Raw genomic sequence first — 57671 nt, 5'->3', positions numbered from 1 at the left:
CGCGATCAGGGCCCCGACCTGGGGCGCCTCCGACCGCAGGCGGTTGAACCCGCGGATGGAGATGCCGACGAGGCTCGCCGCGGCGGGCCAGGCCGCGCCCTTGCGTATGGCGTCGAGGAGGAGGTGCAGCGCGGCGGGCGTCGGCTCCGCGCCCGGCCGCAGCCCGTGGGCCTCCGCCAGGGCGTGGGCGGCGCGCAGCGCCCCGGCGAAGTCGGCGTCGATCCTCAACCACTCGCGCAGGATGCGTTCGGGAACTCCGGCGGCGGCGGCGCAGCCCGGGACGGACAGCCCCTGGGCGGCGCCGCGCAGGGCGTCCGCCATCCGAGCAATCGTTTCTTCACGCTGGCTGGGCGTGCGACTCAGCGCCTCGCGCAGTGCGCGTTCCATCTCCTCGCGGGAGGCCATGCGGGCCACGACCTCGTCGGCCCACGCGTCCCGCTCGCCCGGCTCGTCCCGCTGCGCTCGGCGTCGCACCTGCTCCTGCATCCCGGCCCCCCCATGTTTAGGTAAGCCTAACCTAGGTGGAGTGCGTGCGGGTGGGTGGATCCGCCCGCCGGGCGCGGCCGAACTGCCCTACGGCGCCTTCGACTCGGGTGTCCGGACACCGTCCACGAACGTGGCCACCACCTGGATGTCCCCGATGGCCGAGGTGGCGACGCGCCGCGGATCGTCGCCCAGCACCACCAGGTCGGCGCGCTTGCCGGTGGCGAGGGTGCCCGCCCTGTCGTCCCAGTGGCAGGCGTACGCACCGGCGACGGTGTACGCGTGCAGCGCCTGGTCGACGGTGATGCCCTCGTCCGGGCCGACGGGCAGGCCCGTCGAGGAGGTCCGTTCGACCATGAACTGGACGGCCCGCAAGGGGGATCCGTCCGTGACGGGACGGTCGGAGCTGCCGACGAGGGTGACGCCGTGGTCCAGGAAGCCCTTGCCGCGGTACATCCAGGGGGCGCGCTCCTCGCCCATGATGGCGGAGTAGTCGTCCCCGAAGGAGTACAGGAAGTTCGGCTGGACGACGGCGGCCACCCCGAGCCGGGCGAAGCGCGGCAGTTGGTCGGGCCTGATCAGGCCCGCGTGTTCGACGCGGTGCCGGGCACCGGGCCGGGGCCGCAGGCGCTGCGCGCGCTCGATGCCCTCCAGGGCCAGGTCGGCGGCGCGGTCACCGATGGCGTGGACGGCGAGCTGCCAGCCGGCGAGGTGGCCGTCCACGATGGTGTCCAACAGGCGTTGCGGGTCGTCCTGGAGCTGTCCCAGGTGTTCCGTTCCCTCGTACGGCCCGGTGAGGGCCGCGGTACGGGCCATCATGCCGCCGTCGGTGTACACCTTGAGCGCGCCCAGGGAGAGCCAGTCGTCGCCGAAGCCGGTGCGCATGCCGAGGCCGAGGGCGCGCGGGATGCCGTCGGCGGCCGGTGTGGTGACGGGGCGCAGGGTGTCGGCCGCCGCCATGAGCTGGACGCGCAGGGGCAGCCGGCCCTCGTCCCGCAGGAGCTGGTAGGCGCCGAGTTCGACGGGGCTGTGGCCGAGGAGGCCGCCGCCGATGCCCGCCTCGGCGCAGGCGGTGACGCCCTCGGCGAGGCAGGTCCGGCCGGCGCGCTCGATGGCGTCGGCGAGTTCCCGCTGGGAGTACGGGGGCCGCAGGGCGCGGGCCGCGCTCATGGCGCCTTCGGCGAGGAAGCCGTTCTCGTGGGGGACGTCCGCCGGCAGCCGGTCGAGCACCGCGGTGTTGACCACGCAGGCGTGCCCGGACTCGTGCATCAGGAACACCTGGCGCCCGGCGCCGACCCGGTCGAGTTCGGTCGCCGTCAGGTGCCGCCCGAGCGCCCGCTGGTCGTATCCGGCGATGTCGACCCAGGTGCCGGGACCGCCCTGCCCGGAGACGGCTTCCGCGACGACCGCGAGGACGTCGTCGATGCGGGTGAGGCCCGCGACGCTCGGTGTGGCGGCCTTCAGTCCGGTCCAGGCCAGGTGCACGTGGCTGTCGATGAACCCCGGCAGGACGGTGGCGCCCTGGAGGTCGATGACCTCGCGGGCGGGGAGCGCGGTCACCGCGTCGTCCAGGCCGACGATCCGGCCGTGCCAGATCCCCAGGTCGTGGGCCACGGGGTGGTCCGGGTCCATCGTGAGGATGTTGGCGTTCGTCAGCCTCGTGCAGAGCATGGTGGTCCGTCCGTCACTGGAGGAGTTCGGCCACCGGGGATCCGGCGGCCGTGCCGGCTCGCTTGCGGGCCGCCGGCACCATCAGGGGCGTCCCGGTCTCCGGGTCGTCGATGATCCGGCAGGAGAGGCCGAACACGTCCTGGATGAGCTCGGCGGTCATGATCGTCGCCGGGTCGCCCTCGGCGGCGATGACGCCTCCCGGCTTCATCACGATGAGGTGCGTGGCGTAGCGGCAGGCCTGGTTGAGGTCGTGGAGGACCGCGACGATGGTCTGGCCCCTGTTCTCGTGCAGTTCGGCGCACAGGTCGAGCACCTCGACCTGGTGGGCGATGTCGAGGAAGGTGGTCGGCTCGTCGAGCAGCAGGATCGAGGTCTGCTGGGCCAGCACCATGGACAGCCAGACCCGCTGGCGCTGGCCGCCGGAGAGGTCGTCGACGGGGCGTTCGGCGAGTTCGAGGACTCCGGTGCGGCGCATGGCCTCGGCGACGGCGGCCTCGTCCTCGGCCGACCACTGCTTCAGCAGCTTCTGGTGCGGGTAGCGGCCACGGGCGACGAGGTCGCCGACGGTGATGCCGCCGGGCGCGGTGGAGGTCTGCGGGAGCAGGCCGAGCCGGCGCGCGACCTCGCGGGAGCGGTAGGAGGAGATCGGGGCGCCGTCGAGGTGGACCTCGCCCGCCTTCGGTTTGATCATCCGCGCGAGCGCCTTGAGCAGGGTGGACTTGCCGCAGGCGTTCGGGCCGATGATCACCGTGAAGGAGTTGTCGGGTATGACCACGTCCAGCGAGGTGGCCACCGTCCGCTGGTCGTAGGTCAGCGTCAGGTCCTCGGCCCTCAGGCGGGCGGTGGGGACGTTCTCTGCACTCATGCGCGGCTCTTTCGTGACTCCGTGACCAGCAGCCAGATCAGGTACAACCCGCCGACGGTGCCGGTCGCCGTGCCCACCGGCAGGAGGGCGGGGGAAAAGATGCGTTGGACGGCGAGGTCGCTGCCGGCCAGCAGGACGGCGCCCATGGCGGCGGACGGCATGAGGGCCGGGCCGGACGAGCGGGACAGCTTGCGGGCCAGTTGGGGCGCCGCGAGCGCGACGAACCAGATGGGTCCGGTGACCGCGGTGGCGAAGGCCGCCAGGGCGACGCTGATGACGAGGAGCGCGGTCCGGGTCGCGCCGACGTTGACGCCCAGGGCCGTGGCCGTGGTGTCGCCCATCTCGACCATGGAGAGCCGGCGGGCGAACAGCATGGCGAGCGGAAGGAGGACGGCGACGGCGATGACGATGGTGTTGGCGTGTTCCCAACCGCGGTTGCCGAGGCTGCCGATGAGCCAGGCCTGGGCCTCCAGGGCCTCCTGCCAGGTCGCCCGGGTGAGCAGGTACGAGTTGAAGGCCAGGAGCAGGGCGCTCACGCCGATGCCGATGACGATCAGCCGGAAGCCCTGCATGCCGCTGCCGAGGAGCAGCAGGTACATGACGGCGGCGGTCGCGAGTCCGCCGACCAGGGCCCCGAGGGCGATCTGGGTCATGCTGCCGTGCGTCACGACGATGACGACGAGGGCGCCGGTCGCCGATCCGTTGGTGAATCCGATGATGTCGGGGCTGCCCAACGGGTTGTTGGTCAGGCTCTGCAGGATGGCCCCGCTGACGGCCAGGGCCGCGCCGACGCACAGGGCGGTCAGCAGTCGGGGCATGCGGAGGGTGTTGACGACGAAGTCCGCGGCGCCGCCGCCGTCGCCGAAGAGGGCGCCGAGCACCTCGCCGATGGACAGGCTGAAGTCACCGGTCGTCAGGCTGATCGTCATGACCGTCAGGAGGAGGGCCAGCAGGATCACGGTGACGGCCACGGTGCGGCCCTGGACCCGTAGGGAGATGCCTCCGCGCCGGGTGCGCAGGACGCTGCCGGTGACGATGCGGGGCGTGCGGGTGGTGGGGGCGGCGGGGGTCTCGGCCCCGGGTGCGGCGCTCACAGCATGACCAACTTTCGGCGGCGGCACAGCGCGATGAACAGCGGTGCGCCGAGGAACGCGGTGACGATGCCGACCTGGATCTCGCCGGGCGCCCCGAGCACCCGGCCCAGCACGTCCGCCCCGACCAGCAGGACGGGCGCGATCAGCATGGAGTAGGCGAGCACCCAGCGCTGGTCGGGGCCGACCACGAACCGGGCCACGTGCGGGACGGCGAGGCCCACGAAGCCGATCGGCCCGGCGGCGGCGGTCGCGGCGCCGCAGAGCAGCATCACGGCGACGGCGCCCAGGGCGCGGGTGCGGGTGACGTTCACGCCGAGGGCGCGGCCCACGTCCTCGCCCATGCCGAGGGCGTTGAGGGCCGGGGCGATCCCGAGGGCGATGAACAGTCCCACGACGACGAAGGGCAGGATCAGGTACACGAAGTCGAGGTTGCGGCCCGCGAGGGCGCCCACGGTCCAGAACCTGAACTGGTTGAAGGCCTGCGGATCAAGGAGCAGGACGGCCGTGTTGAAGGCGGTGAGCACCGCCGTGACGGCGGCTCCCGCGACGACCAGTCGGTCCGGGGTGGCGAGGCTCCGCCCGGAGGAACCGAGCAGGTAGACCACCACGGAGGCGATGGCGGCCCCGGCGAACGCGAACCAGACGTAGCCCAGCGCCGTGCCGATGCCGAGGAACGAGATCGCGACGACGACGCCGGTGGAGGCGCCGAGGCTGACGCCGAGCAGGCCGGGGTCCGCGAGCGGGTTGCGGGTGAGCGCCTGCATGAGCGCGCCGGACAGGCCGAGGGCCAGGCCGACGACGAGGCCGAGGAGGGTGCGCGGGATCCGGTACTCGTGGATGATGACCGAGGCCTGCGACCCGTCGGGGTTCCAGAGCACGTTCCACGTGGCGGAGAACGGTATGCCCTTGGTGCCGACCCACACGCTGAGCAGTGAGACCAGGAGGAGCGCGGCGAGCCCGACGACGAGGCCGGCGCCCCGTGCCGCCGTCACGGACCGGGACTTGGGTGGTACGACCTGGCCCTTGGCCCCGGTGTCCGGTGCCTCCCGGGCTTCGACGGACAACAACTACTACTCCCCCTGGCGGCGGTCGGCCGGTGGCGAACGAAAACTGACGCATCGACGACACGTCAGTACTTAGGTGAGCCTAAGCGAATGCTCCGGACCAGGTCAACGCAGGGACGGATGACGCAAGCGGGACATAGGGGACGGGAGCCGGACGGCACCCCGCCGCGCGGCGCATTTAAGGTAGCCTTACCTAACTATTTGATCATTCTCATATTTGGCGGAGGAACGCATGCTCGACGGAGGACCTACGGGGAGCCAAGTCCTCCGGAAAGCGATCGGCGGCCAACGCCGCCGCATCGCAACGGCGTCCGTCCTCGGCATGGCCCACCAGGGCTGCGAGGCGCTGGTCCCCGTCGTCATCGGGATCATCATCGACCAGGCCGTGTCCACGGGATCCTCCGGGGCCCTGCTGCGCTGGCTGATCGTCCTCGCCGGCCTCTTCTTCGTCCTGTCGACCTGCTACCGGATCGCGGCACGCATCACCGACGGCTCGGCGGAACACGCCGGCCACGGCCTGCGCCTCGCCCTCGGCCGCAAGGTGCTCGATCCGCGCGGCGGCGCCGACAAGGGCCGACTGCCCGGCGCGCTCACCGCCATCGCCACCGGTGACGCCACCCGCGTCGGAGCGACCGCCGCCGCGGTGATGTACGGGGTGTCGGCGCTCGCCGGCCTCGCCATCAGCGCGGTGGCACTGCTGCGCATCTCGGTGCCGTTGGGACTGCTCATCCTGCTGGGCGTACCGCCGCTGCTGTGGCTGGGCCACCTCATCAGCCGTCCCCTGGAACAGCGCAGCGAGGTCGAACAGGACCGCGCCGCGCACGCCTCGGGCGTGGCCGCCGACCTCGTCGCGGGCCTGCGCGTCCTCAAGGGCATGGGCGCCGAGGCCGCCGCCGTCTCCCGCTACCGCAGCACCAGTCGGGACTCGCTCACCGCGGCCCTGCGCGCCGCCGGCAGCCGGGCCTGGCACGACGGCGCGATCCTCGCCCTGACCGGCATCTTCATCGCGATCATCGGACTCGTCGGCGCCCACCTCGCGATGAGCGGCTCGATCAGCGTCGGTGAACTCGTGGCGGCCGTCGGGCTCGCCCAGTACCTGCTGGGTCCCTTCCAACTCCTCACCTACGTCAACGGCGAGTTCGCCCAGGGGCGGGCCTCCGCCGAGCGCATCGCCGAGGTCCTCGCCGCACCGCCCGCCGTCACCGCCGGAACGACCGCGCTCCCCCACCCCGTCGAGGGACGCGTCCGACTCAGCGGCGTCACGCACGGAGCGCTGCGCGGCCTCGACCTCGACGTCGCCCCCGGCACCCTGATCGGCGTCGTCACCGGCAACCCGGCCGCCGCCGAGGACCTGCTGCTGTGCCTGGGCCGTGAAACGGACCCCGACGAAGGCGTGATCGAACTCGACGGGATACCGCTCACCGACCTGGACCCGGACGACACCCGCCGGGCGATCCTCGTGGCCCACCACGACGCCGACCTGTTCGAGGGCAGCCTCCTCGACAACGTACGGGCGGCCCTGCCCGACGCCGGCGACGACCCCGCTCCGGCCCTCGCCGCCGCCACCGCCGACGACGTCGCCCGGGCCCTGCCCCAGGGCGTGGACACCGCCCTCAGCGAGCGCGGCCGGTCCCTGTCCGGCGGGCAGCGCCAGCGCGTCGCACTCGCACGGGCACTGGCCGCCGACCCGCCCGTGCTGGTCGTCCACGACCCGACGACGGCGGTCGACACGGTCACCGAGTCCCGCATCGCGGCCCGCCTGAGGCTGCTGAGGCCCGGCCGCACCACCTTCCTGGTGACCACGAGCCCCGCCCTGCTCGCCGAAACCGACCGGGTGGTGGTGCTCGACGAGGGCGCCGTCACCGCGCAAGGCAGCCACCAGGACCTGGTCTCCACCGACACGGCCTACCGCGCGACGGTGTTGGCATGACGGACACGAACGCAAGGACCGCAGCCGAGGCGCGCGCGGACCACGAGGACGCGCAGGACGAAGGACGGACGATGACCGGATCCCGCACCGGCGAACGCGAGCTGCTGCCCACGGCCACCGGCGCCCAGACCTTCGCCGTCCTGCGCACGCTGCTGCGCGGGCACCGGCTGCTGGCCGTCTCCGCGTTGGCCGTCCTGGTCCTCGGAACGGGCATCGGACTGCTCACCGCCCCCCTGCTCGGGCGCATCGTCGACCTCGTCGTCGAGCGGCGCGGAGCGGGCTCCCTCACCGTGCCGATGATCCTCCTGCTGGTCGTGGCGGTCGCCCGCGGCGTCGCCGGCGCGATCGGCAGCTCGCTGGTCGCCCGGCTCGGCGAGACGATCCTGGCGAACCTGCGGGAACGATTCATCGCCCGGGCCCTGCGACTTCCCCTCGAACGCGTCGAGCGGGCCGGGTCCGGCGACCTGACCTCCCGGGTCACCGGGGACGTGACCGTGATAGCCCGGGCGGTGCGCCAGGCGCTCCCCGAGTTCGCGGTCGCCCTGCTCACCATCGCGCTGACCCTGGCCGGACTGGCCGTCCTGGACTGGCGCTTCCTCGCCGCGGTCCTGCTCGCCGTACCGGTCCACATCCTGTCCGTGCGCTGGTACGTCCCCCGGGCCTCCTCCGTCTACGCCGAACACCGCGTGGCGACGGGCGCTCTCCAGCACCAGCTCCTCGACAGCATCGGCGGCGTCCGCACCGTCCGCGCCTTCCGGCTCGGCGGCACGCACGCCCAGCTGCTGGAGCAGCGGTCCCGGGAAGCCGTCGACCTCGCGCTGCGCGGCATCAGGCTCGTGTCCGGCTTCTTCTCGCGGTTGAACCTCGCCGAGTTCATCGGTCTGGCCGCCGTCCTCGTCACCGGGTTCGTCCTCGTCGACAACGGGTCCGTCAGCATCGGTACGGCGACCGCGGCCGCCCTGTACTTCCACAGCCTTTTCAACCCGGTCAACGCGGCGCTGTTCCTCATCGACGAGGCGCAGTCCGCCGGGGCGAGCCTGGCACGCCTGGTCGGCGTGTCCGAGCTGCCGGCCGAACGCGAGTCCGAGAGCCGGGCGGTACCGGCCGACGGTTCCGTCACGGTCCGCGCGCTGAGCCACGCCTACGTGTCGGGGCACCCGGTCCTGCGCGAGGTCGACCTGGAGGTCCGCAGCGGCGAGCGGGTCGCGCTCGTCGGCGCGAGCGGCGCCGGGAAGACCACCCTCGCGAAGCTGATCGCGGGCGTCCACGAGCCCTCCGGCGGCTCGATCCTCCTCGGTGGCGTCGACGCCACCGAGCTGGGGCCCGACGGGATCCGCCGGGCGGTGACCCTGATCAGCCAGGAGGTCCACGTGTTCGCCGGGCCGCTGGCCGATGACATGCGGCTGGCCGGGCCGGAGGCCACCGACGAGGAACTGCGGGCGGCCCTCGACCGGGTGGGCGCGCTGGACTGGGCGCTCGCGCTGCCCGAGGGCCTCGCCACCGTGGTCGGCGAGGGCGGGCACCGGCTCACCGTCACGCAGGCCCAGCACCTGGCCCTGGCCCGGCTGGTCCTCGCCGACCCGCCGGTGGCGATCCTGGACGAGGCCACCGCCGACGCGGGCAGCGCCGGCGCCCGCGTCCTGGAGACGGCGGCCCTGCGGGCCCTGGAGGGGCGGACCGGCCTGATGGTCGCCCACCGGCTCCCCCAGGCCGCGACCGCCGACCGGATCGTGGTCCTCGACCAGGGCCGGGTCGTCGAGACCGGGACGCACGACGAACTCGTCGCCGCGGGCGGGCGCTACGCCGACCTCTGGGACGCCTGGTCCGCCAGCCGCCGGGACCCGGAGTCCGACGCGCTGCCCGCGCCGAGGAAGCCCGTCGCCCCGTCGGTGCCGCCCGCACCGACACCCTGACCCTCCGGGGGGCCGACGCCCCCGGACCGGACCCCCGAACGCCGCGCGTCCTTCCCCGGGAAGGACGCGCGGCGTTTTCCGTACTCGCACCGGGTACCGTGCCGGTGCCGATCATCCGGGCCCGAGCCCCGACCCACCACCGGAACCCGGGGTGCCGGCAACCCGGCACCCCGACGCCCGACGCCCGGGGCGCGGGCCCGAGTGGGCGCGCCCGGACAGGTGTCCCGGGTGGATCCCGGAGCACGCCCCCGGCGGGCCGGGGCGGGAGCGCCCGCGGAACCGGGCGGACGGATGCTGCGGCAGCCGCTCCCCCGCCGCAGGCCGGGACGCACGGACGCCGCCCGTGGCGAGGAGGGTTCCTCGCCGCGGGCGGCGTCGTGGCGCGTGCGGGATCAGGCCTGCTGGGCGGCCAGGCTCGCGGGGCGCAGGTCCGTCCAGTTGGTCTCGACGTAGGTCAGGCAGGCGTCCCGGGTGTCCTCACCGAAGACGGTCCGCCAGCCCGCCGGCACCTGGGCGAAGGCCGGCCAGACCGAGTGCTGGTTCTCGTCGTTGACGAGGACCAGGAAGCGGCCCTGCGGGTCCTCGAACGGGTTGGTGGTCATGCGTTCTCACTCCTCATGGACATAACGGTGAACAGCTCCGAGAGCGGCTGTCCGGGCTCGGCCACCACATGGCGCAGCAACCGGTGAAGTTCTTCGGCCAGCCGGCGGGCCTTGGCCCGGCCGAGCAGGTCGGTGGCGTGGATCAGCTCGCAGTGGACCGGACCGTCGCCGCGCGGCTCGTAGAAGCTGAGCGTCAGCTCGGCCTTCGCCGAGCCGGTCGGCACCGCGTGGAAGGAGCCCACGCCGCCCTCCAACTGTCCGAGGTCCGCCTGTTCGTGGTGGATGACCATGACCTGCGGTCCCCCGTCGGGCAGCGCGGTGGCACGGACGACCGCGTCGAACGGGACGTCCTGCCGGTCCAGGGCGCTGAGCGTGATCTCCCGCACCCGGCCGAGCAGTTCGGCGAAGGTGGGGTCCCCCGCCGTGTCGGTGCGCAGCACGACGGTGTTGAAGAAGCAGCCGACGAGGTCGGCGAGCTGCTCTTCGCCACGGCCGGCGACCATCGTACCGATCGGGAGGTCGGTGCCCGCACCATGGGCGGTGAGCAGGGCCGACAGGGCCGAGTGCAGCACCATGAACATGCTGGTGCCGGTGGACCGGGCGAGGGCGTCGACGTCGGCGTGCAACTGCTCGTCCAGGACGAAGGAGACGTAGTCGCCGCCCGGTCCGCGCACGTCCGGGGCCTGCGGGCGCGGCCGGTCCACGGGCAGCGCGAGCTGTTCCGGGACGCCGTCCAGGTTCTCCTGCCACCAGGCGAGCTGGCGGGCACCGAGTCCGGCGGGGTCGGCGGGGTCGCCGATGACCCGCTCGGCCCAGGCCGCGTAGTCGGAGTAGCTGACGGGCAGCGGCTCCCAGCCGGGGGCCCGGTCCTGCTCACGGGCCTCGTAGGCCTCGGTGAGGTCGCGGAACAGCGGGACCACGGACCATTCGTCGACGGCGAGGTAGTGCGCGGTGATCAGCAGGGCCTGTTCACCGGAGGCTGCGGTGAGCAGCCGGGCCCGCAGCGGTGCCTCGTGCGTCAGGTCGGGGTGCAGCGCGGCGAGTTCCCCGAGCCGGGTGTCGAGGTCGGCGCAGGATTCCGTCTCCAGCGTCGGGTGGGCCGCGGGTTCGCGGAGTACGGCGCCGTCCCGCTCGGTGAAGCGGGTGCGCAGCGGCTCGTGCCGGGTGACGACGTCGTCGAGGGCGGCGGCCAGGGCCGCCGGGTCCAGGGCGCCGGGCGAGCGGAGCACCAGACCGTGGTCGAAGCCCTCCCACCGCCGGTGCGCCTCCCACTGCCAACGCTGCGCGGGGGCCGGTCCGGCGGTGCCGGTGCCGGTGGCCGCGGGGCGCAGGGCCGGGCGGGCGGCGGCCGCGCCGTCGAGCTTGGCGGCGAGGCCGGCGACGGTCAGGGCGTCGAAGACGTCGCGGATGCTCAGTTCGACGCCGAACTCGGCGCGGATGCGGCCGAGGAGGCGCATGGAGGCCATGGAGTGGCCGCCGAGGGCGAAGAAGTTGTCGTGGACGCCGACTTCGTCGAGCTGGAGGATCTCGCCGAACAGGCCGGCGAGCTTCGCCTGGGTGGCGCCGACCGGGCGGGCCCCGCCGGTCATGCCGGTCCAGTCGGGCGCGGGCAGCGCCTTGTGGTCCAGCTTGCCGTTGGGGGTCAGCGGCAGCGGGCCGTCCAGGGTGACGACGAGGGCGGGCACCATGTATTCGGGCAGCTGCGCGGCGACGTGTGCCCGGACGTCCTGCGGGTCGAGCGGGCCGCTCTCCGGTACGACGTATCCGACGAGGCGGACGATGTCGCCGACCCGGTCGGGGACGATCGTGGCCTGGCCGACGGCCGGGTGTCCGACGAGCGCGGCCTCGATCTCGCCGAGTTCGATGCGGAAGCCGCGGATCTTGACCTGGGTGTCGACGCGGCCCAGGAAGTCGAGGTTCCCGTCGCGGCGCCAGCGGGCCCGGTCACCGGTGCGGTACATGCGGCTGCCGGGGGCGCCGAACGGGTCGGCGACGAACCGTTCGGCGGTCAGGCCGAACCGGCCGAGGTAGCCGCGGGCCAACCCGCGTCCGGACACGTACAGTTCGCCGACCACGCCGGGCGGGACGGGCTGGAGCCGGTCGTCGAGGACGTAGGCGAGGGTGTTGGGGTCGGGGGCGCCGATCGGGACGCGGGCGCCGGGCCGCAGTTCCGCGCCGCGCGAGGGCCACAGGGTGGAGTTGACCGTGGCCTCGGTGAGGCCGTAGGCGCAGATCAGGTTCGCGGTGGCGCCGAACCGCTCGAAGAGGTCCGGCGGCACCGTCTCGGTGCCGACCAGGACGGTGGAGCCCTCGGGCAGTTCGCATCCGGCGGGCAGCGCGGACACCAGGGACGGCGGCAGGATCATGTGGCTGATCGCGTGGTCGGCCAGGAAGTCCGTGAGGGCCGGGCCGGCGACGCGTGCCTCGTCGGTGATGAGGACGAGGCGACCGCCGTGGCAGAGCGCCATCGCGAGTTCGAAGACGAACACGTCGAAGCCGATGGAGGCGAACTGTAGGACGTGGCTGTCGGCTTCGAGGCCCATCCGGTCGACGGCCGTGGCGACGAGGCTGGAGATGCCCTCGTGGGGTACGACGACGCCCTTGGGCCGGCCGGTGGAGCCGGAGGTGTAGATGACGTACGCGGCCTGGTCCAGGGCGACCTGCGGGGTGGGTACCGCGGTGGTCGGACGGAGGGCCAGGTCGGCGGCGGTGCCCGGCTCGTCGAGCAGCAGGACGGGGACGTCCGTGGCGGGAATCTTCCCGGCCACCGGCTCGGTGCCGACGACCAGGGTCGTCCGGGAGTCCTCGATCATGTAGGCGAGCCGGTCCTGGGGGTGGACCAGGTCGAGCGGCAGGAAGGCGGCGCCGAGCTTCAGCGCGGCCAGCACGGTGGCGATCATGTCCGCGGAGCGGGGCACGGCCACGCCGACGACGCTCTCGACGCCGACGCCCCGGGCGGCCAGCAGGTGGGCGATCCGGTTGGACCGGGCGTCCAGCGCGGCGTAGTCGAGGTGGGTGTCGCGGTCGACGACGGCGACCGCGTCGGGCCGCTCGGCGACGTGCCGGGCGAACAGGGCGGGCAGCGACAGCTCGTCGACCTCGCGGGGGCCGCCGTTGAAGGCGTCCAGGACGAGGGCGCGTTCGTCGCCCACCAGGAGCGGGGCGGCGGACACGGGCCGGTCGGGGGCGGCGGCGAGGGCGCCGGTGAGGACCGCGAGGCGTTCGCCGATCCGCTCGGCGGTGTCCTGGTCGAAGAGCTCGGTGGCGAACTCCAGACGGCACACCAGGGAGCCCGCCCCGCCGTCGGCGGAGGTCTGCTCGGTGAAGCTGAACACGAGGTCGAACTTGGCGGAACGGATCCGGAAGGGCACGTACTCCACGCCCAGGCCGGCCAGGTCCAGTTCGCCCTCGGTGCGGGCGTGGTAGCCGACCATCACCTGGAACAGCGGGTTGCGGGCCAGCGAGCGGGTCGGGTTGAGCTTCTCCACGACCGCCTCGAAGGGCACGTCGGCGTGCGAGAAAGCGGCCAGGTCGGTGTCGCGGACCCGGGCGAGCAGCTCGGTGAACGTGGGGTCGCCGGCGAGGTCGGTGCGCAGGACCAGGGTGTTGACGAAGAAGCCGACGAGGTCGTCGAGGGCTTCGTCGCCGCGTCCGGCGATCGGCGAGCCGAGCGGGATGTCGGTGCCGGCCCCGAGGCGGTGCAGCAGGGTCGCGACGGCCGCGTGGACCACCATGAACATGCTGACGCCGTTGTCCTTGGCCAGCTGCTTCAGGTCCTGGTAGGCGCGGCCGTCGAACGCGATGTCGAGTTCGGCGCCGGTGAAGGCGGGGCGCGCCGGGCGGGGCCGGTCGGTGGGCAGGTCGAGTTCCTCGGGGGCGCCGTCGAGGGTGCGGTGCCAGTGGTCGAGCTGGCGGGCGGCCAGGCTCTGCGCGTCGGCCGGGTCGCCGAGCAGCTTCTGCTGCCAGAGCGCGTAGTCGGCGTACTGGACGGGCAGCGGCTCCCAGTGCGGGGCGCGGCCGGTCCGGCGGGCGGCGTAGGCGGCGGCCAGGTCGCCGAGGAAGGGGCGGTCCGACCACTCGTCGGTGGTGATGTGGTGCAGCAGGATCACGACGACGTGTTCCTGCGGCGCCACCTCGATGACGGTGACGCGCAGCGGCAGTTCGCGGGCGAGGTCGAAGGGCCGGTTGATCGCCGCGTCGACCAGGGCTGCCGTCTCCTCCTCGGTGGCGCGCAGGTGCTCGACCGGCGGCTGGGACCGGCCGGCGGGCAGGACCCGCTGGTGGGCCCGGCCGTCCCGCTCGACGAACAGGGTGCGCAGGGCCTCGTGGCGGTCGGTGACGTCGGCCAGCGCGGCCCGCCAGGCGGTGACGTCGAGGTCTCCGCGCAGCCGCATGACGAGCGGGAAGTTGTACGCGGCGGAGGTGTCCTCCAGCTGCTGGATGACCCACAGGCGCTGCTGGGCGTGGGAGAGGGGCAGTTCCTCGGGGCGCTCGCCGGCCACCAGGGCGGGGCGGGCGTCGGCCTGCGAGCCGGCGGCGCGCTCGACGAGTTCGGCGACGGTCGGGGCCTCGAAGAGGTCCCGGATGGCCAGTTCCGCGGAGAGCGCGGTGCGGGCCCGGGCGATCAGTCGGGTCGCGAGGAGCGAGTGCCCGCCGAGCTCGAAGAAGTTCGCGTCGATGCCGACGCCGCCCTCGGTGAGGCCGAGCACCTCCGCGAACAGGGCGCAGAGGGTCTCCTCCTGCGGGGTGCGCGGGGACCGGCCGGCGCCGGCGCCCGCGAACTCGGGGGCGGGCAGGGCCTTGGTGTCGAGCTTGCCGTTGACGGTCAGCGGCAAGGTGTCGACGGCGACCAGGGCGGCCGGGACCATGTAGTCGGGCAGCGAGGCCTTGAGGTGCTCGCGCAGGCTCTGCGTGAGGGCCTCGCCGCGCTCGGCGCCGGCCTCGGGTACCACGTAGCCGACCAGGCGCTTGCCCGCCGCCCGCTCGTTGACGACGACGGCGGCGTGGGCCACGTCGGGGTGCGCGGACAGGGCGGTGGCGATCTCGCCGAGCTCGATGCGGTAGCCGCGGATCTTGACCTGGTCGTCGGTGCGGCCCAGGAAGTCGATCAGGCCGTCGGGGCGTTGCCGTACGAGGTCACCGGTGCGGTACATGCGCGCGCCGGGGGCGCCGAACGGGTCGGCGACGAACCGCTCGGCGGTCAGGCCGGGCCGGTCGTGGTAGCCGCGGGCCAGGCCGGTGCCGGCGATGTACAGCTCGCCGGGGCTGCCGGGCGGGACGGGGCGCAGCATGGCGTCCAGGACGTAGCCGCGGGTGTTGCGGATGGGACGGCCGACGGTGGGGGTGGTGCTGTCGGTGGTGGATCCGCCGAGGGTGTTGATCGTGTATTCGGTGGGGCCGTACAGGTTGTAGCCGTAGGTGCCGTCGGTCTCGGCGAGGCGGGTCCAGACGGTGTCGGAGACGGCCTCGCCGCCGAGCAGGACGAGGGCGGGGCGGTGCTTGCCCGCGGCCTCGTCGTGGGTGAGGAGGCCTTCCTCGATGAGCAGTTGGGCGTAGGTCGGGGTGACGTTGACGACGTCGATGCGGTGGTCGTCGCAGTAGGCGACCAGGGCCTCGGCGTCGCGGCGCAGCTCCTCGTCGCAGACGTGGACCTCGTGGCCCTCGACGAGCCAGAGCAGCTCCTCCCACGACATGTCGAAGGCGAAGGAGACGGTGTGCGCGATGCGCAGGCGGCGGCCGCCGGTGGCGGCGATCGCCGGGTCGAACACCTCGACCTGGTGGTTGAGCTGCATGTTCGTCAGGCCGCGGTACGGGGTGACGACGCCCTTGGGCTTGCCGGTGGACCCGGAGGTGTAGATGACGTACGCCGGGTGCTCCAGCCGGCCGGGGACGCCGTGCGCGAACGCGGGGCGTTCGGCGTCGGTGACCTCGGTGTCGGGCAGGGCGGCCAGCTCGGCGACGACGGCCGGGTCGTCCAGGGCGACCTCGGGGGCGAGCGGTCCGGATGCGGCGCGCAGTGTCGGGGCGACGGCGAGGGTGGTCAGCAGGCACAGCGGCCCGGTGTCCTCGACCATCAGGCGGAGCCGGTCGGCCGGGTGGTCCAGGTCGAGCGGCAGGTAGGCGGCGCCGGTGCGCAGGACCGCGAACAGGGCGACGACCATCTCGATGGAGCGGGGCAGCGCGAGGGCGACCGTCCGCTCGGGGCCGGCGCCGCGGGCCAGCAGCAGGCGGGCCGTGCGGTTGATCCGGGCGTCGAGTTCGGCGTAGGTGAGGGCGGTGTCGCCGAAGACGAGGGCGACGGCGTCCGGGGTGCGGGCCACCTGGCCGGCGAGGAGGTCGGCGACGGTCTCGTCCGGTACGGGCTCGTTGGCGGCGGCCCAGGCGGCGGTCAGGTCGGCGTGCTCGTCGGGGAGCAGCAGGTCCAGGGTGCCGACGGGGGCGGTGAGGTCGCCGAGGAGGCGCTCGACCAGGGTCCGGTAGCGGCTCAGGGTGGCAACGGCCCGGTCGTCGTCGATGAGGTCGGGGCGGTACTCCAGCTTGACCTGGACGCGCTCGGCCGGGTTGACGATGAGGGTCATCGGGTAGTGGGTGGCGTCGACGCTGCCGACTCCGGTGATGCCGTGCCGGTCGGTGAGCTCGCGGAACGCGCCCTCGTCGGCGAAGTTCTGCAGCACGTACAGGGTGTCGAACAGCACGGGGTGGCCGCCGGCCCGCTGGAGTTCGGCCAGGCCCAGGTACTCGTGGTCCATGAGCGCCATGCGCTCGGTCTGGACCCGGCGCAGCAGCTGGGCGACGGTCTCCTCGGGGCGCAGGGAGATCCGCAGCGGGACGGTGTTGAGGAACATGCCGATGGTGGTGTCGGCGCCGGGCACGTCGGCCGGACGGCCGGCGACGGTGGCTCCGAAGACGACGTCGTCGCTGCCGACGGCGGCGGACAGCACCAGGGCCCAGGCCGCGGAGAGCACCGCGTTGATGGTCAGGCCGTGTTCGCGGGCGGTGCCGCGGAGCCGGTCGCTGGGGTCGGCTCCGAGGTCGAGGGAGTGCCGGCGCGGGATGGTGGGTTCGCCGCCGCGACCGCGGGCCACCAGGGTGGGCTCGTCGAGTCCGGCGAGGGCGGTGCCCCAGGTGGCGCGGGCGGCGTCGAAGTCCTGCTCGGCGAGCCAGCTCAGGTAGTCGCGGTAGCTGCCGGGGGTCCGCAGGCCGGTGTCGTCCCCGGCGGCCGCGTACAGGGCGAGGAGTTCGTCGAGGAACAGGGACTGGGACCAGCCGTCCCAGGCCACCAGGTGGTGGCTGAGCATGAGGCGGTCGGTGTTCTCGGTGAGCCGGATCAGCCGGAGCCGGAACAGCGGGGGCGAGGCCAGGTCGAAGCGGCGGAGCCGGTCGGCGTCGGCGATCTCGGTGAGGCGGGTGGCGCGCTGTTCCTCGGTGAGGCCGGTCAGGTCGGTCTCGGTGAGCGGTACGGGGACCTCGGCGGCCGGGCCGACGAACTGCACGGGGGCGGGCAGGCCGTCGGAGGTGATGCCGGCGCACAGGCTGGGGTGCCGGGCGAGGAGGCCGGCGGTGGCGGCGCGCAGCCGGTCCAGGTCCAGGCGGTGGCCGAAGTCGAAGCAGTCCTGCGCGGTGTAGACGTCCAGGCCGTCGGTGTCGTAGCTGGCGTGGAAGTGGATGCCCTCCTGGAGGGGGGACAGCGGCCAGATGTCGGCGACGGGGACGGGGCTGACCTGGGCGACGCGGTCGATCTCGGCCTGGGTGAGCTGGACGAGCGGCAGGTCGGAGGGGGTCAGGGAGCCGGTGGCGGGGTCGGATCCGGCGGCCTGGGCGATGAGTTCGCGCAGGGCGTCGGCCCAGGCCAGTCCGAGGGCGTGGACGTCGTCCTCGCCCAGGGCCCGGCCGGCGGGCCAGGTCCAGGTGGCACGCAGTTCGGGGCCGTTCGGGGTGTCCGCGCAGACCGCGTTGATCTGGAGCGGGTACGGCATGGCCAGACCGGCGTCCGGTTCCACGGACAGGGCGTCGGACTCGGCGGCGGGCGCCCAGTCGACGGTCTGGTCGGCGGGGAGCCGGCCGAAGTAGTTGAACAGCACCTGGGCGGTGGACAGCTGGGCGAAGACCGGGGCGAGCTGCGGGTTGAGGTAGCGCAGCATGCCGTATCCGGCGCCGGAGTCGGGTGCCGAGCGGACGGATTCCTTGACGGCCTTGAGCGTGTCCAGGGCGCCGTCGGCGGCGGGCAGCCGGACGGGGTGCAGTCCGGTGAACCAGCCCACGGTGCGGGACAGGTCCAGGGAGGTGCCGTCGCGGCCGTGGCGCTCCAGGTCGACGAGCAGGTCGGCGGCCGGGTCGCCACCGGCGTCGGCGCGGCGTCGGGAGACGGCCAGGCGCAGCGCGGCGAGGAGGACCTCGGTGACGTCGGCGCCGGCGGTGGCGGGCACCGCGGTCAGCAGGGCGCGGGTCTCGTCGGTGGTGAGGGTGACGGTGTGGTCCCGCGCCTCGCCGGCGGTGCCGGTCCGGTCGGCACCGGGAACGAGCTCGGCGCCGGGGGCCAGGGTCTTGGCCCAGTAGGGGAGTTCGGCCTGCCGCTGCGGGGAGGTGGCCTGCTCGGCGATCTCGCGGGCGAAGCGGCGCAGGGAGGAGGGTACGGGCTCCAGCTCGGGGCGTCGGCCCCGGACCTCGGCGTCCCAGGCGGCGGCGAGGTCGCCGAGCAGGACGCGCCAGGACACGCCGTCGATGACCAGGTGGTGGACGACGAGCAGCAGTCGGCCGGGGGTGTCGGTGCCCGCGTCGAACCAGACCGCCCGGACCATGGCGCCGGTGTCGGGGTCGAGGCGGCCCGCCGCGGCGTCGGACTCGGCGGTGATCAGGGCGCGCAGGGCTTCGTCGTCGAGCCCGCCGGCGTCGACGCGGTGCAGCAGGGCTGCGGCGTCGACACTGCCGGCCGGGGTGGTGACGGCGGACCACAGGGCCGGGATGGCCGGGCCGAGGTCCATCCGGGTCAGGCGGGTGCGCAGGCCGTCGTGGTGGTCCAGGACGGCCTGGAGGACCCGGGCCAGGGTGTCGGCGTCGGCGGCCGCGGGCGACTGGAGCAGCATCGACAGGTTGAACCGGCCGATGGGGCCGCCGTCCTCGCGGAGCTGGTGGACGATCGGCAGCAGGGTGATGTCGCCGACGCCGTCGGTGTCGGCGGCCGGGGCGGCCGCGGTGTCGGCGGCGCCGGTGGCGGCCGCGAGGGCGGCCGGGGTGCGGTGTTCGAAGACCTCGCGGGGGCTGACCGACAGGCCGGCCTTGCGGGCCCGGCTCGCGACGGACATGGACAGGATGCTGTCGCCGCCGAGCATGAAGAAGTCCTCGTCGGCGTCGACCGCGTCGAGGCCGAGGACCTCGGCGAAGATCGCGCAGAGCTGCTGCTCGCGTCCCTCGCGGGAGGTGCGGGCGGCCGGCTTGCGGCGGACCGTGGGGGCGGGCAGGGCCTTCAGGTCGGTCTTGCCGCCGGGGGTCAGCGGCAGCGCGTCGAGGGCGACGAAGTGGCTGGGCACCATGGGGGCGGGCAGCTTGGCCGTCAGCGCGGCGCGCACGGCCTCGGTGTCCAGGGCTTCGGAGCGGCCTCCGGGGGCCGGGACCAGGTAGGCCACCAGCTGCTTGACCCCGCGCTCGTCGTCGCGTGCGACGACCACCGCGTCGCCGACGGCCGGTTCGTCCCGCAGCCGTGCTTCGATTTCGCCGAGTTCCACCCGGTTTCCCCTGATCTTGACCTGGTGGTCGGTGCGCCCGAGATAGGTGAGCACGCCGTCCGCGTTGAACTGGACCATGTCTCCGGTGCGGTACATCCGCGCTCCCGGAGTGCCGAACGGATCGGCGACGAACCGCTCCGCGGTGAGCGCGGTGCGTCCGTGGTAACCGCGGGCGAGTTGCGCGCCCGCGAGGTAGAGCTCGCCCGGCTCGCCCGGGGCGACCGGGCGCAGGTACCGGTCGAGGACGTGCAGCCGGGTGTTCCACACGGGCCGACCGATGGGCACGGTGGCGGCGTCGGCGGATTCGGCGCCGGCCTGCCAGCTGGTGACCTGGATCACGGCCTCGGTGGGCCCGTACACGTTGTGCAGGGGCACGCCGGTGCGCTCCTGCCAGCGCCGCGCGAGCGGGACGGGCAGTGCCTCACCGCCGCTGAAGGCGCGGCGCAGGCTCGCCCACCAGGGGGCGCCGTCGGTCTCCTCGGCGAGCAGGGCGGTGTACAGCGAGGGCACCAGGTCGACGTTGGTGACGCGCTCGGCGCGGATCAGCTCGGCGAGGTAGGCCGGGTCGCGGTGGCCGTCGGGCCGGGCGATGACGACGGTGCCGCCGGTGATCAGCGGTACGAAGATCTCCTGGACGGAGGGGTCGAAGCTGGTCGAGTACTGGTGCAGCACCCGCTCGCCGGGTCCGAAGCCGAACTCGGCGGCGGTCCAGGCGAGCTGGCCGACGACGGCGTGGTGCGGGACGACGACGCCCTTGGGCAGACCGGTGGAACCGGAGGTGTAGATGACGTACGCGGCGCCGTCCGGGTCGACGGGCGCGAGCACGGCGGTGCTCCCGGCGTCGGCCTCGGCCCCGTCGATCAGGACCGGGGTGACGGCGTCGAGGACGGGCAGCTTGGCCAGGGCGGGCCCGGTGGTGACGACGGTGCGGGCACCGGAGTCGGACAGCATGTGGCGGACCCGGTCGGCGGGGTAGTCCACGTCGACGGGCAGGTAGGCGGCGCCGGCCTTCATGACGGCCAGCAGGGCGACCAGGGAGGCGGCGGAGCGCGGCACGGCGACGGCCACGACCGATTCGGCGGACACCCCGCGGGCGACGAGCCGGTGCGCCAGCGCCTCGGCGCGGGCGTCGAGTTCGGCGTACGAGGTCCGGCCGTCCTCGTCGACGAGGGCGACCGCGTCGGGGGTCCGGCGGGCCTGTTCCTCGAACGCGCCGTGCACGGTGCCGGCGGGCAGCTGCCGCTCGGCGCCGGCGAGGGCGGCGAGGGTGGTGCGCCGCTCGTCCGCGGACCGGGTGGCGATCCGGCCGACGGGCAGTTCGGGGTCGGTGGTGACCTGCTCCAGCAGGGCGAGCAGCCGGTCGGCGAACCGGGCGGCCGCGCGGGCGTCCAGGCGGGCCGGGTCGTGGTCGAGCTGGAGGCGGATCGTTTCGCCGGGCATCACCGTGAGGGCGAGCGGATAGTGCACCGAGTCGTCGATCTCGGATCCGAGGACGCGGACGAGTCCCCGCGGGTCGGACACGTCACCCGCGTCGGGCAGGTTCTCCACCACGACGAGCGCGTCGAACAGGTCGCCGCGGCCGACGGCCCGCTGGATCTCGGCGAGCCCGAGGTGCTGGTGGTCCAGCAGTTCGGCCTGGCCGTCCTGGAAGCCGGCGAGGACCTCGGCGAGGGACTGCTCGGGGCGCGCGCTCAGCCGGGCGGGCACGGTGTTGATGAGCAGGCCGACGAGGGACTCGATGCCCTCGACGGGCGCCTGACGGCCGGACACGGTGGTGCCGATGACCAGGTCCCGGGCGCCGAGGACATCGGCGAGGACCAGGCCGAACGCGCCCTGCAAGACGGCGGCGAGGGTGAGCCCGAGGCCCCGCGTGCGGGCGGTGAGCGCCTCGGTCCGCGCGGCGGTCAGCTCCACGGTGACCCGGCCGGATCCGGCGCCGGCCGTCTCCCCGGCGCGGTACGGCAGTCCGTCGGTCGCGTCGAGTCCGGCGAGGGCGTCGCGCCAGGCGTCGCGGGCCAGCTCGCGGTCACGGCCGGCCAGCCAGCCGGTGTAGGCGCGGTAGGCCGGGTCGACGGTGGTGGCCGCGGCGGGGGCGCCGGGCCGGTAGCCGTCGAGCAGTTCCCGCATGACCAGGGAGACGGACCAGCCGTCGACGATGATGTGGTGCATCGTCAGGATCAGCAGGGAGCGCTCGGCGCCGAGCCGGACCAGGGCCGCGCGCATCAGCGGCGGGGCGCCGAGGTCGAAGCCGCGGTCGCGCTCGGCGGCGGCGGTCTCCCGGACCGCGGCGCGCTGCCGGTCGGCGTCCTGGCCGCTCAGGTCGGTGAACCGCCACGGCACGGCGACGTCGGCGCCGATGACCTGGACGACGGGGCCGTCGGGGTGCTGGCGGAAGGCGGCGCGCAGCAGGGGGTGCCGGTCCAGCAGGCGCTGGACGGCGGCCCGCAGGGCCTCGGGGTCGACGTCGCCGCCGAGTTCGACGGTGTCCTGGACGGCGTAGCCGTCGGCGCCGTCGCGGTCCATGACCGCATGGAAGAAGAAACCTTCCTGCAACGGCGTGGCCGGGACCACGTCGAGCAGCTCGCCGATGCCGGCGGCGAACTCGCCCCGGTCCTCGTCGGTCAGCGGCACCAGGGAGAACGGCTCGGGCAGCTCCGCGGCGTCCCCCGACGGTGCGGGGGCGTCGCCGGCGGCGCGGGCGAGGGCGGCGACGGTACGGAGGCGGAACACCTCGCGGGGGCTGATCGCGAGGCCGGCGGTCCGGGCGCGGGTGACGAGCTGGATGGCGACGATGCTGTCGCCGCCGAGCTCGAAGAAGCTGTCGTGGACGCCGACCGAGGGCAGTCCGAGGACCTCGGCGAAGAGGCCCGCGAGGGCGGTCTCGGCCGGGGTGGTGGGGGCCGCGTCGCCGGTCATCGCGGTCCACCGCGGGTCGGGCAGGGCGCGGGCGTCGAGCTTGCCGTTGGGGGTCAGCGGCAGCGGGCCGTCCATGCGGACCACGGCCGACGGGACCATGTAGTCGGGCAGTCCCTGCGCGGCCTCGGCGCGGGCGGCGGTGACGGCCGCCTCGGCCCCGGCGGCGTCCAGGGAGGCGTCGGCGACGAGGTAGGCGACGAGCCGCTTGGCGGCGCGCTGGTCCTCGCGGACCAGGACGGCGGCCTGGGCGATCCCCGAGCAGGCCATGAAGGCGCTCTCGATCTCGCCGGGCTCGATGCGGTGGCCGCGGATCTTGATCTGGCCGTCGGCGCGGCCCAGGAAGTCGAGGTTGCCCCCGGCGGTCCAGCGGACCCGGTCGCCGGTGCGGTACATGCGGGTGCCGGGCTCGCCGAACGGGTCGGCGACGAAGCGCTCGGAGGTCAGGCCGAAGCGGCCGAGGTAGCCGCGGGCCAGGCCTCGACCGGCGACGTACAGCTCGCCCTCGACGCCGACGGGGACGGGCCGCAGGGCGGAGTCCAGGACGTAGGCGCGGGTGTTGGGGTCGGGTTCGCCGATCGGGACGGGGCCCTGCCAGTCGGGGCGGGCGAGCCACAGGGTGGAGTTGACGCTCGCCTCGGTCAGGCCGTAGGCGACGACGATCTGCAGGCGGTGCGACCAGCGGGCGATGAGCTCGCTGGGCACGGCCTCGGTACCGACCACGAGGACGGCGCCCTCGGGGAGTTCGCAGTCCTGCGGCATCGCCGACACCAGCGAGGGCGGCAGGATCATGTGGGTGGCCCGGTGCTCCGCGATGTACTCGGTGAGCGCGGGGCCGGCGACGCGGCGTTCGGTGGGGACGACGATGATCCGTCCGCCGACGCACAGCGACATGATCAGGTCCCAGACCGTCACGTCGAAACCGACGGAGGCGAACTGGACGACCCGGCTGTCCTCGGTGATGCCGATCCGCTCGGTGGCGGTGGCGATGAGGCTGCCGACGCCGTCGTGGGGCACGACGACGCCCTTGGGGCGGCCGGTGGAGCCGGAGGTGTAGATGACGTACGCGGCCCGGTCGAGCGGCACGTCCAGGCCGAGCGGGGCCGGGTCCTGCGCGGCGAGTGCGGCGGCCGTGCCGGGCCCGTCGAGCAGGACGGTGTCCAGGCCCGGGAGTTCCGGCAGGCCCGCGGCCTGCTCGCGCGCGGTGACGACGGTACGGGCGCCGGCGTCCTGGAGCATGTACGCGAGGCGGTCCTGCGGGTGGTCGGAGTCCAGCGGCAGGTAGGCCGCGCCGGCCTTCATCACGGCGAGCAGGGCGGTGACGAGCTCGGGCGAGCGGGGCAGGGCCACGCCGACGACGTCCTCGGCGCCCACGCCGCGGGCGGCGAGCAGGCGGGCGAGCCGGTTGGCGGCGGCGTCCAGTTCGGCGTAGGTCAGCTCCCGGTCCTCGCAGACCAGGGCGACGGCCTGCGGTACGCGGCGGACCTGCGCCTCGAAGGCGGCGGGCCAGGACAGCTCGGGGGACTCGCTCGGGGAGACGCCGAAGTCCTCCAGCAGCAGGGCGCGTTCGGCGGAGGTGGTGAGTTCGAGGTGCCCGATCGGCCGGGCGGGGTCCTCGGCGAAGGCGTCGAGGAGGATGCCGAAGCGCTCCTGGTGGGCGACGAGTTCCTCTTCGGAGCACTGGTCGCCGTCGGCGTCGAAGAGGACGCGGACGGCGCCGCGGACGGACTCGCCGACGCTGACCGCGAGGTCGCTGACCGCGCCGAGCCACTGCGGGCGCAGGTCGGAGTGGTGGTCGCGGAACCGGAGCCAGTCGGTGCCCGGCAGGATGTTGATGGTGGGGCCGACGAGCTCGGGCACGCCCTCGACGAGACCGAGCTCCTTGGCCAGGTCCTCGGCACGGTAGCGGCCGTGGGTGACGGCCTCGCCGATCCGTTCGTCGGTCTGGGCCAGCAGTTCGGCGACGGTGGTGCCGGGGCGTACGGACAGCCGCAGCGGCACGATGTTGGAGACCATGCCCGGGACGCCCAGGACGGAGCGGTCCTGTCGGCTGGTGACGGGCAGGCCGAGGACAAGGTCCTGCTCGCCGCTGGTGCGGTGCAGGTAGGCGGCCACGGCGGCGACCAGCAGGCGGGACACCCGCACGCCGGAGGCCTGGGCGGCGGCCTTGAGGCGGTCGGTGCCCGCCACGGAAAGTTCGGTGGTGCGCCGGAAGCGACGCGTGATGATCTTCTGGCCGGGCTCGACGAGGCGGACCGGCCGGGGTCGGTCGGCGAAGCGATCCAACCAGTAGGCCCGGTCGACGGTGTACGCCTCGGAGGCCCGGTAGGCCCGCTCGGAGGCCGCGAGGCGGTTCACGTCCCAGTCGACGGGGGCGACGGGCCGGGCGCCCGTGTAGAGCTCACCGGCCCGACGGGAGAGCAGGCCGATGCTCAGGCCGTCGATGACGAGGTGGTGGTAGCACTGGTACCACAGCACCCGGTCGTCGGCGAGGCGGAGCAGGACGTGCGAGAACAGCGGACCGGCCGCGAGGTCCAGGGGGCGGACTCGGTGGGCGCGCATCCACTCCCAGGCGGCGTCCTCGGAGTCGGCCTCCGCGCGCAGGTCGACGACGGGGACCTCGACGGGGAAGCGGTGCGGAAGCTGGTGCGGGCTGCCGTCCGCGTCCGTCCCGAAGACGACGTGGAGGCAGTCCGCCTCCTCGACCACCTGCCGCACGGAGGCGGCCAGGTGGTCGAGGTCGACGTCGCCGCGCAGTTCCAGGGTGAACGAGACGTTGAAGGCCGAGCTGTCGGGCTCGATCTGCTGGGCGAGCCAAATTCCTGACTGCCCACCGGTGACAGGAGTCCCGGTCGCGGGAATCCGGTCGGACGCGGCATCAAACATCGTTCAGAGGGCCTTTCCCTGGTCGCGCGTCGGTGGTGTTACTTGATGGCTTCGAGCTTCGCCACGACCTGGTCAATGGCGTACGGGATGCTCAGCACGGTGTTGAAGGAGAGCGCGGCACCGACGTCCGGGCCCTCGTAGGGCAGGAAGATGTCCCGCTTCTCCTGGTTGACCTTGGTCTTCGTGTACAGCGGGTCGGCCTTCAGCTGCGCCTCGGTCTCGGCGGTGCCGAGCCACACGGTGCGGTCGGCCTCCATGACGTCGAACCGCTCGAAGCTGAGGTCGGCGATGACGTCGTTGCCCAGCGTGGTGCGGTAGAGGTCCGTGGTGGTGAAGCCCATTTCGGTCAGGAAGGCGACCTTCGGGTCCTTCGGCGAGAACGCGGAGAACTTGCCGGGCTCGTAGGGCTCGCCCGCCGCGACGGTCTTGCCCTTCCACTCCGGGTGCTTGTCACGGACGGCCTTGAAGCGGGCGTCGATGCCGGAGATGAGCTTGTCGGTCTCGGCGTCCTTGCCCAGCGCCTTGCCGATCTGCTTCGTCATGACCTGCCAGGACGCCTGGTAGTCCTCGGCGCCCTTGGGCTGCGCGACGACCTTGGCGATCTTCGACAGGGTGTCGTACTGCTCCTTCTTCATGCCCGAGTACTGGGCGATGATCAGGTCCGGCTTGAGGGCCGCGATCTTCTCCATGTTGTACTCGTCGCGCTCACCGACGAGCTGCGGCGGCGTGGAACCCCACTGGTCCTTCACCCACGGCCACTTGCCGAACGGCTCCTCCTTGAACCAGGCGACGGCGCCGACCGGCTTCACGCCGAGGGCGAGCACGGCGTCCTGGTCCGACAGACCGAGGGTGATGACCTTCTTCGGCTCCGCCTCGATGGTCGTGCTGCCGTACTTGTGGTCGACCGTGACCGGGAAGGCCGCGGACTTCGCGGGCGCCTCGCCGGACGGCTTCGACTCGGTCTTCTCGGCGCCACCACCGCACGCGCTCAGGACGAGGGCGGCGGCGGCTGCAACGGCCACGCGGGGGAAGTTTCTGACGATTCTCGTCAGCGCGGGGCTGGTCCCAACGGACACGGGTTTTCCTTTCACGGGGGTTTGCACGATGCATGCCTCACCCGCCCGGCCGAACGGCGTGGCCAGGCGGGAGGGGAGTGGTGGGGAGGGTCGGTCGGGGTCCCTAGCGGGACGTACCGACCCCGTCGACGACGCGTTCGGCCTCACCGACGGCGCCCTTCGGGGTGCGCTCGATCACCGAGTCCAGGATCTCGCCGACCCGGATCGCGGTGTTCGACAGCAGGGACGAGGTGATGCCGTGCGTGTGCTCGGTACCGCCCTGCAGGTAGATGCCGCAGCGGAGCGCGGGGTCCGTGGTGATCCGGTAGTCGCGCTCGACGCTGACGCGACCCTCGTCGTCGCGGTGGCAGTAGCCCTCGACGTCGCCGAGGAGTCCCAGGGCGTCGGCGGGGCGGTAGCCCGTCGCGTAGACCACGACGTCGGCCTCCAGCGGGGTCTTCTCGCCGGAGACGAGCGACTCGACGGTGGTGAGCACCTTGTCCTCGGTCTCGACGACGTCCGAGAGGCGGGACACGTTGAGGAAGCGCAGGCGCTCCTCGCCCAGCACCTTCTCCTGGTACGACTGGCGGTACAGGTCGTCGATCAGGTCGATGTCCACCACGGAGTAGTTCGTGTTGCCGTGGTAGTCCATCAGCTTGTTCTTGATCTCGCCCGGGGCGGTGAAGTACTCGTCCACGGCGGCGGGGTCGAAGATGCGGTTGGCGAACTTGCTGTCGTCGGCGGGGCTGTAGCCGTAGCGGGCGAACACCGCGCAGACCTCGGCCTCGGGGAACCGGCGGTGCAGGAAGGCCACGTTCTCGGCGGCGCTCTGACCGGCGCCGACCACGATGAACCGGGACGGGTCGGTGCCGTCGAGTTCGTCGACGCGGCGCAGCAGGTCCGAGTTGTGCCAGACGCGGTCGGTGCGGTCCACGCCCTCCGGCATGTACGGGCGCAGGCCGGTGCCGATGACGAGGTTGCGGGCGCGGTGGGTGACGAGCTCCTCGCCCGAACGGGCCGTGACGTCCACGTACTCGATGACGCCGTCCCGCACGACGGGCTGCACGGCGACCACTTCGTGCCCGTAGGACACCATGTCGTCGACCTTCTCCGCCGCCCACTCGAAGTAGTCGTGGAACTCGACGCGCAGCGGGAAGAGGTTCTTGTGGTTGACGAAGTCGATCAGGCGGCCCCGGCTCTGCAGGTAGCAGAGGAAGCTGTATTCGCTCGACGGGTTCCGGAGCGTCACCAGGTCCTTGAGGAAGGAGACCTGCATGGTCGCGTCCTCGAACAGCATTCCCCGGTGCCAGCCGAACCGCGGCTGCCGCTCGAAGAAGTGAGCAGTGACCGCCTCCTGCCGTCCGACGCGTGCGTTGTGCTCGGTGAGAGCAATCGCCATGGCCACATTGGACGGGCCGAAGCCGATGCCTATGAGGTCGTGGATCACCGGTGCGTCAGCAGGAAGAGCCTGTGACATGTCACTCCGATCGTGCGGGACAGCCGCCCGTGAGGCGTCGATGAAGAATGTGGAGCAGGGCACGCCGACGAGCGGCGGCCGAGCGAACTTAGGTAAAGCTAACCTGATCTCGCCACCCTGTCGACCAGACAAACCGGACAATTAGCGGATTGCAGCCCCAAACGACGCCTAAAATCAGGCACGTTGCATCCTTAGGTAAGGCTTGCTTTACTTCTTTGAGATCTATCGCTCTTCAGAGGAGGCACCTTCATGCGGGTCGTCATGTTCGGTTATCAGACCTGGGGCCATCGCACCCTTCAAGCGCTCCTGGACTCCGAGCACGATGTGGTGATGGTCGTCACCCACCCCAAGAGCGAGCACGCCTACGAGAAGATCTGGAGCGACTCGGTCGCGGACCTCGCCGAGGAGCACGGCGTCCCCGTCGTCATCCGCAACCGCCCCGACGACGAAGAGCTGTTCACGCGGCTCAAGGAGGCCGACGCCGACATCATCGTCGCCAACAACTGGCGCACGTACATACCGTCGCGCATCTACGACCTCCCCCGGCACGGCACGCTCAACGTGCACGACTCGCTGCTGCCGAAGTACGCCGGCTTCTCCCCCCTGATCTGGGCGCTCATCAACGGCGAGACCGAAGTGGGCGTCACCGCGCACATGATGGACGAGGTCCTGGACGCCGGGGACATCGTGCTCCAGCAGTCCGTCGCCGTCGGCCCCACCGACACGGCCACCGACCTGTTCCACAAGACCGTCGACCTCATCGCCCCGGTCACCGTCGGCGCGCTGGACCGCATCGCCGCCGGCGAGACCGAGTTCACGAAGCAGGACCGGTCGCAGGCGAGCTTCTTCCACAAGCGCGCCGAGGAGGACATCCGGATCGACTGGAGCTGGCCGGCCGAGGTTCTGGAGCGCCTCGTCCGCGCCCAGTCGGCCCCCTACCCGAGCGCCTTCACCTTCCACAAGGGCAAGCGCCTGGAGATCGTCTCCGCGGTCGTCTCCGAGGGCCTCTACGGCGGCACCCCCGGCCGCGTCTTCTACCGCGAGGGCGAGGGCGTGGCGATCGTCGCCGGCGCCGACGCCCGCACCGGTCGCAACCACGGCCTGGCCATCACCCGCGTACGCACCGAGGACGGCCGCGAGCTGCCCGCCACCGAGTACTTCACCTCCATGGGCGGGTACCTCACCAGCCGTCCCTGACAGCCCTCCCGAAGCCGACGGACCCACTCCGTCGGCCCTTTGTCGTGTCGGTCGCCCGCCCATGGCCCCGGGCAGACCGGCCGTCGCCGCCGCCGTACGGAACACACCGTTCCGTGGGGCGGCGGCGTCATGTGGGGCATCGTGCGGCGGAGTCCCACGGGGTGCCACGCGCGGGCGTGGCCGACGGCGGGACCGGAACGGGCGGGCGCGGAGGGCGACGCGCCGCACCCACCGCGTCCAACCCCGGCGGGCGGCCGTCCCGGTGTGATCCTGGACCTGCCCGACGGGCGCCCGCGCACGCCGGTGCCCGCACCCCGCCTCCCCCGAGGAGCCCCGTGCCGAACCGGCCCGACCAGCCGAACCCGCCCGTGCTCGAAGCCGCCGCCCAGGCCTTCGCCGACGCCACCTCCAAGCCGCCGTTCCTGTACCAGCTCCCCGTCCCCGAGGGCCGCGCGGCCGTCGACGACGTCCAGAGCGGCGAGGGCGTCACCCTGCCCGACATCGACGAGGAATGGGTCACCGTGCGGGGCGGACCCACCGGCGAGGTCCGGGCCAGGATCGTCCGCCCGCGCGGCGCGACCGGCCCCCTCCCCGTCGTCCTCTACATCCACGGCGCCGGCTGGGTCTTCGGCAACGCCCACACCCACGACCGGCTCGTCCGCGAACTGGCCGTCGGCACCGGGGCGGCCGTCGTCTTCCCCGAGTACGACCTCTCCCCCGAGGCCCGCTACCCCCTCGCCATCGAGCAGAACTACGCCGTCGCCCGGTGGGTGGTCCGCGAAGGCGGCGCCGAGGGCCTCGACGGAACCCGCGTCGCCGTCGCCGGCGACTCCGTCGGCGGCAACATGAGCGCCGCCCTCACCCTGATGGCCAAGGAGCGCGGCGAGTTCCGCCTCCGCCACCAGGTCCTCTTCTACCCGGTGACCGACGCCTCCTTCGACACCGACTCCTACCACCTCTTCGCCGAGGGCTACTTCCTGCGCCGCGAGGCCATGCGGTGGTTCTGGGACCAGTACACGACCGACGCGGCCGAACGCGCCCTGAGCACCGCCTCCCCACTGCGCGCCACCGCCGACGAGCTGACCGGCCTGCCGCCCGCCCTGGTGATCACCGCCGAGGCCGACGTCCTGCGCGACGAGGGCGAGGCCTACGCCGCCCGGCTCCGCGCCGCGGGCGTCCCGGTCACCGCACTGCGCGTCCAGGGGGTCATCCACGACTTCGTCATGCTGAACGCGCTCCGCGGGACCAGGGGCGCCGAGCTCGCCATCGGCCTCGCCGTCGACACCCTGCGCCGGGCCCTGGCCTAGGTTCGGGTCCCGCCGGTGCCCCGGACGCGCCGGAAGCCGTGTCCGGGGTGGGCGAGGACCACCGACCACGTGGCGAGGCAATTTACTTGCCCTTTACCATCGGTTCGCGGATACTGTCCGTAACCACGATCGTCCCGGCCCCGCCGGCCCCCCGAGTAGCGAATGGAGCGCAGGACCCGCAATGGGTGAACCTCCCAGTCCACGCCGTGCCACGCCCAGCCCGCAGCAGCAGAGTCGGGAAGCGGGGGTGGCACGGTGACCGAAGTACTGCTGCTCCTCCTCGCCCTGGCACTGACCCTGGCGTGTGCGGTGTTCGTCGCCGCAGAATTCTCCCTCACCACCGTCGAACGCAGCGAGCTCGAACGCGCCGTCGCGGCGGGTGAGCGCGGCGCCGAGAGCGCCCTGAAGGCCGCCAAGCGGCTCACCTTCCAACTCTCCGGCGCCCAGCTGGGCATCACGGTGACCTCGCTGGTCATCGGCATGCTCGCCGAGCCGTCCGTCTCCGCCCTGCTGCGCGGCCCGCTGGAGGCCGTCGGGGTTCCCGCCGGCGCCGTGCCGACCACCGCGACCCTGCTGGGCGTGGCCCTGTCGACCGTCGTCCTGATGGTGATCGGCGAGCTGGTCCCGAAGAACTGGGCGATCTCCCGGCCGCTGGCCGTGGCGAAGGTCGTCGCGGGCCCGCAGCGCGGCTTCACCGCCGCCTTCGCACCGCTGATCCGCCACCTGAACAACACCGCCAACCGGCTCGTACGCCGCTTCGGGCTGGAGCCGGCCGAGGAGCTGGCCTCCGCGCGGACGCCGGAGGAGCTGGTGGCGCTCGCCCGGCACTCCGCCCGCGAGGGCGCGATCGAGGCGGACTCGGCCGAGCTGTTCGTGCGCACCCTGCACCTGGCCGAGCTGACCTCCGAGAACGTCATGACCCCCCGCATCGACGTCCAGGCGCTGGAGCTCCACGCCACGGCGGCCGACGCCGCGAACCTGACGCTCGCCACCGGCCTGTCCCGCTTCCCCGTCTACCGCGACTCCCTGGACGAGGTCGTCGGCACCGTCCACATCCGCGACGTCCTCGACCTCGACGAGGACAAGCGTCCGCTGACCCCGGTGGCCGACCTGATGACCTCGGCCCTCCTCGTACCGCACTCGCTGCCCGTGGACACCCTGCTCGGCCGCCTGCGCAAGGCCCGCACCATGGCCGTGGTGATCGACGAGTACGGCGGCACCGCCGGCGTCGTCACGGTCGAGGACATCGTCGAGGAGGTCGTGGGCGAGGTCCGCGACGAGCACGACCCCGTCGAGGTCCCCGACCTCATCGAGGGCCCGGAGCACGCGGGCCGCAAGGTGTGGGAGGCCGACGGCAGCGTCCGCGTCGACGAGCTGGAGGAGATCGGCTTCGCCGTCCCCGAGGGCCCGTACGAGACGCTGGCCGGCCTGGTCGCCACCCGCCTGGCCCGGATCCCCGTCGAGGGCGACACCGTCACCGTCGACGGCTGGGAACTCACCGTCCTCGACATAGACCACCACCGCGCCGACCGGGTCACGGTCACCGCGCCCGCCGCATCCGATGAGGACGCCGACTCCGGGGAGGAGAACCGATGACCGCGGTCCAGCTGCTGATCGGCGCGCTGACGCTGCTCACCAACGCCTTCTTCGTCGGCGCCGAGTTCGCCCTGATCTCGGTGCGCCGCAGCCAGATCGAACCGGCCGCGCTCAAGGGCAGCCGGCGCGCCCGCACCACGCTGTGGGCGCTGGAACACCTCTCCGCGATGATGGCCACCGCCCAGCTCGGCATCACCGTGTCCTCCCTGGTCCTCGGAGCGGTCGCCGAACCGGCCATCGCGCACCTCCTCGAACCGCCTTTCGCGGCCATCGGGGTTCCCGACGCGCTCGTCCACCCGATCGCGTTCGTCATCGCGCTGGCCGCGGCGACCTACCTGCACATGCTGATCGGCGAGATGGTCCCGAAGAACATCGCGCTCGCCGCGCCCGCGCCGACCGCCCTGCTGTTGGCGCCGCCGCTGGTGGCCCTCACCCGGGCGCTGCGGCCGTTCGTGTTCGGCATCAACGCCTTCGCGAACGCGCTGCTGCGGCTGCTGAAGGTCGATCCGAAGGACGAGGTGGGCGCGGTCTTCACGGACGAGGAACTCGCCCGCCTGGTCAAGGACTCCAGCGCCGCCGGGCTCCTCGGCCCCGGGGACGGAGAGCGGCTCCGGGACGCCCTGGAACTCGGCAAGCGACCCGTCGGCGAGATCACGATCCCGCGCGCCGAGTTCGTCGGCGTCCCCTTCGGGACGACCCCGCGCGGCCTGGAACGCACCGCGGCGGACCATGGCTTCTCCCGACTGGTCGTCACCGGCCCGGACGGCGAGATCATGGGCTTCCTGCACATCAAGGACGCCCTGGGCGTCGCCGACCGGACCGCCCCGTTCCCGCGCTCGGCGCTGCACACCGTCACCCGGGTCGGCAGCGGCACCCCGCTGGACGACACGATGGACGCCATGCGGGCCGCCGGCACCCACCTCGCCGCCGTCACCGACGACGACGGGGCGGTCATCGGGTTCGTCACGATGGAGGACGTGCTGGAGGAACTCGTCGGCGAGGCCGCCTGATCCCCGGCCCGGTCGGACCCCGGGCTCAGGGTTCGATCAGGCCGACGCGGATCGCGTAGCGGGTGAGTTCCAGTCGGTCGCGCATGCCGAGCTTCTGGAGCAGGTTCGCCCGGTGGCGTTCCACCGTCTTCGCACTGATCACGAGCAGATCGCCGATCTCCTTCGAGGAGTGCCCCTCGGCGACCAGCTTGAGGATCTCCTCCTCCCGCTCGGTGATCGCCCGCGCGGGCAGCGGGTGCCCTTGGCGGGCCCGGTCCAGGTAGTTGCGGATCAGGGTGGTCTCGGCGCCGGGGTAGATGAACGGCTCGTCCCGGATGGCGGCCCGGCAGGCCTCGACGAGGTCCCGGTCGGCGACGGACTTCGGGACGTAGCCGGCCGCCCCGGCCCTGAGGGCCTCGAAGAAGTACTGCTCGTTGTCGTACATGGTCAGGATGAGGATGCGGAGCCCCGGCCGGAGTCGGGAGAGCTCGCGGGCGGCCTGGAGCCCGGTCATCCGCGGCATGGCGACGTCCAGGACGGCGAGGTCCACGTCCTGCGACCGGGCCAGGGCGACCGCCTCGGCGCCGTCGCCGGCCTCGGCGACCACCGTGAGGTCGGGTTCGGAGTCGAGGATGAGACGGACGCCGCGCCGGACGAGGGCGTGGTCGTCGGCCAGCAGGACCCGGGTCGGGGCCGGTCGCGGTGCGGTCATCGATGGGTCTCCTCGGTCCCGCTGCTCGCGGGTACGTCCAACCGTACGTCGGTGCCGCCGTGCGGCGCCGGGCCGAGCGCGAGGCCGGCCCCGATGAGCAGGGCCCGTTCGCGCATGCCCTGGATGCCGGCGCCCTCGGCGGCGAGGCGGATGCCGGCGCCGTTGTCGCGGACCAGGAGCCGGACGGCTCCGGCCGGTCGGTGGGACAGCCGCACCTCGACCTCGGTCGCCCGCGCGTGGCGGGCCGCGTTGGTGAGGGCCTCCTGCGCCACCCGGTAGACGACCAGTTCGCAGGCCTCGTCCAGGGTCGGCAGGCCTGGCGCGATGTGCTGCCGCACCGTCAGTGAGGGAGTGGTGAACTCGGCGGCGAGGGCCCGCAGGGCGCTGTGCAGGCCGAGTTCCTCAAGGACCCCGGGCCGCAGCCGGCGGGCGATGCGGCGGATCTCGTCCAGGCTCGCGCGGGTGGTCTCCTGGACCTGGTGGAGGTCCTCGCGCAGGGGGCCGGGGGCCCGGTCCGCGGTGTGCTTGAGCTGGAGGAGGACCGCGGTGAGGGTCTGGCCGACCTCGTCGTGGAGTTCCTGGGCGATGCGGCGCCGTTCGGCCTCCTGGGCGGAGAGCGCACGGGCGCTGCTGGTGGCGCGTTCCGCTTCGAGGCGGGCCAGCATCGCGTTGAACGAGGTGGTGAGTTCGGCCATCTCCCCCGGCCCCTCGACCGGGGCGCGGCTGCCGGGGCGCAGCAGGTCGACGGACGCCATGGCGCGTGCGAGCCGGGCCAGCGGGGCGAGGGCGACGCGCAGGAGGACGGCGTTGGCGACGAGCATGGCGGCGAGCCCGAGGCCGAGGACGATCGCCTCGCCCAGCAGGACGGGGGTGGAGACGGTGACGGGGCCGAGGAGGAGCAGGACGGCCACCGCGAAGACGGCCGCGTTGAGCAGGAAGATGCGCCAGTACAAGGACACGACCGCGCTCTCCCCTCGTTCCGCCCGCCGGAGCCCTCGACGCTACCCCGACCGTCGCCGTCCGCGTCGCACCACACCCACCGTGACCTGCTGCGGGGCTTCCCCCACGGCCCAGCCTGACCGCGGCGGGGGCCGCTGTCCATCCGTGGTGACACCCATGGCGGTCGTGGTGCGGGGTGCCCGTCCTCCTCCCACCCGAGCGTCACCCGCCCCACCGGCCCCGCGCTTCGGGGCCGGTACCCGTCTTCGGGGCCGGGTCGGTCAGGCCCCGGGGGCGGGCGGGGGGCTCGCGTTCGTCGGCAGGTGGCTGGGTCTGGCCGGTATGGGCGGGGCGGGCAGCGGCGGGAGCGCCGGCTCGTACAGCCAGGCCGCGAACAGTTCGTCGACGGGCCCCTCCGCGTAGCGGGCGACGTGGGCGGTGAACGCCGCGGTGGTGACCACGCCGTGGCGGTGGGCGGCCGTCCAGTCGCGGAGCATGCGGAAGAAGGCGGTGTCGCCGAGGGCGCAACGGACCGCGTGGACGGTGAGACCGCCGCGCTCGTAGAGCCGGTCGTCGAACATCAGCTTGCGGCCGGGGTCGGCGAGCTTGAGGTCCTGGGCCCGTGCGGCGAGGACCCGGTGGGCGACGGCCGCACGTTCGTGGGCGGTGTGGCCGCCGGAGCGTTCCGACCACAGCCATTCCGCGTACTTGGCGAGGCCCTCGTTCAACCAGATGTGCCGCCAGTCGGCGATGGTCACGCTGTTGCCGAACCACTGGTGGGCGAGTTCGTGGGCGATGAGCCGCTCCGAACCGCGCACGCCGTCCACGTGGTTCGCGCCGAACAGGGACAGCCCCTGCGCCTCGACCGGGACGTCCAGTTCCTCGTCGGCGACGACCACCGCGTACTCGCCGAACGGGTAGGGCCCGAACAGCTCCTCGAAGAGCCGCATCATGGCGGGTTGACGGGCGAAGTCGCGGGAGAACCGGGCCAGCAGGTGCGCCGGCACGTACGCGCTCTGGGGGACGCCGTCGAGGCCGGGGTCGCCGAGGAGCACCGTCTGGTAGAGGCCGATGGACAGGCCGACCAGGTAGCTGGAGGTGGGCGCGGACTGCTCGTACACCCAGGTGGTGGTGCTGGCCCTGGTCGTACGGGTCAGCAGCCGGCCGCCGGCCACGACCGTGTAGGCGGACGGCGTGTTGACGGACAGGTGGTACGAGGCCTTGTCGGCCGGTCGGTCGTTGCACGGGTACCAGGACGGCGCCCCGACGGGCTGGCTGGCCACCAGCGCGCCGTCGGTCAGTTCCTCCCAGCCGAGGCCGCCCCAGGGGCTGCGCACGGGCTTGGGGTTGCCCGCCCACTGCACCTCCACGGTGAAGGCGGAGCCGGCGGGCAGCGGTTTGGCGGGCCGCAGGCGGAGCTTGCCGCCGCGATGGCTCCAGTGCGGGGCCCGGCCGTTCACCTGGATCCGGCCGACCTTGAAGTCGGCGAGGTCCAGGGCGAACTCGGTGAGCGGCGCCCGCCCGGCGATCGCGCTGATCCTGGCGGTGCCGGACAGGCGGTTGGGACCGGGCCGGTATTCCAGAGCGAGTTCGTACCGGTGCACGCGGTAACGGGGATCGCCGTTGGCCGGAAAGTACGGGTCGGTTGCCGCTGTCCTCTGGCCGTTCACTGACGCTTCCGCTCCCTGCGCTGTGCTCGTACGACGTGTCCGTGTGCCGTGCCGGAGCCGGCCGGGCCCGGCCGGCGCACGGACCGCCGTACGGACTCAGGACCGCCACGCCTCGATCGGATTGCCCAGCCAGCGGGTGTCGGCGGGGACGGATTCCCCGGCCATCACGAGGGAGGCGGGTCCCAGGGTGCTGCGGGCTCCGACCGTGCTCCCGGGCAGGACGATTCCGCCCGGGCCCAGGGTGGCGCCCTCGCGGAGGACCACAGTATCCGTCCTCAAGATCCGGTCGTGGAAGAGGTGGGTCTGCAACACACAGCCCCGGTTCACGCTGACCGCGTCACCCAGGGTCACCAGGTCGGTCTCGGGCAGCCAGTAGCTCTCGCACCACACGCCCCGTCCGATCCGCGCCCCGAGGCCGCGCAGCCACAGGGTCATCAGGGGCGTGCCGGGGACGGATCCGGCCAGCCAGGGCACGGCCAGGACCTCGACGAAGGTGTCGGCGAGTTCGTTGCGCCACACGAAGCCGCTCCACAGCGGGTGCTCCCCCGTGCGGTGCCGGCCCACGAGCAGCCACTTGGCGGCCACGGAGACGAGGCAGGCGGCGGCGCCGGCGACGAGCAGGACGACCCCGGACAGCAGCGCGGCGGCCCAGGCCCCCGACCCGCTCGCGGTCATCAGCGCGCACAGCCCGGCCGCGGTCAGGACGGCCAGGGCGGCCGAGCAGAACACGGGGACGAGGCGGCACAGCTCGACCAGGCCGCGCGCCCACAGCAGGCGGGCGGGCGGGTCGTAGGTCCGGCTCCGGTCGGCCGCCGCGGCGGCCCGCGGCAGCTTGACCGGGGGCAGGCCGAGGTAGGAGCTGCCCTTCTTGGCCTTCTTCGGGGTGGCTGACAGGACACCGACCAGCCCGTCGTCCGGGACGGTGCGGCCCGGTGCGGTCATCCCGGAGTTCCCGAGGAACGCCCGGCGGCCGATCTCGGAGGGGCCGATCCGCATCCAGCCGCCGCCCAGTTCGTAGGGGGCGGTCAGCGTGTCGTCGGCGAGGAACGCTCCCTCGCCGACGGTGGTCAGGCTGGGCAGGGCGAGCACGGTGGACACCTCGGCGCCCCGGCCGATCTTCATGCCGAGGAGCCGCAGCCACACCGGGGTGATCAGGCCGGCGTACAGCGGGAAGAGGGTTTCCCGGGACAGGTCCATCAGCTGGGTGACGGTCCAGGCCTGCCAGCCGATCCGGCTGTGCGTCGGATGGTTGCCGGTGCGCAGGCCGAGGCTGAGCAGGCGCACGGAGACCAGCAGCAGCAGCGCGTACGCGAGCCCGAAGGCGAGCGCCCCCGGCACCACGGCGAGCAGCGCCGCCCGCAGCGCCTGTCCGAGCCCGGCGCCGGCCGGCACGAACCGGCTGACGACGAGCAGGGCCGGGAGGGCCGCCAGTACGGGCAGGACGGTCAGGCACAGGCCGCTGGCCCCGTACATGGCGCGCCAGCGCAGGGTGCGCGGCGGGCGGTGGCCGGGCCAGTTGCGCTTGGCCTTGCCGAGCTTGTGCGCGGGCGCCCCGGCCCAGCGCTGACCGGTCGGAACCTGTCCGACGACGGCGGAGCCGGGGGCCACCTCGGCCCGCTTGCCGACGCGGGCGCCGGGGAAGAGCAGGCTGCGGGTGCCGACGACCGCTCCGGCCCCGACCTTCACGGGTCCGATCTCCAGCCGGTCCCCGTCGAGCCAGTGCCCGGAGAGGTCCACCTCGGACTCGACGGCGCAGCCGCGGCCGAGTTTGAGCATGCCGGTGACCGGGGGCAGCGAGTGCAGGTCGACCTCGGGGCCGACCTTGGCGCCGAGGGCCCGGGCGTAGCGCTCCAGCCAGGATCCGCTGAGCGAGGTCGCGCCCGCGCACTCGGCGAGCCGCTCGGCCGTCCACAGCCTCAGGTGCACGCTGCCGCCGCGCGGGTACCGTCCGGCCCCGACCCCGCGCAGCAGCAGCCGGGCGCCGCCCGCGGCGATGGCGAGGCGGCCCGGCGGGCTGAAGAGGAGGAGGGCGCCCGCGCCGACGAGCCACCACGAGGCGGTCGGCGCCCACGGGTAGGCCCCGAACCGGTGCAGGACGTTGCCGAGCGCCAGCAGTGCCACGGTCCAGCGCAGTCCGACCAGCGTGAACAGCGGCAGGAGCAGCAGGCCCTGGACGACCTGGGTGCGGATCCGGACGGGTGCCACGGTCCGGGCGGCCCCGTCGTCCTGTACGGACTTCTCCAGGCGGCGGGCCAGCTTGCGCAGGGTGGGCTGCTGGTAGATGTCGAGGACGGCCGCGCTCGGGTAGCGGGTGCGCAGCCGGGTGGTGAGCCGGGCGGCGGCGAGGCTGTTGCCGCCGATCGCGAAGAAGTCGTCGCCGGCGCCCGCGACGGCCACGCCCAGGGTTTCGGTCCACTGCTCGGCGAGCCAGGCCTCGGTGCCGTACAGCTGCTCGGTGGGGCCGGTGGGCTGGTCGTCGGGCAGCGGCCATGGCAGGGCGTCGCGGTCCACCTTGCCGGACGTGCGGGTCGGCAGCGCCTCGACGGGTGCGAGGAGCGGTACGAGGGCGGCGGGCAGTTCCGCCCGGAGCCGTTCGACGGCCGCCGCCCGGTCCCAGCCGTCCTGGGTGACGAGGTAGCCGACGAGGAGCTGGTTGCCGCTGCGCGCGGTGCGGACGGCGGCTGCCGCGCCGGCGACGCCGGGCAGTGCCTGAAGGGCGGCGTCCACCTCGCCGAGTTCGATGCGCCGGCCGCCGAGCTTGATCTGCTCGTCGCCGCGACCGAGGAAGACCAGGCCTTCCGGTTCGGCGCGGACAAGGTCGCCGCTGCGGTAGGCGCGCTCCCAGCCGAGGGATTCCAGCGGGGCGTACTTCTCGGCGTCCTTGGCCGGGTCGAGGTAGCGGGCGAGGCCGACACCGCCGATCACGAGCTGGCCGCTGCCGCCCATGGGGACCGGTTCCCCGGATTCGTCGACGACGGCCAGTTCCCAGCCGTTCAGCGGGAGGCCGATGCGGATGGGTTCCTCACCGGTCAGGAGGGAGGCGCAGGCGACGACGGTGGCCTCGGTGGGCCCGTAGGTGTTCCAGACCTCGCGGCCCTCGGTGACCAGCCGTTGGGTCAGCTCGGGCGGGCAGGCCTCGCCGCCGAAGATCAGCAGCCGGACCTCGTTCAGGCTCTCGGACTCCCAGAGCGCGGCGAGGGTCGGCACGGTGGAGACGACGGTGATCTCCTGTTCCACCAGCCACGGGCCGAGGTCCGCGCCGCTGCGGACCTGGGCGCGGGGTACGGGCACCAGGCAGGCGCCGTAGCGCCAGGCGAGCCACATCTCCTCGCAGGAGGCGTCGAAGGCGACGGACAGTCCGGCCATGACGCGGTCGCCGGGCCCGATCGGTTCCTCGGTCAGGAACAGCGCGGCCTCGGCGTCGACGAAGGCGGCGGCGCTGCGGTGGGTGACGGCGACGCCCTTGGGCTTGCCGGTGGAGCCGGAGGTGAAGATGATCCACGCGTCGTGCTCGGGGCCGGGCCGGCCGGCGGGGGCCGGCTCCCCGGCGGTCCCGGTGACGTCGATGCGCCCGCCGGCGCCCAGGACGGCGCGTACGCCGGCCTCGCCGAAGACCAGCTCGGCGCGTTCGTCGGGGTCCTCGGCGTCGACCGGGACGTAGGCGGCGCCCGCGGCGAGGACCGCGAGGACGGACGCGTACAGCTCGCTGGTGCCGGACGGGACGCGGACGCCCACCCGGTCGCCGAGTCCGACGCCGGCGGCGGTCAGGGCGCGCCTGCGGCGCTCGACGTCGGCGGCCAGGGCCCGGTAGGTGAGCCGGGAGGTGCCGTCGTCCAGGGCGAGCTCGTCGGGGTGGGCCCGTACGGAGGCCTCGAAGACGTCGACCAGGGTGCGGACGGGGGCAGCGGGGCCGGCGGTGAAGCGGGCGGACTTGGCGGGATCGCCGGGGACGCCTTCCCCTGCGGTCCCGCCGTCGAGCAGAGTGAGTTCACCGTGCTCAGGTGTGGCTGCCATCGGCCCTCGCGTCTTCGCTCCCGGATGGGTCCGGGTCGCCGGCGGAGCCCGGGTCTGCCCGGGTTGTTCCGGTCCGGCGCCAAACAACCTGCCATTCTAGTGCGACATCAAGGATTTTCTCGTTGAACCCTCGGTGGCGTGTCCGGGAACGGACGGTGTCGCACGCCGACGGGCCGCCGGCCGGAGCGGATCAGAGCGGGTCCACGTCCAGGAACGCGGCCAGGGCGGGTTCGGGGGCGCCGGGGGTGCCCGCCCTGCCGGGGAGGGTCTGTTCGGCCCAGATGACCTTGCCCTCGGGGGTGTAGCGGGTGCCCCAGTGCTCGCTGAGCTGTGCGACCAGGAACAGGCCGCGTCCGCCCTCGTCGGTGGTGGCCGCGTACCGCAGGTGCGGGGCGGTACTGCTACCGTCCCAGACCTCGCAGGTCAGGGTCTGGTCGTGCAGCAGGCGCACGCGGACGGGGGCGGTGCCGTGCCGCAGGGCGTTGGTGATCAGTTCGCTGAGGATGAGCTCGGTGGCGAAGGAGAGCTCTTCGAGGCCCCACTCGTCGAGCTTGCGGGCCGCCGCGCCGCGCAGGACGCCGACCGCGCTCGGCTCGAACGGCACCTCCCACTGGGCGACCCGGTCCGGGCCGAGGATTCTCGTCCGGGCGATGAGCAGGGCCACGTCGTCGGTGGGCCGGTCGGGCAGCAGCAGGTCCAGGACGGCCCGACAGCTCTCGTGCGGGTCGCGGTCGGGGTGGCTGAGCGCGCGGCGCAGCAGTTCCAGGCCCTCGGCGATGTCCCGGGTGCGTTCCTCGACCAGTCCGTCCGTGTAGAGGACGAGCTGGCTGCCCTCGGCCAGCGGGAGCTCGGCGGTTTCGAAGGGCATGCCGCCCAGGCCCAGCGGTGGTCCGGCCGGGAGTTCCACGATCTCCGTGGAGCCGTCGGGGGCGACGAGCAGGGGCGGCAGGTGCCCGGCGCGGGCCATGGTGCAGTTCCGCGACACCGGGTCGTAGACGGCGTAGAGGCAGGTCGCGCCGAGGACCCCGCCGTTGCCGTCACCGCCGTCCCCGTCGTGGTCGATGCGTTGGACGAGGTCGTCCAGGCGGGCGAGGATCTCGTCGGGCGGCAGGTCGAGGGAGGAGAAGTTGTGCACCGCCGTGCGCAGCCGGCCCATGGTGGCGGCGGCGTGCAGGCCGTGCCCGACGACGTCCCCGACGACCAGGGCGACCCGGCTGCCCGGCAACGGGATCACGTCGAACCAGTCGCCGCCGACCCCTGACTGCGCGGGCAGGTAGAAGTGGGCCACGTCCACGGCGCTCTGTTCGGGCAGGGCGCGCGGCAGCAGGCTGCGCTGGAGGGTCTCGGCGAGGGCGTGTTCCCGGGTGTAGCGGCGGGCGTTGTCCATGCTGACGGCCGCGCGGGCGACGAGCTCCTCCGCGAGGGACAGCTCGTCCTCGTCGAACGGCTCGGGTTTCTGCGAGCGCCAGAAGTTGACCACGCCGAGGACGACGCCCCGGGCCCGTAGCGGCGCGGCGATCAGGGAGTGGATGCCGTAGTCGATGATGGCCTGCGCGCGCGGCGGGTCCTGGGCCTGCCAGCCGGGCGCGTCGACCAGGTCGGGGACGAGCTCCGCCCGGCCGGTGCCGTAGCCGCGTGCCTGGGGGGTGGACGGGAGGAAGTCGATCAGCCGGCCGCGCGGGTAGAGGGGGTGGTCGGAGCGGATGCCGTTGACGGCGGTGCGCCGCATGTCGGCGTCGGGGCCGGGTTCGTCGCCGACGAGGACGGGATCGGCCAGGTCGACGGTGACGTAGTCCGCGAATCGGGGGACGGCGACGGAGGCGAGTTCCTCGGCCGTGCGGACGACGTCCAGGCTGGTGCCGATGTCGCCGCCCGCGTCGTACAGCAGTTTCAGGCGCCGCCGGGCCGTTTCGGCGCGGCTGGTCAGGACCTGCATCTCGGTGGAGTCCCGGATGGTGACGGCGGTCCCCTCGGGCCGGCCGCCGGGGTGGGTGAGCCGCTGGTTGACGACGAGCAGCCGGTCGCCGCTCTCGATCACCTCGTCGGTGGCGACCCTGGCGGACAGCAGCAGGTCGGCCATCCGCCGGTCCAGGCCCGGCACCTCGCCCAAGTGGCGGCCGTCGGCGTCGTCCGGGAGCCCGAGGAGACGTTTGGCCTCGTCGTTGGCCAGGAGCAGCCGCCCGTCGCCGTCGGTGATGAGGACCCCTTCGCGGACGGCGTGGAGCACCGCGTCGTGGTGCTCGTACATCCGCGTCATCTCCTGCGTGCCGAGCCCGTGGGTCTGGCGGCGCAGTCTTCGGCTGATCAGCCAGGTACCGACGGTGGCCAGCGCCAGGCCCGTGGCGATGGCCAGCAGGATGACGGGGAGCTGACGGTCGACGACCCCGCTGACGTTCTTCACGGTCAGGCCCGCCGACACCAGGCCGATGACCTGCCCGTCGGGCGCGGTGACCGGGACGATCGCCTGGATCTCCTTGCCGAGCGGGCCCTGCACGCTCTCGGTGTGCACCTGCCCGGCCAGTGAGGGTTCGATCGTGCCGACGAACCGTTTCCCGATGCGGTCGGGCTGGGGGTGGCTGTAGCGGATGCCCTTGGTGTCCATGACGACGATGAAGTCGACACCGGCGGCCTTGCGGGTGGCCTCGGCGAGCGGCTGGAGCAGCGCGGGCGGGTTCGGGGACTCCATGGCCGCCTGGAGTCCGATGGAGTGCGCGAAGGTCTCCGCCACGGAGACCGACCTGTTGCGCGCCTCGCGGTCGATGTCGTGCCGCGACTGGAGGACGAGCGCCAGCAGCGATCCGGCCGCGAGCAACACCACGATCGCCACCTGGAGGATGAATACCTGTCCGGCGACGCTCCTGAACCGGTTGCCTAGCAGTGACCGCACCGACGTGCCCGGCACGGGTGGCAGAGAAAGGTCACGAACCCAGTTGTAGCACTTCCGGCCGCCCGGGGCGCCCGAACGGCGCGTTCCGCGTCGGACCGGTCACCCGGCGGACGGGCCCGCCGCGGCCGTCGTCGTCAGTGCGGTGCCGGCCGGGGTGGTCACCGCAGGCACCGGGTCGGGCGACACCGGGGCGGCCGGCGCCTGCGGGACCTGTCCCGCGGGCGGGGTGCAGGTGACCTCGTCGCGCGGGGTGTAGTGGGTCCTGGTCTCCTCGCGCTTGACCTCGCGCCCGCCCTGGACGAACACCCGCCCGACGGAGACGTCGAAGCCTTCGAGCGGGGTCTGGACCTCGCAGGTGGGACCGCTGCCCTCGATCTTCGCCGGCGGGGTGACCTGGGTGCGGGGCCCCTTGGTGGCGCGGATCTCGTCGTACTTCTTCGTGCCGAGGAGGCTGATGGTCAGCGAGGTGTCGGTCGACCGCGCCTGTACGTACAGGGCGTGCCCGGTGTCGTTGATCCAGCGCAGGTCGAGGGTGCCCCAGGCGACCGTGGCCTCGCGGCCCTCGGGGTAGCGCTCGATGTAGAAGGAGTGGGCGCCGTGCTCGACGGTCCTGACCCCGGCGAAGAAGGCGGCGTTGTACATGGTGGTGGCCACGGCGGAGACGCCGCCGCCCGGGGACTTCACGTACCGGCCGTCATTGATCATGATTCCGTCGACGAAGCCGTTCTCGGGGGTGCGCTCCCCGACCGTGCGGTTGAAGCTCCACTCCTCGCCCGGGAGGACGACGGAGCCGTTGATGAGTTCGACGGCACGGCCGATGTTCGTGGTGCGGTACGGGGCGGCCGGGAAGTCGACGGTGAAGGAGGAGAGCTGCTCCTTGATCCCGAGACGCTGCGCCTCGGCGCTCGTCAGCTCCGGCTGGACGGCGACGGTGTCGACCTCGGCGCTGCGCGCCGCGCCCGTCCGGGTCAGGAGGGGCAGCACGGCCTTGCCGAGCGCCGCGTCCGTGACCTTCTGCCCGGTGCGGCCCTGGTCGGCGACGACGACGCGGCCGTCGGCGCCGGTGGTCAGCGAGGCGTCGCGGGGGCTCGGGGTGGCCGCCCGGACGGGACGGGCCACGGCGGGGTCGGCGAGCAGGCCCTTGGAGTCGAGGGCCGGAACGAGGCGACCCGCGTCGTCGGGGTCCATCCGGAGGTGGGCGCCCAGCACGGCCGTGCTGATCGGTATGCGGGTACCGGCGACCGTGAGGGTGACGGGGCCCGACATGGCGGGCTGCGCGAACTCGCGCAGGGCCCGGCCGGTCTCCTCGTCCCCGACCTTCGGGTGGGTGCGCTCGACCGGCATCACGACGGGACCGGAGCCGGGCCGCAGGTAGGCCTCGCGGAGGGTGTCCAGGGCCCGGTCCTCGACGAGGTCGACGCCCTGGGTAGGGGCGACGGTCTTGACCGCGCCCTTCTCGAAGGCGATCGTCCCGTCGCGGACCTGCTGCCGGGTCTTCTCGTCCATGCGTTCGAGTGCGGCCCGGGCGGCGCCCTCGTCCATCCTGGTCACCGGTTCCAGCTCGCGGTGACCCCCGGAGTCGAAGAGCCGGCCGATGACGGCGGTGGGGGCGTAGCCGGTGCGGACGGCGGCGTCCACGGTGGCGCGGGTGTCCAGGGACAGCCCGAGGCCGGCGGGGGCGGACTTCTCGACGCGGTCGCCGATCCTCATCGCGACGGGGGCGGCGGCGAGGGGACCGAGCTCCCGGTCCAGGGTCCGCTGCGCCTGCTCACGGCTCATGCCGCCGATGTCCACGCCGCGGACGAAGGTGCCCCGGTCGACGTCCGAGCCGGTCACGAGTCCGGTGACGTAGAGGCCGCCGAGCCCGAGCACGGCTGCGCCGCCCACCACCGACAGGGCGATCCGCCAGTTGACCGTCCTGTTGCCCGCGCGTCCCATGTGTCTCCCTGCTGCACCGCCGGTCGAAGGGCGGGCGTGGGCCGCGACAGCAGCCCATAGATGACGATTCCGGACATCCAGGATCACCCAAAAGGGTCACTAATGGGGCAGATGTAATGGTTGTCACGTGATCCGGGACGCCTCCCCGTGCGGCGGCGCCGCCGGCCCGGGCGGCGATCGGGCGCCGCCCGGGCGGCCGACGCCCGACCCTTCGGGGTCGCCGTCGATCCTCAGCGCGTCGGCGCGGGGGTCAGCAGGCGCTCGCGCAGGCGGGCGGTGGTGGCCGGGGTGATGCCGACGGGGCCGGTGAGGTAGGCGGCGGCGGAGCCGTGGCGGGCCTTGAGGTCGGCCAGGACGAGGGCCATGACGGTGGCCGGGGCCCGCCCGTAGGAGGGCCAGCGCAGGGTGCGGCCGGGGTGGGCGGCCCGCCAGTCCGCGACGAGGCGCTCGGTGGCCAGCTCGGTGAGCGCGAAGTCGGCGAGGATCTCCTCCTCGGGGACGTCCAGGAGGGTCAGCACCAGCGCGGCGACGAGCCCGGTGCGGTCCTTGCCCGAGGCGCAGTGGAACACGGTGGGGCCGGGGGCGTCGGCGATGAGCTCGATGACCTCCCGGATCTCGACGACCCCGTCCTCGGCCACCTCGGCGAACCGGTCGGCGAGGTGGCGCCAGGGGTCCGTGTCCGGGTCGATCTCGGCCTGGTCGTAGGGCCGGTGCTCGATGCTGTGGTTGGCGTACGTGAACAGGTGCGCCTGCGGCACCCGGCCGCGGCGCTCGATCTCCCAGGGGTAGCGCAGGTCGATGACGGTCCGCACGCCCAGCCCGAGGAACCGCTCCCAGTCGTCGCCTTCGAGCTTCGCGAGGTTGTCGGACCGGTACAGCACCCCCCGGACGACGGTACGGCCGTCGACCGAGCGATAGCCGCCCAGGTCACGGAAGTTGTGCAGGCGGTCGAAGGCGACGTGGCGGGACGGCGCGGTGTCGTGCGGACGGGACAACCGGGGCTCCTGGGTGTGGTGCGGTACCGCCGCGCCGGGTCTTCGGCGCCGGCCGGTGGCGCTCGGGCGGTTTCGGCAGTGCTTCGGTGCCGCCCAGGATGCCGGCCGGCTCCGCCGGGCCGCCGGTCGGGGCGGCGTCCGGGTCAGCGGTAGTAGCGCCGGCAGGCCCGCAGCATGCCCTCGGCGGACAGGGTGAACACGTCGACGAACTCGCTCTGTTGGGGGGACAGGCAGCCCATCACGACCACGCAGTCCCCGTCGGCGACGATCCGGTCGATGTGGTGGCGGACCCCGTCGGGGCGCGGACACTCCAGGTCGGTACCGAGGGTGCCGGCGTGCAGGAGCGAGCCGTAGCCGTCGAGGTCGCCCGCGTCCAAGTAGTCGTAGGCGAGCCGCACGTGGTCGACCCCGGAGTCGGTGATGACGCGGCTGGGCGGCACCCGCCCGGCGTGCCGACTGGTCATGGGCAGTCCTTTCGTACGGCCGCACCCCCTCCGGGTGCCGACGGCTCCACGTTCCTCCAGGTCCGCAACTCGGGGCTATCCCTTGCCTATCACGCTTCATCACCACGCAATCTCCACACCATGGACAACCGCAGAGGTGTTCGGAGAGACTGACCCCGCGCTCCACCCGTTCACTGGCGTGCCTCCAGCTGGGAGTCTCATGACCGTTTCGCCCGGCGGGGTTCCGCACACCCCGGACACGGTGGTGTTCCGCATCCTCGGACCGTTACAGGTGACCGGCCTCGGCGGGCCGGTCAGAATTCCCCCGGGGCGGCAGGAGGTCATTCTGGCCGCCCTGCTGCTTGAGGCGAACCGGGTCGTCAGCACCGACTACCTGGTCGATCTGATCTGGGACGACGAGCCGCCGGACACCGCGCGGACGCAGGTGCAGATCTGCGTGTCTCGGCTGCGCAAGCTCTTCTCCGCGGCGCGGATCGCCGCCGCCATCACGACCCGGCCTCCGGGCTACGCCCTCAAGACGGAGGGTGAGCTCGTCGACGCGGCGATCTTCGCCCGTCGGGTCGCGGAGGCGCGGGCCCTCGGCAAGCGGGGAGAGCCGGCCGGGGCCGTGGAGCTGCTGCTCGCGGCGGCCGACCTGTGGCAGGGCGACTGCCTGAGCGGGGTGTCGAGCGAGACGCTGCGCAGCAAGGCCCTCCAGTTGGACGAGGAGCGGCTGACGGCCGCCGAGACCCGGATCGACCTCGAACTCGACCTGGGCCGCCACCACCAACTCGTCGGTGAGATCCAACTGTTGGTGCGGGTCCACCCGCTGCGGGAGCGGCTGCGCGGGCAGCTGATGCTGGCCCTGTACCGCTCGGGCCGGCAGGCGGAGGCGCTGGAGAGCTACCGCGTCGGGCGCGAGCTCCTCGTGGAGGAACTCGGCCTGGAGCCCGGCGGCGAACTGCGGCAGCTGGAGCGGGCCATCCTCTCGGGCGCCGTCCCGCCGGCCGCCTTCCCGGGGACGCTCCCGGGGAGGGCCGCGGGCCCGGACGGCCCCGCCGGTGCCGAGGACGCCGGTGGGGCGTCGGGCGGGCCGGTGGGCGCGCGCCCGTCGGGCGGATCGGGGAACCGTGGCGGGACGGACGGGTCGGCGGCACCGGGCTTCCCGGACCGTCCGGCGGCACCGGCCCCGGGCGGTGACGGCCCGCGGCGGCCGGGCGGCGGGGCCCCGGCGGGCGTACGACCGGGCGCGGGCGCGCCCGGTGACGGGGCCTCCCGGCTCCCGGCCCTGCCCGGCCGCGGCGGCGGTGGGGCCGACGCCCTCGGCGGCGCGCTGGTCGGCGCGCTCCTCGCGGGTCCCGCGGACCCCCTCGACGGCGGCCGGACCCCGGCGGACGGTACGCCGGTGCCGGCCCGACCGGGTGGCCCCGCCGGAGCGGTCGGCGACGGCCACCGGGAGGGCGGGATCCTCTCCGGCGGCGCGGCCGTGCCCGGTACGGACACCGGGTGGCGGGCCTCCGGCGGCTCGGGAGCGGGGCCGGGCGCCAGGGGCGCGGGTGGTGCGGCGGCGGGGACGGCCGCCGCCTCCCGGGACGTTTCCGCCGGTCAGGGCGGGTTCACGGGCGGCGGCGGAGCGGGGCTCGGTACCGCCGCCCTGTTCCTGGACACCGGTGCGGGCCCGGCCGGGGCGGGCGGGGCGCCCGCCGACGGTCGGACGGGCGACGGATTCGGCCCGGACGGGGGGACGGGCGCGGCCCGAGCGGTGGCCGGCGCCCCGACCGGGACCTGGGGGGTCCCGGGTGGCGCTCCCGGTGGCGGCGCGGAGAGACCCGGCGGGGCGTACGGCGGCCCCGCACAGGCGGGTCCGTACCGTGAGGAGACGCCCCGTCAACTCCCGGCGGACACATCCGACTTCGTCGGGGACGAGGATCAGATCCGGCACATCGAGGGGGCCCTGCTCGGGGACGGCACCCGGCGGGCCGTCGGACTCGCCGTGATCGTCGGCAAACCGGGCACCGGCAAGTCGACCCTGGCCACCCACATCGCGCACCGGCTCGGCGACGCCGCCTTCCCCGGCGGCCAGTTGTACTGCGACCTGCGCGGCACCGGCACCCCGGCGACCTCCGCCGAGGTCCTGGGCCGGTTCCTGCGCGCGCTCGGGATCCCGGGGCCGGTGATCCCCGAATCCCAGGACGAGCGCGCCGAGATGTACCGGACGCTGCTCGCCTCCCGACGGGTCCTGGTGGTGCTCGACGACGCCGGGTCGGAGAGTCAGATCCGCCCGCTGCTGCCGGGGAGCAACAGCTGCGCCGTACTGGTGACCAGTCGGGTCCGGCTCACGGGGCTGCCCGGGGCGCACCGGGTGGAGCTCGACGTGATGGACACCGGCCGCGCCGTGGAGCTCCTGGTCCGGGTGATCGGGGCGGAGCGGGTCGCCCGCGAGGGCGTCGCCGTCGAGGCGTTGATCCGCACGGTGGGCGGGCTGCCGCTCGCGCTGCGGATCGTCGCGGCCCGCCTGGCGGCGCGCCCGCACTGGACGATCGCGTCGATGGTGCACCGCCTGGCGAACGAACGGCACCGTCTCGACGAGCTCACCCACGGCGAGATGACGATGCGGGCGAGCCTCTCGCTCACCCACGACGGGCTCGCCTCGGAGGACCGCCGTCTGTTTCGGCTGCTGAGCCTCGCGAAGGGCCCGACACTGCCGGGCTGGCTGGCGGGGCCGCTGCTGGACGATCCGCGGCCCTTCGCCTCCGATCTGCTGGAGCCGCTGGTCGACGTGCAGATGCTGGACGTCGTCGGCATGGAGTCCACGGGCGGGTTCCGCTACCGGTTCCACGAGATCATCCGGGTCTTCGCCCGGGAACAGCTCGCCGCGCACCACGAACCGGCCGACCAGCGGGCGGCGACGGCGCGGATGCTCGGCGGCTGGATGTCCCTGGCCGAGCAGGCCCACCGGCGGATCTACGGCGGGGACTTCACCGTCCTGCACGGCGGCGCGGCGCGCTGGGAACCGCCGCAGGGCTGCGTGGAGGAACTGCTCGTCGATCCGCTGGAGTGGCTCGACAGCGAGCACGCCAACCTGGTGCAGGCGGTGGAGCACGCCGCCGGGGAGGGGATGGACGAGCTGTGCTGGGACCTGGCGACGACACTGGCCACCCTGTTCGAGGGGCGCGGCTACTTCGACGACTGGGAACGCACGCACCAACTCGCCCTGCGATGCGTACGGTCGACCGGGAACCTCCGGGGTACGGCGGCGCTGCTCAGCTCGCTCGGGGTGCTCCACCTCGGGCGCAGTCAGGCCGGGGAGTCCCGGGCCGCCCTGACGGAGGCGCTCGGGCTGTTCGAGGAGTTGGGCGACCGACAGGGGCTGGCACTGTGCCACCGCGACCTGGCGCTGCTGGAGCGCATGCGGGGGAACGAGGACCACGCGCTGACCCTGTACGACCGGGCGTTGCGGGATTTCGACCGGGCCGGTGACGTGGTGGGCCGGGCCATCGTCCTCACGCAGAGCGCGCACATCTGGATGCGGCGCGGGCAGACGTCGGCAGCCCAGAGTCGTCTCGACGAGGCGCTCGGCATCTACCGCTCGGTGGGGTACACGGGTGGTCAGGCGCGGACCCTGCGGCGGGCGGGGCAACTGCTCCAGGGGCAGGGCGAGCACGAGCGGGCGGTGATGACCTTCACCGAGGTGCTGGAACTGTGCCGGGACAGCGGGGACGTCATCGGCGAGGGGCACCTGCTGCGGGACCTGGGGCACGCGCACGCCGAGATGGGCCGGTGCGAGGCGGCGCGCGGGTTCTACGCGCAGGCGCTCTCGGTGCGGGAGCAGATCATGGACCAGGGCGGCGCCGCGCTGGTGCGGCTGGACCTGGCCCGGTTGCTCGCCGCGAGCGGTGGCGCCGGGGAGCGGTCGCGGTCCCGGGAGCTGCTGGAGAGTGCCGTACGGGCGTTCCGCGACCGGCGGATGGAGCCCGAACTGGCGGAGGCGGAGCGGATGCTGGGCGTGGCGCCGGGGGCGGGTCCGGCCGCGGTGGCGGGTGTGGCCCCGGCGGTGGGTGTGGCCCCGGCGGTGGGTGGAGCCGTGGTGGTGGCCGCTCCCTGAGCGGTGGGCGCCGCTCCCGGGGTGCTGTCCGGAACGCTCCCCGCGGTATCGGGGGCCGCCGTGGCCGGGATGCGCGCGGCCGGCGGGTTCCGCGGCCGGGGTCCGACCGTGCGCCGGGTCCCGCGGCGTGCGGGGCCTGCTCGCCCCGATGTCCTCGTGCGGGGGCACCGGGCGGGTCGGGCGGTCAGTCCCACGGGTTGGTGTTGGTGGAGGCGCCGGCGGCCGGGGTGGCCTGCGGGCCGGCGCCGAGGGTGGTGGCGACGCCGTCGGCGTGGGCGGCCTGGGTGCCGAGGACGGCCACCCCGGCGAGGGCGACGGTGACGAAAGCGGCGCGGAGGGTGCGGGAGACGGTCATGTCGGGTCCTTTCGTCGGTGCGCTCCGGGGGCTTCCGGGGCGCTTCCTTCTTTCTGGACACCAACGTAGGAACAGCCGGAATCCCCGGACCGGCCGTGCTCCTATCCCCGCGCTATCACGGACCGCTCGCGTTCGCCCGGAGTGGTGATAGGGCCGGCGGGGCGGGCGCTGTTCGTCGGGTGATGCCGACGGGATAGCGCCCTGCTGAGGATGAGGAACAGGAACCGGGCCGTCACCCCTGGCCCCGCCGTTCTCCCTCACCGTCCCCGGGAGCGCCCATGAACACGGATACGAACAAGGACACGAGCACGGACCGGCACCATGACGCCCCCACGGGTCCCGCCGCGCAGGAAACCTCCCGGGTGGGAGCCCTGATACGGGCCCACAGGCTGCGGATAGGACTCACCCAGCGGGAGTTGGCCGACCTGTCGACCATCAGCGTGCGGGCCATCCGCGACCTGGAGCAGGGCAAGGCCAGACGGCCCCGGCCCGACACCGTGCGACTGATGGCCGACGCCTTACGGCTGGGTCAGCGGGCGCGGGCCGCGCTGGAGGCCGCCGCCCAACAGGGCCGTGGCGGCGGGGCGTGCTGGGCGCAGCCCCCGGCGCCGCCGACCGCGCTGCACTCGATGCTCGGACGGGAGGCCGAAACCACCTTGCTGGTGCGGGAGTTGACCTCGGGCTCCGAGCGTTTGACGCATCTGGTGGGGCTCGGCGGGGTGGGCAAGACGCGCGTGGCGCTGGAGGTCGCCGAACGGGTGCACGGGGCCGGCATGCCGGTGCTCTGGTACGGGTTCCCGGGCGCGTCCGCCGACTATCTGGCCCATGGTGAGGGCGAGTTGTCGGACCGGGTGGCGGGGGCCGTGGCGGAGTTGTGCGCCACGGCGTCGGACGCCCCGCTCGTCGAGGGCCCGCAGGGACCGGTCCTGCCGGGGATCGGCGCGGCCGGTTTCGGAGTGGCGGCGCTCGCCGAACTGGTCGGCGATCAGCGAGTGTTGCTCGTCCTCGACGGGGCACCGGCCACGGGTCCGAGGTGCGACCGGCTGACCGGGCTGCTGCGGGCCTGCCCGGGGCTGCGGCTGCTGGTCACCTCGGAGCAGCCGTGGGAGGTGCCCGGTGAGCGGATCTTCCTGCTGGCGCCGCTGGAGGTACCGGCGGAGGGTGCGGTGGATGCCGGGTCCCCCGCGGTGCGGGTGTTCCTGGACCAGGTACGGCGGGTGCGGCCGGAGTTCACTCCCGGGCCCGTCGACATGGAGCAGGTGGCCTGGTTGTGCCGGCGTCTCGACGGGCACCCGGGGGCCCTGGCCTCCGCGGCTTCCTGGCTGGTGGTGTGTGATCTGACGACCCTGTGCCACGGCCTGGACGCCGATCCGGTGGCGCTCCTCGACCACCTCGGCGGGGGCGCGGGCGCGGACCGCTTCCGGGTGGCCCTGCGGAACCGGTGGGACCGGCTGTCGGTCGGGGCCCGGGAGCTGCTCGACGCCCTCTGCGCGCAGGGTCCGGACGTCGGGCCGGGTCGTGACGGGGCCACCGAGTTCGACCTGACCGGTATCACCGCTCTGACCGGCCGCGGTCTGCCCGAGTCGGGCCGGATGCTGCGGGAGCTGCTGATCGCGGGCGCCGTACGGGCCGCGCACGAGAGCGGCGGTTCCCGGTTCAGGGTGCTGGGCCTGGTACGGGCCTCGGTGCGCTCCGGTTCCCGGATGGCGGCGGTCGCACCCTGAGCCCGGTCCGGCGGCCCGCTCCCGGATGTCCGGGGGCGGCGGCCGACCGCCGTGAGCACCGGCGGCCAGGTGCCACCGGTGCGGAGCACCGCGCCGGACCCCGCAGCCGGCCGATCGGCCCGTCACCGCCCGGGACGGCCCGCCGCGGTGCCCACCGCCGGACCGTCCTGCCGCTCAACTGCTGCCGGAGTGCCGGAGCAACTGCCGCCCCCGGCGTCGACCGCCGGTTGGATGAAGTAGGGCCGGAGCACCGCCACGGGCGACCGGCCTCCCGCACCACCCACCACCCCTCGCGAGGAGCATCCGCATGTCCCCCACCGCGTCCGAACGCAGCAGCGCGCACGGGCCGGCCGCTGTGCGGCTGCCCCTGTCGGCGGCGCAGCGCGACATCTGGATGGCCCACGGGCTCGACGCCTCGGGCTGCCGCTACAACATCGGCGAGTACCGGGAGCTGGTCGGTCCGCTCGACGCGGAGCTGCTGGCCCGCGCCTGGCGGCAGCTGGCCCGCGAGGCGGACGTCCTGCGCATCAGGGGCACCGGTTCCGACGAGGACGGCGGGCTGTGGCAGTCCCTGCACCCCGAAGAGCACGATCGTCGGCTGGAGTTCCTCGACTTCGGCGGCGTCGCGGATCCCGTGGGGGCGGCCGGGTCCTGGATGACCGAGGAGCTGGCCCGGCCCTTCGACCTGGCGGGCGACTGGCTGACCCGGCACGCCCTGCTCAAGGCGGGGACGACCGGGGCCGGTGAGGACCGGTGGTTCTATTTCCACGCCTTCCACCACCTGGTGGTCGACGGCATGGGTGTGGCGCTGCTGGACCGGCGGCTGGTCGAGCTCTACGAGCGGGGCGCCGCGGGCGAGCCCTGGGGGCCGAGCCCCTTCGGGACGCTGGCGGACGTACTGGAGGAGGACGCCGCCCACCGCGCCTCGCCGGAGGCCGCCGCGGACCGCGCCCACTGGGCGGGGCACCTCGCGGAGCTGCCGCAGACCCCGCGCCTCGGGGAGGGCCGCTCCGGCCGTACGGCGCCGGGCGCGCTGCCCTTCGTACGGCGGACCGTGCTGCTGTCGCCGGACCGGGCGGAGCGGCTGCGACAGGTGGCACGGGCGCACCGGGCGCCGTGGACGATGCTGGTGATCGCGCTGGTCGGGGCGTACGTGCACCGGGTCTCGGGGAGCCCCGAGCCGGTGCTGGGGCTCCCGGTGACCGGCCGGCGAACCGATCTGGCGCGGCGCACGCCGGCCATGCTGTCGAACGTCATCCCGCTGCGGGTGCCCGTACGGGCGGACGGGACACCGGGCGAGCTTCTGGCGACGGTGGTCACCGAGGCGCGGCAGGGGCTGGCGCGGCAGCGCACCCGGTACGAGGACATGTGCCGCGACCTGGGGTTGGGCGAGACGGACCGGCGGATCACCGCGCCGCTGGTGAACATCATGGCGTTCACCCCGGGGATGCGGTTCTGCGGCCTGCCGACGACGCAGCACAACCTGAGCAACGGCCCGGTCGAGGACCTGGCGGTGGGGGTGTACGACCTCGGGCCGGAGGGCGGCCTGCGGATCGACTTCGACGCGGCGCCCGAGGTGTGCGACCTGGAGGCGGTGGCGGGGCACCAGGACCGGTTCCTGCGTTTCGTGGAGTCGGTGCTCGCCGAGCCCGACCGGCCCCTGGCCGAGGTCGAGTTGTTGGGCGCGGTGGAGCGACGGCGGGTGCTGGAGGAGTGGACGGGGATCCGGGTGGAGACCGGCGAGGCCACCCTGACGGACCGCTTCGAGGAGCAGGCCCGGTTGCGGCCGACCGCCCGCGCGGTCGTCTTCGGCGGCCAGGAACTCTCCTACCGGGACCTCAACACCCGCGCCAACCAACTCGCCCACCACCTGATCGCCCGAGGACTCGGACGCGGCGACCTCGCCGGCATCCTCCTCGACCGCGGCACCGACCTCGCCGTCGCCCTCCTCGCCGTCACCAAAACCGGAGCAGGCTACGCACTCCTCGACCCCGAATTCCCCGACGAACGCCTCACCCGCACCGCCCACGACGCCCACCTGCACCACCTCATCACCCACACCGACCACCACCACCGACTCACCGGCCCCTGGCAGCCGGTACGGGTGGACACGGACGACGCGGCGATCTCGGCGGCGGGGGTGGGCAATCCCGGGGTGGAGCTGTCGTGGGACGACGTGGCGTGCGTGATGTTCACGTCCGGGTCGACGGGCCGCCCCAAGGGCATCCTGTCCTCGCACCGCAACCTGGTTTCCACCCTCACCGCACAGACCTACGCGAGCTTCGGCCCCGACGAGACCTTCCTGCAATGCTCCCCCGTCTCCTGGGACGCCTTCAGCCTCGAATTCTGGGGAGCCCTCCTCCACGGCGGAACCACCGTCCTCCAACCCGGACAACGCCCCGAACCGGCGGTGCTGTCGAAGTTGGCCCAGGAGTACGGGGTGACGATGCTCCAGTTGTCCTCCAGCCTGTTCAACTACCTCACCGACGAGCACCCGGAGACCTTCACCACCACCCGGATCGTCTACACCGGCGGCGAACCCGCCTCCCCCGCCCACGTCCACCGCCTCCACCAACTCCACCCCCACCTCACCATCACCAACGGCTACGGCCCCGCCGAGTCCATGGGCTTCACCACCACCCACACCGTCGAACCCACCCCCGACGTCCAGGGCCCCCTCCCCATCGGCCGCCCCCTCACCAACAAACACGCCTACGTGCTGGACGCGAGGCTACGGCCCTCCCCTCCCGGGACCACCGGTGAGCTCTACCTCTCCGGCGACGGCATCGCCCACGGCTACCTCGCCCAACCCACCACCACCGCAACCCACTTCGTCCCCAACCCCTACGGACCCCCCGGCAGCCGCCTCTACCGCACCGGCGACCAGGCCCACTGGGACACCCACGGCAACCTCCACTACACCGGCCGCACCGACACCCAGATCAAGATCCGCGGCTTCCGCATCGAACCCACCGAAATCGAAACCACCCTCACCACCCACCCCCACATCACCCAAGCCACCCTGGTCCACTCCGACGGGCAGCTGACCGCCTACGTGACGGCTGTTCCGGGGAGCCCGGCGCCGGCGCCGGCGCCGGAGGGGTTGCGCGCCTGGCTGCGGGAGCGGCTGCCCGAGCACATGGTTCCCGCCCGGTTCGTCCTGCTGGACCGGCTGCCGCTGACCCGCAACGGGAAGATCGACAAGGCCGCGCTGCCGGATGTCGCGCCCGTCCCGACCGAAGGGGGCCGCGCGCCGAGGAACGGGACCGAGGAACTGGTACGGGGCCTCGTCGGCGAGGTGCTGGGGATCCGTGCCCCCCTGTCCATGGACGACGACTTCTTCGAGCTCGGCGGCCACTCGCTGCTCGCCGCCCGCCTCACCCACCGCCTCGGCAGCACCCTCGGCGTCACCCTCACCCTCCGCGACGTCTTCCAGCACCCCACCCCCGCCGCCCTGACGCGGCGCATCGAGGCCGTCTCGTCCCGACCCGCCCTGCCCCCGCTCGCCGCCCACGGCCCGCGCCCCGAGCGGCTCCCGCTGTCCTTCGCCCAGCAGCGGCTGTGGCTCATCGACGGGGCGGCGGGCCACGAGGGGAGGAGCGCGGCCTACAACGTCCCGATGGCGGTCCGGTTGGAGGGCGAGCCGGACGTCGCCGCGCTACGGGCCGCCTTCGAGGACCTCGCGGCCCGGCACGAGCCGTTGCGCACCCGTTTCGCCACGGCGGACGGGGACCCGTACCAGATCGTCGATCCGGACCCACGCCACTCCTTCGTGACGCGCGCCGTCCCCGCCGACTCGCTCGACTCCGAGCTCCTGGCAGCCGCACGGCACCCCTTCGACCTGGCCACCGAACATCCCTTGCGGGTGACCCTGTTGAACAGCGGACCGGGTCGGTACACCCTGCTGGTCCTGCTGCACCACATCGCCACCGACGGCCGTTCCCTGCTCCCCCTGTTCGCGGACCTGTCCTCGGCCTACGCCGCTCGCCTGGCCGGTCGGGCGCCCGACCGGGAGCCGCTGCCGGCCGGGTACGCCGACTTCGCGCTCTGGCAGCGCACGGCACTGACGGGCCCGGAGGGCCGGGCGGCGTTGGACGCCCAGATCGCCCACTGGCGGACGGCGCTGGCGGGGCTCCCCGAGGAGTTGGGGCTGCTCCACGACCGGCCGCGTCCGCCGGTGGCCGGACAGAGCGGCGGGGTCGTACGGGTCGATTTCGGCGCCGAGGCGTACCGAGGGGTCGTGGAGCTGGCGCGGGCCGAGCGGTGCACGCCGTTCATGGTGGTGCAGGCCGCGCTCGCCGCGACGCTGACCCGGCTCGGGGCGGGTACGGACGTACCGCTCGGCGCTCCGGTCGCGGGCCGGCCGCAGGAGTCCCTGGATCCGCTGGTCGGGTTCTTCGTCAACACCCTGGTGCTACGGACCGACACCTCCGGGAACCCGGCCTTCCGTGAGCTGCTGGCTCGGGTGCGCGCCGCGGACCTGGACGCGTTCGCCCATCAGGAGGCGCCGTTCGACCTGGTCCTGGAGGCGGTGAACCCGGCGCGCTCGGCCGCCAGGCATCCGCTGTTCCAGGTGTGCCTGGCCGTGGAGTCGGGTCCCCGACCCGCGCCGGTGTTCCCCGGCCTGCGCGCCGGTGCGGCCGAGCCGCTGGCGACGGGGGCGGTCAAGTTCGACCTGGAGTTCCTGCTGCACGCCGAGGAGGAGTCGGGGCTGACGGGTGCGGTGCTCTACAGCGCCGACCTGTACGAGCACGCCACGGTGGAGCGGATGGCGGGCATGCTGCGGCGCACGCTGGAACAGGTGGTCCGGGAGCCGCGGGTACGGCTCTCGGAGCTGGAGTTGCTGGGTGAGGCGGAGCGGCGGCGGGTGCTGGAGGAGTGGAGCGGGGTCCGCGGCGCCTCCGCGGAGACCGGGAGGCCGGGCACTCTGACGGACCGTTTCGAGGAGCAGGCCCGGTTGCGGCCGACCGCCCGCGCGGTCGTCTTCGGCGGCCAGGAACTCTCCTACCGGGACCTCAACACCCGCGCCAACCAACTCGCCCACCACCTGATCGCCCGAGGACTCGGACGCGGCGACCTCGCCGGCATCCTCCTCGACCGCGGCACCGACCTCGCCGTCGCCCTC

27 protein-coding genes (2 of these 27 cut by a window edge) are annotated in these 57671 nt (G+C 73.6%); 9 read left to right on the top strand and 18 right to left on the bottom strand.

Annotated features, from left to right (window positions below; genetic code table 11):
* The 5 genes from ACZ58N_RS29850 to ACZ58N_RS29830 form a co-directional block, all read right to left on the bottom strand.
* On the bottom strand, positions 1–486 hold the 5' portion of the coding sequence (locus tag ACZ58N_RS29850; RefSeq protein WP_471166000.1) for a serine/threonine-protein kinase. 210 nt of this gene lie to the left of the window's left edge; 486 of the gene's 696 nt are visible here — the first part of the coding sequence; it begins with the start codon at positions 484–486; the stop codon falls past the left edge of the window.
* Positions 487–573: 87 nt separating this feature from the next.
* Positions 574–2154: an amidohydrolase gene (locus ACZ58N_RS29845; protein ID WP_471165998.1), complete on the bottom strand. Its 1581-nt coding sequence runs from the start codon at positions 2152–2154 to the stop codon at positions 574–576.
* A gap of 13 nt (positions 2155–2167) precedes the next feature.
* Positions 2168–3019 (bottom strand): ABC transporter ATP-binding protein, encoded by an 852-nt coding sequence (locus ACZ58N_RS29840; protein WP_471165995.1) that lies wholly within the window; start codon positions 3017–3019, stop codon positions 2168–2170.
* Positions 3016–4113, bottom strand: coding sequence for a FecCD family ABC transporter permease (locus ACZ58N_RS29835; RefSeq protein ID WP_471165993.1), 1098 nt, complete (start codon positions 4111–4113; stop codon positions 3016–3018). The genes ACZ58N_RS29840 and ACZ58N_RS29835 overlap by 4 nt, the downstream gene beginning before the upstream one ends.
* Positions 4110–5177: a FecCD family ABC transporter permease gene (locus ACZ58N_RS29830; protein WP_471166054.1), complete on the bottom strand. Its 1068-nt coding sequence runs from the start codon at positions 5175–5177 to the stop codon at positions 4110–4112. Before ACZ58N_RS29830 ends, ACZ58N_RS29835 begins: the two co-directional genes overlap by 4 nt.
* A 232-nt stretch (positions 5178–5409) precedes the next feature.
* On the opposite strand from ACZ58N_RS29830, the gene ACZ58N_RS29825 reads away from it, so the two are divergent.
* Positions 5410–7107: an ABC transporter ATP-binding protein gene (locus ACZ58N_RS29825; protein WP_471165990.1), complete on the top strand. Its 1698-nt coding sequence runs from the start codon at positions 5410–5412 to the stop codon at positions 7105–7107.
* 71 nt (positions 7108–7178) lie between these two features.
* Positions 7179–9020 (top strand): ABC transporter ATP-binding protein, encoded by a 1842-nt coding sequence (locus ACZ58N_RS29820; protein WP_471166052.1) that lies wholly within the window; start codon positions 7179–7181, stop codon positions 9018–9020.
* A 392-nt stretch (positions 9021–9412) separates the two neighbouring features.
* Here the strand turns inward: ACZ58N_RS29820 and ACZ58N_RS29815 are convergent, their stop codons facing one another.
* The 4 genes from ACZ58N_RS29815 to ACZ58N_RS29800 form a co-directional block, all read right to left on the bottom strand.
* Positions 9413–9622, bottom strand: coding sequence for an MbtH family protein (locus ACZ58N_RS29815; RefSeq protein WP_281205492.1), 210 nt, complete (start codon positions 9620–9622; stop codon positions 9413–9415).
* A complete protein-coding gene (locus ACZ58N_RS29810; RefSeq protein WP_471165987.1) occupies positions 9619–25143 on the bottom strand; it encodes an amino acid adenylation domain-containing protein in 15525 nt (5174 codons plus the stop codon). The genes ACZ58N_RS29815 and ACZ58N_RS29810 overlap by 4 nt, the downstream gene beginning before the upstream one ends.
* A 38-nt stretch (positions 25144–25181) precedes the next feature.
* The gene (locus tag ACZ58N_RS29805; protein WP_471165985.1) at positions 25182–26165 is read right to left on the bottom strand and encodes an iron-siderophore ABC transporter substrate-binding protein; all 984 of its coding nucleotides are present in this window, start codon (positions 26163–26165) and stop codon (positions 25182–25184) included.
* Between the two features lie 157 nt (positions 26166–26322).
* A complete protein-coding gene (locus ACZ58N_RS29800; protein WP_471165982.1) occupies positions 26323–27675 on the bottom strand; it encodes a lysine N(6)-hydroxylase/L-ornithine N(5)-oxygenase family protein in 1353 nt (450 codons plus the stop codon).
* Positions 27676–27924: 249 nt separating this feature from the next.
* On the opposite strand from ACZ58N_RS29800, the gene ACZ58N_RS29795 reads away from it, so the two are divergent.
* The 4 genes from ACZ58N_RS29795 to ACZ58N_RS29780 all read left to right on the top strand — a co-directional run bounded on the left by ACZ58N_RS29795 (position 27925) and on the right by ACZ58N_RS29780 (position 32785).
* A complete protein-coding gene (locus ACZ58N_RS29795) occupies positions 27925–28872 on the top strand; it encodes a methionyl-tRNA formyltransferase (RefSeq protein ID WP_471165979.1) in 948 nt (315 codons plus the stop codon).
* A gap of 335 nt (positions 28873–29207) precedes the next feature.
* Complete coding sequence (locus ACZ58N_RS29790; protein ID WP_471165976.1) at positions 29208–30179, top strand: alpha/beta hydrolase; 972 nt, start codon at positions 29208–29210, stop codon at positions 30177–30179.
* A gap of 255 nt (positions 30180–30434) precedes the next feature.
* A complete protein-coding gene (locus ACZ58N_RS29785; RefSeq protein WP_471165973.1) occupies positions 30435–31775 on the top strand; it encodes a hemolysin family protein in 1341 nt (446 codons plus the stop codon).
* Positions 31772–32785 carry a hemolysin family protein gene (locus ACZ58N_RS29780; RefSeq protein ID WP_471165970.1) on the top strand — a complete coding sequence of 338 codons (1014 nt, stop codon included), beginning with the start codon at positions 31772–31774 and terminating at the stop codon, positions 32783–32785. Before ACZ58N_RS29785 ends, ACZ58N_RS29780 begins: the two co-directional genes overlap by 4 nt.
* Before the next feature lie 25 nt (positions 32786–32810).
* Here ACZ58N_RS29780 and ACZ58N_RS29775 read toward each other — a convergent pair whose 3' ends face one another.
* From ACZ58N_RS29775 to ACZ58N_RS29740, 8 genes are all read right to left on the bottom strand, one after another.
* The gene (locus ACZ58N_RS29775; RefSeq protein ID WP_281205483.1) at positions 32811–33476 is read right to left on the bottom strand and encodes a response regulator transcription factor; all 666 of its coding nucleotides are present in this window, start codon (positions 33474–33476) and stop codon (positions 32811–32813) included.
* On the bottom strand, positions 33473–34435 hold the full coding sequence (locus ACZ58N_RS29770) for a HAMP domain-containing sensor histidine kinase (RefSeq protein WP_471165968.1): 963 nt from the start codon (positions 34433–34435) through the stop codon (positions 33473–33475). Before ACZ58N_RS29770 ends, ACZ58N_RS29775 begins: the two co-directional genes overlap by 4 nt.
* Before the next feature lie 261 nt (positions 34436–34696).
* The gene (locus ACZ58N_RS29765; protein WP_471165965.1) at positions 34697–36085 is read right to left on the bottom strand and encodes a M1 family metallopeptidase; all 1389 of its coding nucleotides are present in this window, start codon (positions 36083–36085) and stop codon (positions 34697–34699) included.
* Positions 36086–36181: 96 nt separating this feature from the next.
* The gene (locus tag ACZ58N_RS29760) at positions 36182–40099 is read right to left on the bottom strand and encodes a Pls/PosA family non-ribosomal peptide synthetase (RefSeq protein WP_471165963.1); all 3918 of its coding nucleotides are present in this window, start codon (positions 40097–40099) and stop codon (positions 36182–36184) included.
* A 190-nt stretch (positions 40100–40289) separates the two neighbouring features.
* Positions 40290–42986 carry a SpoIIE family protein phosphatase gene (locus ACZ58N_RS29755; protein WP_471166050.1) on the bottom strand — a complete coding sequence of 899 codons (2697 nt, stop codon included), beginning with the start codon at positions 42984–42986 and terminating at the stop codon, positions 40290–40292.
* 99 nt (positions 42987–43085) lie between these two features.
* A complete protein-coding gene (locus tag ACZ58N_RS29750; RefSeq protein WP_471165962.1) occupies positions 43086–44924 on the bottom strand; it encodes a VanW family protein in 1839 nt (612 codons plus the stop codon).
* Positions 44925–45154: 230 nt separating this feature from the next.
* Complete coding sequence (locus ACZ58N_RS29745) at positions 45155–45919, bottom strand: tyrosine-protein phosphatase (protein WP_471165959.1); 765 nt, start codon at positions 45917–45919, stop codon at positions 45155–45157.
* 143 nt (positions 45920–46062) lie between these two features.
* Positions 46063–46383 carry a nuclear transport factor 2-like protein gene (locus ACZ58N_RS29740; protein WP_389709851.1) on the bottom strand — a complete coding sequence of 107 codons (321 nt, stop codon included), beginning with the start codon at positions 46381–46383 and terminating at the stop codon, positions 46063–46065.
* A gap of 199 nt (positions 46384–46582) precedes the next feature.
* On the opposite strand from ACZ58N_RS29740, the gene ACZ58N_RS29735 reads away from it, so the two are divergent.
* A complete protein-coding gene (locus ACZ58N_RS29735) occupies positions 46583–50467 on the top strand; it encodes an AfsR/SARP family transcriptional regulator (RefSeq protein WP_471165957.1) in 3885 nt (1294 codons plus the stop codon).
* A 184-nt stretch (positions 50468–50651) separates the two neighbouring features.
* Here the strand turns inward: ACZ58N_RS29735 and ACZ58N_RS29730 are convergent, their stop codons facing one another.
* Positions 50652–50822: a hypothetical protein gene (locus ACZ58N_RS29730; RefSeq protein ID WP_471165954.1), complete on the bottom strand. Its 171-nt coding sequence runs from the start codon at positions 50820–50822 to the stop codon at positions 50652–50654.
* Positions 50823–51100: 278 nt separating this feature from the next.
* Here ACZ58N_RS29730 and ACZ58N_RS29725 point away from each other — a divergent pair, with 278 nt between their 5' ends.
* Both ACZ58N_RS29725 and ACZ58N_RS29720 read left to right on the top strand, forming a co-directional pair.
* Positions 51101–52546 carry a helix-turn-helix domain-containing protein gene (locus ACZ58N_RS29725; protein WP_471165951.1) on the top strand — a complete coding sequence of 482 codons (1446 nt, stop codon included), beginning with the start codon at positions 51101–51103 and terminating at the stop codon, positions 52544–52546.
* Positions 52547–52853: 307 nt separating this feature from the next.
* Positions 52854–57671, top strand: partial view of an amino acid adenylation domain-containing protein gene (locus tag ACZ58N_RS29720; protein ID WP_471165948.1) — the 5' portion only. 1617 nt of this gene lie beyond the right edge of the window; the window shows 4818 of its 6435 coding nt (coding positions 1–4818); it begins with the start codon at positions 52854–52856; its stop codon lies off the right edge, out of view.

The organism is Streptomyces sp. NPDC040432 (assembly GCF_055595445.1).
Note: the sequence above shows the minus strand (reverse complement) of the source record. Positions and strands in the feature narration are given on the sequence as shown.

Bases quoted from the DNA above. Each gene is read 5' to 3' on its own strand.
- ACZ58N_RS29775 (WP_281205483.1), bottom strand. From the start codon at position 33,476: ATGACCGCACCGCGACCGGCCCCGACCCGGGTCCTGCTGGCCGACGAC.
- ACZ58N_RS29740 (WP_389709851.1), bottom strand. From the start codon at position 46,383: ATGACCAGTCGGCACGCCGGGCGGGTGCCGCCCAGCCGCGTCATCACC.
- ACZ58N_RS29840 (WP_471165995.1), bottom strand. From the start codon at position 3,019: ATGAGTGCAGAGAACGTCCCCACCGCCCGCCTGAGGGCCGAGGACCTG.
- ACZ58N_RS29750 (WP_471165962.1), bottom strand. From the start codon at position 44,924: ATGGGACGCGCGGGCAACAGGACGGTCAACTGGCGGATCGCCCTGTCG.
- ACZ58N_RS29725 (WP_471165951.1), top strand. From the start codon at position 51,101: ATGAACACGGATACGAACAAGGACACGAGCACGGACCGGCACCATGAC.
- ACZ58N_RS29810 (WP_471165987.1), bottom strand. From the start codon at position 25,143: ATGTTTGATGCCGCGTCCGACCGGATTCCCGCGACCGGGACTCCTGTC.
- ACZ58N_RS29815 (WP_281205492.1), bottom strand. From the start codon at position 9,622: ATGACCACCAACCCGTTCGAGGACCCGCAGGGCCGCTTCCTGGTCCTC.
- ACZ58N_RS29780 (WP_471165970.1), top strand. From the start codon at position 31,772: ATGACCGCGGTCCAGCTGCTGATCGGCGCGCTGACGCTGCTCACCAAC.
- ACZ58N_RS29730 (WP_471165954.1), bottom strand. From the start codon at position 50,822: ATGACCGTCTCCCGCACCCTCCGCGCCGCTTTCGTCACCGTCGCCCTC.
- ACZ58N_RS29800 (WP_471165982.1), bottom strand. From the start codon at position 27,675: ATGTCACAGGCTCTTCCTGCTGACGCACCGGTGATCCACGACCTCATA.
- ACZ58N_RS29820 (WP_471166052.1), top strand. From the start codon at position 7,179: ATGACCGGATCCCGCACCGGCGAACGCGAGCTGCTGCCCACGGCCACC.
- ACZ58N_RS29845 (WP_471165998.1), bottom strand. From the start codon at position 2,154: ATGCTCTGCACGAGGCTGACGAACGCCAACATCCTCACGATGGACCCG.
- ACZ58N_RS29795 (WP_471165979.1), top strand. From the start codon at position 27,925: ATGCGGGTCGTCATGTTCGGTTATCAGACCTGGGGCCATCGCACCCTT.
- ACZ58N_RS29735 (WP_471165957.1), top strand. From the start codon at position 46,583: ATGACCGTTTCGCCCGGCGGGGTTCCGCACACCCCGGACACGGTGGTG.
- ACZ58N_RS29760 (WP_471165963.1), bottom strand. From the start codon at position 40,099: ATGGCAGCCACACCTGAGCACGGTGAACTCACTCTGCTCGACGGCGGG.
- ACZ58N_RS29825 (WP_471165990.1), top strand. From the start codon at position 5,410: ATGCTCGACGGAGGACCTACGGGGAGCCAAGTCCTCCGGAAAGCGATC.